Source organism: Azospirillum humicireducens (genome assembly GCF_001639105.2).
Taxonomy (GTDB): Bacteria; Pseudomonadota; Alphaproteobacteria; order Azospirillales; family Azospirillaceae; genus Azospirillum; species Azospirillum humicireducens.
On record NZ_CP028903.1, the window covers coordinates 898,666 to 956,336 of the forward strand.

General features: G+C 68.5%; 46 protein-coding genes and 2 pseudogenes (1 of these 48 running past the window's edge). 20 read left to right on the plus strand and 28 right to left on the minus strand.

Annotated elements, in window-relative coordinates:
- Positions 1-245: 245 nt before the first annotated feature.
- The 3 genes from adhE to A6A40_RS21760 all read left to right on the plus strand — a co-directional run bounded on the left by adhE (position 246) and on the right by A6A40_RS21760 (position 4,947).
- On the plus strand, positions 246-2,945 hold the full coding sequence (adhE, locus tag A6A40_RS21750; protein ID WP_108547921.1) for a bifunctional acetaldehyde-CoA/alcohol dehydrogenase: 2,700 nt from the start codon (positions 246-248) through the stop codon (positions 2,943-2,945).
- Between the two features lie 75 nt (positions 2,946-3,020).
- Entirely contained in the window at positions 3,021-3,266 is a 246-nt protein-coding gene (locus tag A6A40_RS21755; RefSeq protein ID WP_167562503.1) for a hypothetical protein, read from the plus strand.
- Between the two features lie 58 nt (positions 3,267-3,324).
- Positions 3,325-4,947 carry an ABC-F family ATP-binding cassette domain-containing protein gene (locus A6A40_RS21760; protein ID WP_108547922.1) on the plus strand — a complete coding sequence of 541 codons (1,623 nt, stop codon included), beginning with the start codon at positions 3,325-3,327 and terminating at the stop codon, positions 4,945-4,947.
- Positions 4,948-5,010: 63 nt separating this feature from the next.
- On the opposite strand, the gene A6A40_RS31610 is transcribed toward A6A40_RS21760, so the two are convergent.
- Both A6A40_RS31610 and A6A40_RS21765 read right to left on the minus strand, forming a co-directional pair.
- A complete protein-coding gene (locus A6A40_RS31610; RefSeq protein ID WP_236783959.1) occupies positions 5,011-5,394 on the minus strand; it encodes a methyl-accepting chemotaxis protein in 384 nt (127 codons plus the stop codon).
- Between the two features lie 42 nt (positions 5,395-5,436).
- Positions 5,437-6,635 (minus strand): annotated as a pseudogene (locus A6A40_RS21765) (MCP four helix bundle domain-containing protein); the annotation flags it as partial.
- A 372-nt stretch (positions 6,636-7,007) separates the two neighbouring features.
- Between A6A40_RS21765 and A6A40_RS21770 the strand changes: the two are divergent.
- The 13 genes from A6A40_RS21770 to leuD all read left to right on the plus strand — a co-directional run bounded on the left by A6A40_RS21770 (position 7,008) and on the right by leuD (position 21,418).
- Positions 7,008-7,877, plus strand: coding sequence for a GntR family transcriptional regulator (locus tag A6A40_RS21770; protein ID WP_108547923.1), 870 nt, complete (start codon positions 7,008-7,010; stop codon positions 7,875-7,877).
- A 5-nt stretch (positions 7,878-7,882) separates the two neighbouring features.
- Complete coding sequence (locus A6A40_RS21775) at positions 7,883-9,127, plus strand: ABC transporter substrate-binding protein (RefSeq protein ID WP_108547924.1); 1,245 nt, start codon at positions 7,883-7,885, stop codon at positions 9,125-9,127.
- A 111-nt stretch (positions 9,128-9,238) separates the two neighbouring features.
- Positions 9,239-10,111, plus strand: coding sequence for a branched-chain amino acid ABC transporter permease (locus tag A6A40_RS21780; protein ID WP_108547925.1), 873 nt, complete (start codon positions 9,239-9,241; stop codon positions 10,109-10,111).
- Positions 10,108-11,106, plus strand: coding sequence for a branched-chain amino acid ABC transporter permease (locus tag A6A40_RS21785; RefSeq protein WP_108547926.1), 999 nt, complete (start codon positions 10,108-10,110; stop codon positions 11,104-11,106). Before A6A40_RS21780 ends, A6A40_RS21785 begins: the two co-directional genes overlap by 4 nt.
- Positions 11,093-11,839, plus strand: a complete 747-nt coding sequence (locus A6A40_RS21790) for an ABC transporter ATP-binding protein (RefSeq protein WP_108547927.1) — start codon at positions 11,093-11,095, stop codon at positions 11,837-11,839. Before A6A40_RS21785 ends, A6A40_RS21790 begins: the two co-directional genes overlap by 14 nt.
- Positions 11,832-12,545, plus strand: a complete 714-nt coding sequence (locus A6A40_RS21795) for an ABC transporter ATP-binding protein (protein ID WP_108547928.1) — start codon at positions 11,832-11,834, stop codon at positions 12,543-12,545. The genes A6A40_RS21790 and A6A40_RS21795 overlap by 8 nt, the downstream gene beginning before the upstream one ends.
- Before the next feature lie 110 nt (positions 12,546-12,655).
- Positions 12,656-13,543 (plus strand): isocitrate lyase/PEP mutase family protein, encoded by an 888-nt coding sequence (locus tag A6A40_RS21800; protein ID WP_108548072.1) that lies wholly within the window; start codon positions 12,656-12,658, stop codon positions 13,541-13,543.
- 2 nt (positions 13,544-13,545) lie between these two features.
- Positions 13,546-15,282 (plus strand): hydantoinase B/oxoprolinase family protein, encoded by a 1,737-nt coding sequence (locus A6A40_RS21805; RefSeq protein WP_108548073.1) that lies wholly within the window; start codon positions 13,546-13,548, stop codon positions 15,280-15,282.
- 20 nt (positions 15,283-15,302) lie between these two features.
- Positions 15,303-17,387 carry a hydantoinase/oxoprolinase family protein gene (locus A6A40_RS21810; protein WP_108547929.1) on the plus strand — a complete coding sequence of 695 codons (2,085 nt, stop codon included), beginning with the start codon at positions 15,303-15,305 and terminating at the stop codon, positions 17,385-17,387.
- Entirely contained in the window at positions 17,384-17,998 is a 615-nt protein-coding gene (locus tag A6A40_RS21815) for a cysteine hydrolase family protein (protein WP_108547930.1), read from the plus strand. The genes A6A40_RS21810 and A6A40_RS21815 overlap by 4 nt, the downstream gene beginning before the upstream one ends.
- Entirely contained in the window at positions 17,995-19,416 is a 1,422-nt protein-coding gene (locus tag A6A40_RS21820; protein WP_418208620.1) for an FAD-dependent oxidoreductase, read from the plus strand. The genes A6A40_RS21815 and A6A40_RS21820 overlap by 4 nt, the downstream gene beginning before the upstream one ends.
- Positions 19,413-20,819, plus strand: a complete 1,407-nt coding sequence (gene leuC / locus A6A40_RS21825) for a 3-isopropylmalate dehydratase large subunit (RefSeq protein ID WP_108547931.1) — start codon at positions 19,413-19,415, stop codon at positions 20,817-20,819. The genes A6A40_RS21820 and leuC overlap by 4 nt, the downstream gene beginning before the upstream one ends.
- Before the next feature lie 2 nt (positions 20,820-20,821).
- Positions 20,822-21,418: a 3-isopropylmalate dehydratase small subunit gene (gene leuD, locus A6A40_RS21830; RefSeq protein WP_108547932.1), complete on the plus strand. Its 597-nt coding sequence runs from the start codon at positions 20,822-20,824 to the stop codon at positions 21,416-21,418.
- A gap of 22 nt (positions 21,419-21,440) precedes the next feature.
- Here leuD and A6A40_RS21835 read toward each other — a convergent pair whose 3' ends face one another.
- From A6A40_RS21835 to A6A40_RS21865, 7 genes are all read right to left on the minus strand, one after another.
- Positions 21,441-22,403 carry an NAD(P)-dependent oxidoreductase gene (locus A6A40_RS21835; RefSeq protein ID WP_335645198.1) on the minus strand — a complete coding sequence of 321 codons (963 nt, stop codon included), beginning with the start codon at positions 22,401-22,403 and terminating at the stop codon, positions 21,441-21,443.
- A gap of 56 nt (positions 22,404-22,459) precedes the next feature.
- A complete protein-coding gene (locus A6A40_RS21840) occupies positions 22,460-23,719 on the minus strand; it encodes a TRAP transporter large permease (protein WP_108547933.1) in 1,260 nt (419 codons plus the stop codon).
- Complete coding sequence (locus tag A6A40_RS21845; RefSeq protein WP_108547934.1) at positions 23,716-24,276, minus strand: TRAP transporter small permease; 561 nt, start codon at positions 24,274-24,276, stop codon at positions 23,716-23,718. Before A6A40_RS21845 ends, A6A40_RS21840 begins: the two co-directional genes overlap by 4 nt.
- Entirely contained in the window at positions 24,276-25,259 is a 984-nt protein-coding gene (locus tag A6A40_RS21850; RefSeq protein WP_108547935.1) for a TRAP transporter substrate-binding protein, read from the minus strand. Before A6A40_RS21850 ends, A6A40_RS21845 begins: the two co-directional genes overlap by 1 nt.
- A 66-nt stretch (positions 25,260-25,325) precedes the next feature.
- Entirely contained in the window at positions 25,326-26,330 is a 1,005-nt protein-coding gene (locus A6A40_RS21855; protein WP_162363830.1) for a transketolase family protein, read from the minus strand.
- Positions 26,327-27,202 carry a transketolase gene (locus tag A6A40_RS21860; RefSeq protein WP_418208621.1) on the minus strand — a complete coding sequence of 292 codons (876 nt, stop codon included), beginning with the start codon at positions 27,200-27,202 and terminating at the stop codon, positions 26,327-26,329. The genes A6A40_RS21855 and A6A40_RS21860 overlap by 4 nt, the downstream gene beginning before the upstream one ends.
- Before the next feature lie 7 nt (positions 27,203-27,209).
- Positions 27,210-27,959 (minus strand): SDR family NAD(P)-dependent oxidoreductase, encoded by a 750-nt coding sequence (locus tag A6A40_RS21865; RefSeq protein ID WP_108547937.1) that lies wholly within the window; start codon positions 27,957-27,959, stop codon positions 27,210-27,212.
- 208 nt (positions 27,960-28,167) lie between these two features.
- On the opposite strand from A6A40_RS21865, the gene A6A40_RS21870 reads away from it, so the two are divergent.
- Positions 28,168-29,115 carry a LysR substrate-binding domain-containing protein gene (locus A6A40_RS21870; RefSeq protein ID WP_108547938.1) on the plus strand — a complete coding sequence of 316 codons (948 nt, stop codon included), beginning with the start codon at positions 28,168-28,170 and terminating at the stop codon, positions 29,113-29,115.
- A gap of 69 nt (positions 29,116-29,184) precedes the next feature.
- Here A6A40_RS21870 and A6A40_RS21875 read toward each other — a convergent pair whose 3' ends face one another.
- Both A6A40_RS21875 and A6A40_RS21880 read right to left on the minus strand, forming a co-directional pair.
- The gene (locus A6A40_RS21875; protein ID WP_108547939.1) at positions 29,185-32,445 is read right to left on the minus strand and encodes an efflux RND transporter permease subunit; all 3,261 of its coding nucleotides are present in this window, start codon (positions 32,443-32,445) and stop codon (positions 29,185-29,187) included.
- Positions 32,442-33,461 carry an efflux RND transporter periplasmic adaptor subunit gene (locus A6A40_RS21880; protein WP_236783941.1) on the minus strand — a complete coding sequence of 340 codons (1,020 nt, stop codon included), beginning with the start codon at positions 33,459-33,461 and terminating at the stop codon, positions 32,442-32,444. The genes A6A40_RS21875 and A6A40_RS21880 overlap by 4 nt, the downstream gene beginning before the upstream one ends.
- Before the next feature lie 137 nt (positions 33,462-33,598).
- On the opposite strand from A6A40_RS21880, the gene A6A40_RS21885 reads away from it, so the two are divergent.
- Together A6A40_RS21885 and A6A40_RS21890 are read left to right on the plus strand one after the other, a co-directional pair.
- Positions 33,599-33,802: a YgaP family membrane protein gene (locus A6A40_RS21885; protein ID WP_108547940.1), complete on the plus strand. Its 204-nt coding sequence runs from the start codon at positions 33,599-33,601 to the stop codon at positions 33,800-33,802.
- Between the two features lie 29 nt (positions 33,803-33,831).
- Positions 33,832-34,191 (plus strand): carboxymuconolactone decarboxylase family protein, encoded by a 360-nt coding sequence (locus tag A6A40_RS21890; RefSeq protein ID WP_108547941.1) that lies wholly within the window; start codon positions 33,832-33,834, stop codon positions 34,189-34,191.
- A 22-nt stretch (positions 34,192-34,213) separates the two neighbouring features.
- On the opposite strand, the gene A6A40_RS21895 is transcribed toward A6A40_RS21890, so the two are convergent.
- The 11 genes from A6A40_RS21895 to A6A40_RS21950 all read right to left on the minus strand — a co-directional run bounded on the left by A6A40_RS21895 (position 34,214) and on the right by A6A40_RS21950 (position 50,245).
- Complete coding sequence (locus tag A6A40_RS21895; protein ID WP_108547942.1) at positions 34,214-34,690, minus strand: hypothetical protein; 477 nt, start codon at positions 34,688-34,690, stop codon at positions 34,214-34,216.
- Positions 34,687-36,066, minus strand: a complete 1,380-nt coding sequence (gene pelG / locus A6A40_RS21900) for an exopolysaccharide Pel transporter PelG (RefSeq protein ID WP_108547943.1) — start codon at positions 36,064-36,066, stop codon at positions 34,687-34,689. Before pelG ends, A6A40_RS21895 begins: the two co-directional genes overlap by 4 nt.
- Before the next feature lies 1 nt (position 36,067).
- A complete protein-coding gene (gene pelF / locus A6A40_RS21905) occupies positions 36,068-37,636 on the minus strand; it encodes a GT4 family glycosyltransferase PelF (RefSeq protein WP_108547944.1) in 1,569 nt (522 codons plus the stop codon).
- A complete protein-coding gene (locus tag A6A40_RS21910; protein ID WP_108547945.1) occupies positions 37,633-38,769 on the minus strand; it encodes a hypothetical protein in 1,137 nt (378 codons plus the stop codon). The genes pelF and A6A40_RS21910 overlap by 4 nt, the downstream gene beginning before the upstream one ends.
- Positions 38,766-40,193, minus strand: a complete 1,428-nt coding sequence (locus A6A40_RS21915) for a GAF domain-containing protein (protein ID WP_108547946.1) — start codon at positions 40,191-40,193, stop codon at positions 38,766-38,768. Before A6A40_RS21915 ends, A6A40_RS21910 begins: the two co-directional genes overlap by 4 nt.
- Before the next feature lie 14 nt (positions 40,194-40,207).
- On the minus strand, positions 40,208-40,852 hold the full coding sequence (locus A6A40_RS21920; protein ID WP_108547947.1) for a hypothetical protein: 645 nt from the start codon (positions 40,850-40,852) through the stop codon (positions 40,208-40,210).
- A 1,733-nt stretch (positions 40,853-42,585) separates the two neighbouring features.
- Positions 42,586-45,564 carry a tetratricopeptide repeat protein gene (locus tag A6A40_RS21930; RefSeq protein WP_108547948.1) on the minus strand — a complete coding sequence of 993 codons (2,979 nt, stop codon included), beginning with the start codon at positions 45,562-45,564 and terminating at the stop codon, positions 42,586-42,588.
- Positions 45,565-45,571: 7 nt separating this feature from the next.
- Positions 45,572-47,848 carry a polysaccharide deacetylase family protein gene (locus tag A6A40_RS21935; protein WP_108547949.1) on the minus strand — a complete coding sequence of 759 codons (2,277 nt, stop codon included), beginning with the start codon at positions 47,846-47,848 and terminating at the stop codon, positions 45,572-45,574.
- Positions 47,845-48,741 carry a glycoside hydrolase family 191 protein gene (locus A6A40_RS21940; RefSeq protein ID WP_236783942.1) on the minus strand — a complete coding sequence of 299 codons (897 nt, stop codon included), beginning with the start codon at positions 48,739-48,741 and terminating at the stop codon, positions 47,845-47,847. The genes A6A40_RS21935 and A6A40_RS21940 overlap by 4 nt, the downstream gene beginning before the upstream one ends.
- Positions 48,742-48,784: 43 nt before the next feature.
- Positions 48,785-49,741: an SDR family oxidoreductase gene (locus tag A6A40_RS21945; RefSeq protein WP_108547953.1), complete on the minus strand. Its 957-nt coding sequence runs from the start codon at positions 49,739-49,741 to the stop codon at positions 48,785-48,787.
- A 114-nt stretch (positions 49,742-49,855) separates the two neighbouring features.
- A complete protein-coding gene (locus tag A6A40_RS21950) occupies positions 49,856-50,245 on the minus strand; it encodes a response regulator (protein ID WP_108547954.1) in 390 nt (129 codons plus the stop codon).
- 335 nt (positions 50,246-50,580) lie between these two features.
- Here A6A40_RS21950 and A6A40_RS21955 point away from each other — a divergent pair, with 335 nt between their 5' ends.
- Entirely contained in the window at positions 50,581-51,204 is a 624-nt protein-coding gene (locus A6A40_RS21955) for a glutathione S-transferase family protein (protein WP_108547955.1), read from the plus strand.
- 36 nt (positions 51,205-51,240) lie between these two features.
- On the opposite strand, the gene A6A40_RS21960 is transcribed toward A6A40_RS21955, so the two are convergent.
- From A6A40_RS21960 to A6A40_RS21985, 6 genes and pseudogenes are all read right to left on the minus strand, one after another.
- A complete protein-coding gene (locus A6A40_RS21960; RefSeq protein ID WP_108547956.1) occupies positions 51,241-52,470 on the minus strand; it encodes a phenylacetate--CoA ligase family protein in 1,230 nt (409 codons plus the stop codon).
- Between the two features lie 92 nt (positions 52,471-52,562).
- A pseudogene (locus A6A40_RS21965) lies at positions 52,563-53,392 on the minus strand (ABC transporter ATP-binding protein); the annotation flags it as partial.
- Positions 53,393-53,466: 74 nt separating this feature from the next.
- Positions 53,467-54,747: an ABC transporter substrate-binding protein gene (locus A6A40_RS21970; RefSeq protein WP_108547957.1), complete on the minus strand. Its 1,281-nt coding sequence runs from the start codon at positions 54,745-54,747 to the stop codon at positions 53,467-53,469.
- A gap of 53 nt (positions 54,748-54,800) precedes the next feature.
- Positions 54,801-55,874, minus strand: coding sequence for a branched-chain amino acid ABC transporter permease (locus A6A40_RS21975; RefSeq protein WP_108547958.1), 1,074 nt, complete (start codon positions 55,872-55,874; stop codon positions 54,801-54,803).
- A 7-nt stretch (positions 55,875-55,881) separates the two neighbouring features.
- The gene (locus A6A40_RS21980) at positions 55,882-56,769 is read right to left on the minus strand and encodes a branched-chain amino acid ABC transporter permease (protein WP_108547959.1); all 888 of its coding nucleotides are present in this window, start codon (positions 56,767-56,769) and stop codon (positions 55,882-55,884) included.
- 11 nt (positions 56,770-56,780) lie between these two features.
- Positions 56,781-57,671, minus strand: partial view of a long-chain fatty acid--CoA ligase gene (locus A6A40_RS21985; protein ID WP_108547960.1) — the 3' portion only. The gene runs 1,044 nt beyond the window's last position; only the last 891 of its 1,935 coding nucleotides appear in the window; its start codon lies beyond the right edge, outside the window; it ends in the stop codon at positions 56,781-56,783.

Genomic DNA, 57,671 nt, shown 5'->3' on the forward strand with positions numbered 1-57,671 from the left:
TCTGTATTCTATGTAGTTAAACTACATTATGGTTGTTAGGATTAATCCATCATCTATTCATGATTTTTTGGAAGATTTTCCTTATCGCATGATCCAGATCAATCATGACGGTGAGTGGTATGACCACTCTTGCGAAGGCCTCAGGGAAGATGTAGGTTTCCTACATACCGCATGGAACCGCGATTTGGCGGGTTCCAGGCCCGGTTGCCGGCCGCATGGCGACACCCGACGGGAGACGCCCGATCATGGTTACGACTGTCAAATCCCTCACCGACCTGAACGCCCTGATTGCGCGGGTGAAGGCTGCGCAGGCGCGCTTTGCCGAGTATCCGCAGGAGAAGGTGGACCTGATCTTCCGCAGCGCGGCGCTTGCCGCCGCCGACGCCCGCATCCCGCTCGCCAAGATGGCGGTGGCGGAGACCGGCATGGGCGTGATGGAGGACAAGGTCATCAAGAACCACTTCGCCGCCGAATACATCTACAACAAGTACAAGGACGACAAGACCTGCGGCGTGCTGTCGGAAGACGATGATGCCGGCATCCTCACCATCGCCGAGCCGGTCGGCCTGATCTGCGGCATCGTCCCCACCACCAACCCGACCTCCACCGCCATCTTCAAGGCGCTGATCGCGCTGAAGACCCGCAACGGGCTGGTCCTCTCTCCCCATCCCCGCGCCCGCAAATCGACCTGCGAGGCCGCCCGCCTGGTGCTTGCCGCCGCGGTCGAGGCCGGCGCGCCCGACGACATCATCGGCTGGATCGACGAGCCCTCGCTGGAGCTCTCCAACGCCGTCATGCACCATCCCGACATCAACCTGATCCTCGCCACCGGCGGGCCGGGCATGGTCAAGGCCGCCTATTCGTCGGGCAAGCCCGCCATCGGCGTCGGCGCCGGCAACACCCCGGCCGTCATCGACGAGTTCGCCGACATCAAGCGGGCGGTGGCCTCCATCCTGATGTCCAAGACCTTCGACAACGGCGTGGTCTGCGCGTCCGAACAGTCGGCGGTGGTGGTCGATGCCGTCTATGACGCCGTGCGCGACCGCTTCGCCCACCATGGCGGCTACATCCTGTCGGCCCGCGAGGCCGACGCCGTGCGCAAGGTGCTGCTGACCGACGGCCATCTGAATGCCGACATCGTCGGCCAGCCCGCCCATGCCATCGCCGCCATGGCCGGCCTGACCGTGCCGCATGCCACCAAGGTGCTGATCGCCGAAGTCACCGACATCGCCGACAGCGAACCCTTCGCCCACGAGAAGCTGTCGCCCACCCTGGCGCTCTACCGCGCCAAGGACTTCCCCGAGGCTTGCGACAAGGCCGCCGCCCTGGTGGCGCTGGGCGGAATCGGCCACACCTCGGTCCTCTACACCGACCAGGACCAGCAGGCCGACCGCATCCGCCATTTCGGCGACCGGATGAAGACCGCCCGCATCCTGATCAACACGCCGTCGTCCCATGGCGGCATCGGCGACCTCTACAACTTCCGCCTCGCGCCCTCGCTGACGCTGGGCTGCGGCTCGTGGGGCGGCAACTCGATCTCCGAGAATGTCGGGCCGCAGCATCTCATCAACAAGAAGACGGTGGCGAAGAGGGCGGAGAACATGCTGTGGCACAAGCTGCCCAAGTCGATCTATTTCCGCCGCGGCTGCCTGCCCTTCGCGCTTGAGGAGCTGCGCGGCAAGAAGCGCTGCCTGATCGTCACCGACCGCTTCCTGTTCGAGAACGGCCATGTCGCCGACAGCGTCCGCGTGCTGAAGTCGCTGGGGCTGGAGGTCGAGACCTTCTTCGAGGTCAGCGCCGACCCGACGCTGGCGGTGGTGCGCAAGGGTGTCGCTCTGGCGAATGCCTTCCAGCCCGACGTGATCCTGGCGCTGGGCGGCGGCTCGCCGATGGATGCGGCCAAGATCATCTGGGTGATGTACGAGGCGCCCGAGGTGGCGTTCGAGGATCTGGCGCTGCGCTTCATGGACATCCGCAAGCGCATCTACACCTTCCCCAAGCTGGGCGTGAAGGCGCAGCTGGTGGCGGTGCCGACCACCTCGGGCACGGGCTCCGAAGTCACCCCGTTTGCGGTTGTGACCGACGAGCGCACCGGAACCAAGTACCCGATCGCCGATTACGAGCTGACGCCGACGCTGGCGATCATCGACGCCAATCTGGTGATGGACATGCCCAAGGGGCTGACGGCGGCTGGCGGCATCGACGCGGTGACCCACGCGCTGGAGGCCTATGTCTCGGTGGTGGCGAACGAGTATTCGGACGGTCAGGCGCTGCAGGCGCTGAAGCTGTTGAAGGAGCATCTGCCCTCTGCCTACCGCAACGGCTCGAAGGACCCGAAGGCGCGGGAGCTGGTTCACAACGCGGCGACGCTGGCCGGCATCGCCTTTGCCAACGCCTTCCTCGGCGTCTGCCATTCGATGGCGCACAAGCTGGGGGCGGAGTTCCACATTCCGCACGGCATCGCCAACGCCCTGCTGATCGCCAACGTGATCCGCTACAACGCGGCGGACATCCCGACCAAGCAGACGGCGTTCAGCCAGTATGACCGGCCCAAGGGCGTGGCGCGCTATGCGCAGATCGCCCGCCATCTGGATCTCGGCGGCAGCCGCGACCATGAGCGGGTCGAGAAGCTGATCGGCTGGGTCGAGGAGTTGAAGCAGGCTTTGGAGATCCCGGCCTCGATCCAGGCGGCAGGCGTGCCGGAGGCGGCCTTCCTGGCGCGGGTCGATGCGATTGCCGAGGCGGCCTTCGACGACCAGTGCACCGGCGCCAACCCGCGCTATCCGCTGGTCGCCGAAATCAGGCAGCTGCTCATCGACAGCTACTATGGACGCGCCTATGCCGAGCCCTCCGCCCAGGAGCCGGCAACGGCCGAGGTCCAATCTCCGGCAAAGCCTGCCGGCCGCAAGGATGCCGCCCGCAAGGAAGCGGCGCTCGCCAAGTGACACCGTGGTGGGGGGAGCCCGCCAAACCGGCTCCCCCCACCCTGCTCCGACACATCTCATCCAAGGATCAAAGCCATGAGCAAAGCGATCATGTGGGCCGAAAGCGACGCCCGCGGCTTCCAGACAGAATGCCTGTTCAACGAAGACAACCGCTGCTACGAGGTGCTGGTCTCCGCCAGGGCCATGGGGGTCGACCGGGCGGAGAGCTTCCCGGTGGTGGAGGATCCCGGCCTGGGCATGAGCGCGGACGACCTGCACCGCTCGATCAGGCTTGCCGACCGTCTCGTCTCGGAAATGGAACGGTCGCTCGGCGACTACTGACCGGCCGGTGCGTCCTGTGGCATAAGGGGCCAACCACGCCACGGGAATTCAGCCGGATATGATTCGTTTCGACACTGTCAGCAAGCAGAATGGTCACCGCATTCTTTTCCTGGAGGCCTCTGCGGCACTGAACCGGGGTGAGAAGATCGGCCTCGTCGGTCCCAACGGTGCGGGCAAGACCACCCTGTTCCGCATGATCACCGGCGAGGAGCAGCCGGACGGCGGTCAGGTCGCCATCGAAAAGCAGGTCAGCATCGGCTATTTCAACCAGGATGTCGGCGAGATGTCCGGCCGCAGCGCGGTGGCCGAGGTCATGGACGGCGCCGGTCCGGTCAGCGTCGTCGCGGCGGAACTGGCCGAGCTGGAAGCGGCGATGGCCGACCCCGACCGCGCCGACGAGATGGACGCCATCATCGAGCGCTACGGCGAGGTGCAGGCGCGCTTCGACGAGCTCGGCGGCTACGAGCTGGAGGGCAAGGCCCGCGAGGTTCTGGCGGGCCTGAGCTTCAGCCAGGAGATGATGGACGGCGATGTCGGCGGCCTGTCGGGCGGCTGGAAGATGCGCGTGGCGCTCGCCCGCATCCTGCTGATGCGGCCCGACGCCATGCTGCTGGACGAGCCGAGCAACCACCTGGACATCGAAAGCCTGATCTGGCTGGAAGGCTTCCTGAAGGGCTATGAAGGCGCCCTGCTGATGACCTCGCACGACCGCGAGTTCATGAACCGCATCGTCACCAAGATCATCGAGATCGACGGCGGAACGCTGACCAGCTATTCCGGCGACTACAGCTTCTACGAGAAGCAGCGGGCGTTGAAGGAGAAGCAGCAGGAGGCGCAGTTCGAGCGGCAGCAGGCCATGCTGGCGAAGGAACTGAAATTCATCGAGCGCTTCAAGGCCCGCGCCTCGCACGCTTCCCAGGTGCAGAGCCGGGTGAAGAAGCTGGACAAGATCGAACGCTTCGAACCGCCCAAGCGCCGGCAGGTCGTGACCTTCGACTTCCCGCCGGCCCCGCGCTCCGGCGACGACGTCGCGGTTCTGAAGAACGTGCACAAGGGCTATGGCGGCCGGGCGATCTATCAGGGGTTCGATCTGACCATCCGCCGCAAGGAGCGCTGGTGCGTCATGGGCGTCAACGGCGCCGGCAAATCGACCCTGCTGAAGCTGATCGCCGGCGCGGCCGAGCCCGATGCCGGCACCGTGACCATCGGCGGCAGTGTCAGGATGGGCTATTTCTCCCAGCACGCCATGGAACTGCTTGACGGCGACCAGACCATCTTCGAATCGCTGGAGGCGCATTTCCCGCAGGCGAGCCAGGGATCGCTGCGGGCGCTGGCCGGCTGCTTCGGCTTTTCCGGCGACGATGTGGAGAAGAAGTGCCGCGTGCTGTCGGGCGGCGAGAAGGCCCGGCTGGTGATGGCGATCATGCTGTTCAACCCGCCGAACTTCCTGGTGCTGGACGAACCGACCAACCACCTCGACCTCGACACCAAGCAGATGCTGATCGCGGCGCTGGGGGCGTATGAGGGCACCATGCTGTTCGTCTCGCACGACCGGCATTTCCTGGCCGCGCTGTCCAACCGCGTGCTGGAGCTGACGCCGGACGGCATACACCAGTATGGCGGCGGCTATACCGAGTATGTGGCGAGCACCGGCCAGGAAGCGCCGGGCCTGCACAGCTGACCGGAAGACATCGAAAGAGGATCGGGAGCGCCGGCCTTTCGCGCGGCGCTCCCGGTCTCCGCCTTATGCCGCCTTGATCGACGCCAGGAACTGCTCCACCTCGTGGCGCAGGGTTTCCGACTGCCGGGCCAATTCGCCGGCGGCCGACTGGACCTGACCGGCGGCGCTGCCGGTCTCTCCCGCCGTCTGCGTCACCTGGACGATGTTGTCGGAGACCTCCTGCGTCCCGACCGCGGCCTGCTGCACGTTGCGGGAGATTTCGTTGGTCGCCGCCCCCTGCTCTTCGATGGCAGCCGCGATTGCGGTGGAAATGTCGTTGATGCTGGTGATGGTTCCGCTGATCCCGCCGATGGCGGCGACGGCGCCGGACGTGGCCGACTGGATCGCAGCGATCTGGCTGGCGATCTCGTCGGTCGCCTTGGCGGTCTGGGCAGCCAGCGACTTCACTTCCCCGGCGACGACGGCGAAGCCCTTGCCCGCTTCGCCGGNGCATCGGCCAGACCGCGCACCGTGTCGTTGGTCCGCGATGCCTCTTCCACCGCCTGCGCGGCAATGCGGGTCGAGTTGGTGACCTGCTGGCTGATCTCACGGATCGAACTGCTCATCTGCTCCGTGGCGGTGGCGACGGTCTGCACGTTGGCGCTGGTCTGCTCCGCCGCCGCGGCGACGGCCCCGGCCTGGGAATTGGTCTGCTGCGCCATCGCCACCATGCTCTGCGCCGTCGCGTCCAACTCGGAAGCGGCCGACGATACAGTGCGCAGGGCGGAGGCGGCCGCACGGTCGAAATGGGAGATCAGCTGCTCGATCTTTTCTGTCCGGCGCAGCTTGGCGGCCTGCTCCGCCGCCTGTTCCGCCGCCAGCCGGTCGGCCTGCACCAGCCCGTCCTTGAACACCTGGACCGCCCGCGCCATGGAGCCCAGTTCGTCGCCCCGCCCGGTGCCGCTCACCTCGGCCGACAGGTCGCGGGCGGCAAGCCGGCCCATCGTGCCGGTGATGGCGTGGATCGGCCGCGACACTGTCGCGATCATCATCCAGGCGGCGCCGATGCAAACCACCATGACGAAGCCGAGCGCCATGACGATCAGGATTCTACTCTTCAGGAAGACCTGCTCGCCGCGGGTGGCGGATTCGGCCCCATTCCTGGTGTTGAACTCCGTCAGTTCATCCAGAATCTTCTTGGCGGACCGGTACGCCACGCGGGAGTCTCCGCGGAAAAGCGTCGCAGCCTCCTGATTCCGGTTGGCCCGCGACGCGGGCAGCAGCTTCTGCTGGCTGATGGACAGATAGCTTTCCCACAGCGCGATGAACTTCCGATGGTTTTCCGTCTCCCAACCCGGCGTCAGCAGCGCGGCATAGGCCTGATTCGCCTTTTGAAAGCTGTTCAGGACGACCTGCATCGTGTCTTCCTCGACCTTATAGTCCTCAGGAGTCTCCGAGGCGATATGAGCTCCTTCAAGGATCCGATAGAAGTCGAAAGCCGCACGCAGTTCACCGATGGATTTGACGCTGGGCAGCCAGTTGTCCCGGATTTCCGCAGCCTCATCGTTCACAACGGAAAGCCTGTCAATGGCAAAGGCACCGAGGCATAGAGTGAACAGCATGACGATGGCGAAGCTGACCAGAGACTTCATCCTTATGGTGGTGTCGGTTACCCATGACATTCGCCTGCCTCCCCCTGTTGCGCCCATGCTTGGGCCGGTGAGCGAAATCACCAATTTTCAGCGTCAAGAGATAGCTCTCCAGAACCCAAGGGCGACCTGAGGAAAACCCTGATATCTTAATGATGTTCGTTTTCTTTCATTCCAAAATCGCAATCCATTATCATGTCTTTACAAAGTTTCGGAGAATTTTTCGCCTCCTGGTCACGATGTTGCGCGGCTTTGCGGTTTCATGGATTGGCAACAAGCCCGCCATGGCATCGCACCGCCCTGCCGCTCGTTCGGCGAACCGTTCACACGCCGAACATCGCCGTTGACCAAACCTGTATTATAGATCATACAGGTTCCTGTCTGATGAAGAGGCAGGAACCGGTTTCCAACGACAGGGGGAGGCGGAGCACCGTGAAGTCGGCGGTCGAACCTCTGAAAGCGCGCAGGATCTATCTGCTGCTGCGCGACCGCATCGTCGCCGGCGAACTGCCGCCGGGCGCGCGCCTGCCGGGAGAACCGGCGCTGGCGGCCGAACATGCCGTGTCGCGGGTCACCGTGCGCCGTGCGCTCGACCTGTTGGAAAAGGAAGGGTTGGTGCAGCGCAAGCCCGGCTCCGGCACCTTCGTGCACGACACGCGCGCCGTCCGCCCCATCGTCGCCGATCTGTCCAACGTGCTGTCGCACCTGATCGACATGGGGCGCAGCACCGACGTGCGGCTGCTGTCCTTCGGTTATCTGGTGCCGTCAGAGGCCATCGCCGCAAGCCTGGGGCTGCAGCCGGGGGAGCGGGTCCAGCGGTCGGTGCGCGTGCGGCTCATCGATGGGGAGCCCTTCTCCTACCTGACCACCCATGTGCCGGAATGGATCGGCCTGACCTATTCTGAGGCCGAACTGGCGGCGCGCCCGCTGCTGGAGTTGATCGAACGGTCGGGCGTGGAAACCGACCGGGCGACCCAGGCGATCAACGCCACACTGGCCGGGCCGGAGGCCGCGGCGGCGCTGGACCTGGAGATCGGATCGCCGCTGCTGACGCTGACCCGCATCGTCTATGAACCGTCGGGCCGCGGCGTCGAGCATCTTCACGCGCAGTACCGGCCCGACCGCTACAGCTTCCACATGGATCTCGTGCGCACCGGCAAGGACGGCGAACGGCGCTGGAGCCCGGCGCTGGGCCGGCCGCGCAGCAGCGACAAGACCAAGACCGACAAGACCAAGACCGACAAAGGCAAATCGGGCGAAAAGCCCACCCGCGCAGCGCGGGTCATCAAACAGAGGAGTTGAGCGTTATGGGACGTTCGGTTCAGGATCCCGCGCTTTGCGGGATTTCCCGCCGCACCGTGCTGAAGGCCGGTGCCGCAGCCGCTGCTTTCGCCGCCGTGCCGGTGGCCGCCCCGTCGATCCTGCGGGCGCAGACCCCGGTGGTGAAGATCGGCATCCTCCAGCCGGTGACCGGCGCGCTGGCCCATGACGGCGACCTCGGCCGGCTGGGCGCGGAGATCGCGATCAACGAGATCAACGCGGCCGGCGGCATCAAGTCGCTGGGCGGCGCAAAAATCGAGATGGTGTTCGGCGACGCCCGCTCCACCCCCGAAGCCGGCACGCAAGAGGTGGAACGCATGCAGGCGGAAGGCGTGTCGGCCATCGTCGGCGGCTTCGCCAGCCCGATCTGCCTTGCCGCGTCCCAGGCGGCGGCGCGCTACGACCTGCCCTATCTGGTCGATGTCGGCGTGTCGGACCAGATCATGGCGCGCGGCCTCGCCAACACCTTCCGCTTCAGCCCCGGCTTCGGCAAGGTCACGACGGTGGCGCTGGACAACCTCACCGCCATCAACGAGAAGGCGGGCAAGCCGGCCAGGACCGTCGTGCTGGTGCATGAGGATGGGCTGTTCGGCTCAGGCCTCGCCAAGCTGCTGCAGACCGAACTGCCCAAGCGCGGCTTCGAGGTGCTGGAGACCATCGCCCACCCGACCCCGGCGCGCGACATGTCCAACGTGGCGCTGCGCATCCGCTCCCTGAACCCGGATCTGGTGATCCCGTCCAATTATTACGGCGAGTTCGTCCTGCTCGCCCGCACCATGCAGCAGCAGCGCATCAAGCCCAAGGGCATCTACGCCATCCTGGGCGGTGCGGCGTCGAACGGGCGCTTCGTCAAGGAATTCCCGCAGGCGGCCCAGAACGTCATCGACTGCAACCACTGGCACGATCCGAAGAACCCCAAGGCGCTGGCCTTGCGCAAGGCGGTGGAGGACCAGGGCAAATCCTTCGCCTACAATGTGCCGCTGAACTATTCGAACCTGCTGCTGCTGGCCGATGCCATCGAGCGCGCCGGCTCCGCCGACCGCAGGAAGATCATCGAGGCGCTGAACGCCTCCAGCTTCGCCGGCCACATCATGCCCTACGGCCCGACGAAGTTCGTGAACGGCCAGAATGAAGGCGCCACCCCGATCAACACCCAGATCCAGGGCAGCGACATCAAGGTGATCCACCCCGAAGCGTTCGCCGAGGCGAAGGCCAACTTCCCGGCGGCCTGATCCCTTTTTCCGCCGTCGCATCTCCGCATTCCCCCCATCCGCCGCAGGGCGCCGCCGGCCGGCGATCCGTGCCGCGGGCGGGGGGACCATTCCCCTCATGCGCGGGCTGCCATGTATTCACCTCAGATCATCCTGGAAGCGGCGCTGAACGGTCTGATGACCGGTGCGGTCTATGCGCTGATCGCGCTCGGCCTGACGCTGATCTACGGCGTGCTCCACATCATCAACTTCGCCCATGGCGCGCTTCTGACCTGCGCGATGTTCGCGGTCTGGCTGGCCTGGGCGTGGCTGGGGATGGACCCCTATCTGGCCATCCTGCCGCTGGTGCCGCTGATGTTCGCGCTCGGCTATGGCCTGCAGCGCTTCGTCGTCGGCCCGGCCAGCCACGGCGACGACGGCAACATCCTGCTGGTCACGCTCGGCCTGTCCATCATGCTGGAGAATGTGCTGCTGGCGCTGTTCCAGTCGGACACCCGCACGCTCGACACCGACTATTCCTTCCAGGTGGTGGCGCTGGGGCCGCTGCTGCTCTCCTACCCGCGGGTGATCGGGCTGGGGGTGGCGGTGGTGGTGACCGGCCTGCTGTGGCTGGTGCTGAACCGCACCGACACCGGCAAGGCGATCCGCGCCGTCGCCAAGGAGAAGCTGGGCGCCAATCTGGTCGGCATCGACGTGCCGCACATCTATGCCGTCACCTTCGGGCTCGGCTGCGCCTGCCTTGCCGTGGCGGCGGGGCTGCTGATGCCGACCTTCTACGTCAATCCGCGCATCGGCGGCGCCTTCGTGCTGGTCGCCTTCACGGTGGTGGTGCTGGGCGGCATGGGCTCGATCCCCGGCGCGTTGCTGGGCGGCCTGTTCATCGGCGTGGTGGAGAGCCTGTGCGGCCTGTTCCTGGGCGACAGCCTGGGCCAGATCGGCATCTTCCTGATCTTCATCGCCGTGCTGCTGGTGCGGCCGACCGGACTGTTCGGAGCCAAGGCATGACCGCGCGCGACCTGATCCCGATCGCCGTCCTGACCGTCCTGGCGGCACTGCTGCCGCTGGCGGTGACCTCCAGCACGGTGTTGAACTTCCTGGTCTTCACGTTGATCGTGTCGCTGGGCGCGCAGGGCTGGAACATCCTGGGCGGCTTCGGCGGCCAGTTCAGCTTCGGCCATGCCGCCTTCTTCGGCACCGGCGCCTATGTGACGGCGATCCTGCAGTTGCGCTACGGCGTCAACGCCTGGGCCGGTCTGGCGCTGGCGACAACGGCCGGCGCCCTGGTCGGCTGGGTCATCGGCTTCCTCAGCTTCCGGTCGGGCCTGCGCGGCTCCTACTTCGCGCTGGTGACGCTGGCCTTCGCCGAGGTGTTCCGCATCCTCGCCAACGCCGCCTCCGTCACCGGCGGCGCTGCCGGCCTGCTGATCAAGCTGGACGTCCGCCCGGCCAACCTGCAATTCGACGACCGCGCCGTCTTCTACTGGCTGGTGCTGGCCTTCGTCGCCGCAACGCTGCTGCTGACGCGCTGGATCCAACGGTCCCGCTTCGGGGCGCAGCTGGTGGCGGTGCGCGAGAACGAGGATGCCGCCAAGGCGCTGGGCGTCAATTCCCTGACGGTGAAGCTGCGGGCCATCGCCCTGTCCGGCGGGGTGACGGCGCTGTCCGGCTGCCTTTATGCCCAGTATTTCCTCTACATCGACGCCAACATCGCCTATGGCAGCTGGATTTCGGTGGAGCTTCTGCTGGCCCCGATCATCGGCGGCGTCGGCACCGTCTTCGGCCCGGTGGTGGGGGCGCTGACCCTGCACGGGCTGGGCGAGGTCGCCAAGCAGTTCGCCGGCCGCATCCCCGGCATCGACCTGATCGTCTTCGGCGGCGTGCTGGTGCTGGCCGTCGCCTTTGCCCGCGGCGGCATCCTGGGCCTGCTGGAGCGGCTGCGCGACCGTGGCCGGGGAATGGTGACGCGCGGTCCCAAGGAGGTTTCCCATGCTGGCCGTTGACGGCGTTTCCAAGCGGTTCGGCGGGCTGATGGCGGTGGACAGCGCGACGCTGGCGCTGGAGCCCGGCGGCATCGTCGGGCTGATCGGTCCGAACGGCGCCGGCAAGACCACGCTGTTCTCGATGATCTCCGGCTTCATCGCCCCCACCGACGGACGCATCCGCTTCGAGGGCACCGACATCACGTCCGAGGAGCCGCACCGAAGGGCCGAGCGCGGCATCGGCCGCACCTTCCAGATCGTCCAGCCCTTCGCCGGGCTGACGGTGTGCGAGAACATCGCGGTCGGCGCCTATCTGCGCCATGCCAGGCGCGCCGATGCCATCGCCAAGGCGCGCGAGGTGGCGCACCGGGTCGGGCTGGGCGCCGAACTCGACCGGCCGGCCGGCGGGCTGACGGTGGCCGGGCGCAAGCGGCTGGAGCTGGCCCGCGCGCTGGCGACCGAACCCAAGCTGTTGTTGCTGGACGAGGTGCTGGCCGGACTGAACCCGTCGGAGATCCGCGACATCATCCCGGTGATCCGGGGCATCCGCGACGAAGGGGTGACGATCCTGATGATCGAACACGTCATGCAGGCGGTGATGAACCTGTGCGAGCGCGTCTATGTGCTGGCCCAGGGCCGCATGATCGCCGAGGGGCCTCCTGCCGCCGTCTGCGCCGACACCCGCGTGATCGAGGCCTATCTCGGCCACGGCGCCGCCGCCCGGCTGAAGGCGGAGGGGGCGGCCCATGGCTGAGCAGCTTCTGGAAATCCGCGGCCTGAAGACCGGCTATGGCGCGACCGAGGTGTTGCGCGGCATCGACATGGCCGTCCATGCCGGCGAGATCGTCACGGTGCTGGGTTCCAACGGCGTCGGCAAGACGACGCTGAACAAGGTGCTGTCGGGCGTGCTGCCGGCCTGGACCGGCGAGATCCGCTTCGGCGGCACCCGCATCGACGGGAAATCCGCCGCCCGCATCGTCGAGGAGGGGCTGATCCAGGTGCCGGAAGGCCGCAAGATCTTCCCCAACCTGTCGATCCGCGAGAATCTGGAATTGGGCAGCTACCGCCGCGGCAAGCCGAACCGGGCGCGGAACCTGGAGCGCATCTTCGCGACATTTCCCCGCCTGAAGGAACGCGAAGGCCAATTCGCCGGCACCCTGTCCGGCGGCGAGCAGCAGATGCTGGCCATCGGCCGCGGCATGATGGCCGAGCCGCGTCTGCTGATCCTCGACGAACCGTCGCTCGGCCTCTCGCCGCTGGTGGTGGAGGAGATGTTCGGGCTGATCCGCAAGCTGAACGCCGACGGGCTGGCGATCCTGCTGGTGGAGCAGAATGTCGTCCAGTCGCTGGAGGTCGCCTGCCGGGCCTACATCCTCGAAAACGGCGTCTTCGCACTGTCGGGACCGTCCGACGAGATCGCGCGCGACCCCGAGTTGAAACGCACCTATCTCGGCCTGTGAGCGATGCGCGCTCCGGCCCTCTCCCGACATCTTCCAACCCTGACCCGGCGGTGCCGCGACCGTTTCGCGGACCGGCGCCGGGGGGAGCGCTTGACATGACCGTCCCCAACATCAGTTTCCGGGACCGACTGGCCCAGGACCGCGTCGTCCTGGCGCCCGGAGTCTATGACGCCTTCACCGCTTCCATGGCGGCGCGTGCGGGATTCGAGGCGCTGTATCTGTCCGGTGCCGCCATCGCCTATACCCGGCTCGGCCGGCCCGACATCGGGCTGGTCTCGGTCAGCGAGGTGGCGGACACCATCGCCCTGGTGCGCGACCGCGTGCCGACGCCGCTGATCGTCGATGCCGACACCGGATACGGCAACGCCCTGAACGTGCAGCGCACCGTGCGCATGTTCGAGCGCGCCGGCGCCACCGCCTTGCAGCTTGAGGACCAGAGCTTTCCCAAGCGCTGCGGCCATCTGACCGACAAGGCGGTGATTCCGGCCGGCGAAATGGCCGGCAAGATCAAGGCGGCGGTCGATGCCCGCGCCAGCGAAAACACCCTGATCGTCGCCCGCACCGACGCGGTGGCGGTGGAGGGCGTCTCCGCGGCGCTGGACCGCGCCCGGCTCTATGTCGAGGCCGGCGCCGATGTGCTGTTCGTCGAGGCGCCCAAGAGCCGCGAGCAGCTCTCCGCCATCGCCGCCGACCTGGGCGGCATCCGCCCGCTGCTCGCCAACATGGTGGAGGGCGGGCAGACGCCGATCAGCTCCGCATCGGAACTCGGCGAGCTGGGCTACCGGCTGGTGATCTTCCCCGGCGGCATCGTGCGGGCGCTCGCCCGGCAGGCGCAGGACTATTACGCCTCGCTGGCGCAGCACGGCACCACCCAGCCGTTCCGCGACCGCATGTTCGACTTCAACGCGTTGAACGACCTGATCGGCACGCCGGAGATGCTGGCACTCGGCGAGACTTACAAGGACTTTGGCCCCGCCAAGCGGGAGGACGCAGCATGACCATGAAGACCGCAATCGACCCCGTCACGCTCGCCGTCCTGAAGGGCCGGCTGGAGCAGATCGCCGACGAAATGGACGCGACGCTCTACCGCTCCGCCTTCAACCCGATCATCGCCGAGGCGCGCGACGCCTGCCATGGCCTCTACCATGCCGAGACCGGCGCCACGCTGGTGCAGGGCACCAACGGTTTGCCGATCTTCGTCGGCGCCATGGCCTTCGCGGTCAAGGCGGTGATCGACAAGGTGGCGCGCGAGGGCGACCTCCACCCGGACGACATCTTCCTGTTCAACGATCCCTATGACGGCGGCACCCACCTGAACGATTTCCGTCTGGTGCGGCCGATCTTCCGGCAGGGCCAACTGTTCTGCTGGATGGCGTCGGTCGGCCATTGGCTCGACATCGGCGGCAATGTGCCGGGCAACTTCAATGCCCGCGCCACCGACAGCTTCCAGGAAGGCGTGCGCATCCCGCCGGTGAAGCTGGTCAAGGCCGGCGCGATGAACCACGATTTGCTGGCGATCCTCGCCGCGAACTCGCGCGTGCCGGTGTCGAACTACGGCGACCTGAACGGGCAGCTGAACGCGCTGGATCTGGGCGTGCGCCGCCTGACCGAACTGCTGGACGAGCATGGCGAGGAGACGGTCGCCGCCGCTTTCGAGGCCTTCACCGCGCGGGCCGACGCGCTGATGCGCAGCGCCGTGTCCAAGCTGCCGGATGGCGTCTACAGCTTCGAGGATTATCTCGACAATGACGGCATCACGGCCGACCGGCTGCTGATCGCGCTGGACCTGACCATCGCCGGCGACCGGATGACGCTGGATTTCTCGCGCTCGTCGGTGCCCTGTGCCGGGCCGCTGAACATCGCCTATTCAACGGCGGTGGCCTGCTGCTACGTCGCGCTGAAGCATGTCTTCACCGACGTGCCGGCCAATGCCGGCTGCCTCAACCCGATCACCTTCGTGATCCCCGAAAGCACCCTGCTGGCGGTCAAGCCGCCGAAGCCGGTGGGCGGCTATACCGAGACGATCCTGCGCGTCATCGGCGTGGTGTTCGGTGCGCTGGCGCTTGCCGATCCGGCCCGCGCCACCGCCGCTCCGTTCGGCACCATCAACGCGCTGTCGCTGGCCGGCCACCGCAAGGACGGCTCGCGCTGGGTGATGTTCTCCTTCTTCGGCGGGGGCCTGGGCGGCAATCCGGAAACGGACGGGCTGAACCACGCCAACAATCCGATCTCCACCGCCACCATCCCGCCGGTTGAAATCCTGGAAGCGGCCTATCCGGTGATGTTCACCCAATGGGCGCTGCGTCCGGACTCAGCCGGTGCCGGCCTGCACCGCGGCGGCCTGGGTGCGGTTTACGAGATCGAGGCGCTGACCGACGCCGACGTCTTCCTGCTGGGCGAGCGCGGCGTCTTCGCGCCCTTCGGCGTGGCAGGCGGTACTCCTGCGGCGCTGAACCGCTTCACCTGGCAGAGCGACGAAGGCGAGAAGTCGCCGCCGCTCGCTTCGAAAGTCACCGACGTGAAGATCCGCGATGGCCAGCGCGTGCGGCTGGAAACGCCGGGCGGCGGCGGCTGGGGCGACCCGAAACGGCGCGATGCGGAGGCCGTCGCCCGCGACGTGCGGCTCGGCTACCTCGGCCGTGACGCGGCATGCAGCGCCTATGGCGTGGCGCTGACCGACGACGGCGTGCTCGACATCGCCGCCACCGCGACCTTGCGCGAAATCCCCGCCGCCTGACGAATCCGGGATCCAAGACCATGAGCAACGGTATCTCCAAGGGTGCCCCCAAGGGCGCCATCGTCGGCGTCGATGTCGGCGGCACCTTCACCGACCTGTTCCATTACGACGAGGAGCGCGGCAGTTTTCGCACCGCCAAGGTCCCGTCCAACCGCGGCGACGAGGCGGTCGGCTTCCTCGCCGGCCTGCAGAGCTTCGGCCCGGTGGCGGACCTGGGCTCCATCGTCCACGGCACCACCGTCGGCACCAACGCGCTCTTGGAGCGCAAGGGCGCCAAGGTCGGCCTGATCACCACCGCCGGCTTCCGCGACGTGCTGGAGATGCGCCGCCGCGACCGCCGCCACACCTGGGGCCTGTGGGGCGATTTCGTCCCCGTCGTCGACCGCGACATGCGGCTGGAGGTGGCGGAGCGCACGCTGGCCGACGGCACCATCCGCACCGGGATCGACCCGGAGGAGGTGCGCGCTTGCGCCCGCCGGCTGGCTGACCAGGGGGCGGAGGCGCTCGCCATCGTCTTCATCAACGCCTACGCCAATCCGGTCAACGAGCTGGCGGCGCTGGAGGCGGCGCGCGAGGTGTGGCCGAACGCCAACCTCGAATGCTCCTCGCGCATCCTGCCGGAAATCCGCGAGTTCGAGCGCACCTCGACCACCGCGCTGAACGCCTATCTCCAGCCGGTGGTCGGCAGCTATCTCGCCAAGCTCGACAACGCGCTGGCCGGCGAAGGGTTCGGCGGCCGCTTCCACATCGTGCAGTCCAACGGCGGCGTGATGTCCACCGACACCGCCCGTCGGCTGCCGGTGCGCACCGCTTTGTCGGGGCCGGCGGCCGGCGTCATCGCCGCGGCGGCGATCTCCAAGGCGGCGGGCTTTCCCAACGTCATCACCGGCGACCTCGGCGGCACCAGCTTCGACGTGTCGCTGGTGGTGGAGGGGCAGACCATGCTGGCCGCCCAGACCACCATCGATTTCGGTCTGGTCGTCCGCACGCCGATGATCGAGATCACCACCATCGGCGCCGGCGGCGGTTCCATCGCCGGGGTCGATCCCGGTGGCATGCTGCAGGTCGGTCCGGAGAGCGCCGGCTCGCGGCCGGGGCCGGTCTGCTATGGCCAGGGCAACACCCGCCCGACCCTGACCGACGCCAATGTCCTGCTCGGCCGCATCAATGCCGAGCGTCCCATCGGCGGCAAGCTGGCGCGGCTGGACGTCGACGCCGCCCGCAAGGCCATCGCCACCCATGTCGCCGAACCGCTCGGCCTCGACGTCATGGCGGCGGCGGAGGCGGTGGTGCGCATCGCCAACAGCAAGATGGCCGGCGCCATCCGCCTCGTCTCCATCGAGCGAGGCCACGACCCGGCCAAGTTCGCCGCCGTGCCCTTCGGCGGCGGCGGCGCGCTGCATGTCGGCGCGCTGATCAAGGAGGTCGGGCTGAAGGCGGCGCTGGTGCCGCGCTTCCCCGGCGTGACCTCCGCACTCGGTTGCGTCATCGCCGACATCCGCCACGATCAGGTGCAGACGGTGAACCTGCCGCTGGCGGGGATCGACGCCGGCTCGCTCGACCGCCGCATGGTCGAGGAGGCCGCCGCCGCCCGTGCGGTGGTGGAGTCCGCCGGGCTCAGCGTCGAGCGCATCGACCTCGTCTTCGAACTCGACATGCATTACATCGGCCAGACCCACACGGTCGCCGTGCCGCTGCCGGTGTCTGTGGAGAACGGCACCACCGGAGTGGATGAGGCGACCATCCGTGCCGCCTTCGAGCGCGCCTATCAGGCCTCCTTCAGCCGGCTGCTGCCGGGGGTGGGCGCCAAGATCGTCAATCTGCGCACCGCCGCCATCGGCCGCCGCCCACATTTCGACCTCTCCGCGCTCGCTCCGGCGGCCGGAACGACGGTGGAGGGAGCCTATGCCGGCTCGCGGCCGGTGTGGTTCGACGGCGCCTGGCATGAGACGGCGGTCTACAACCGCCTCGACCTGCCGGTCGGCGCCGTGATCCAGGGACCGGCGATCCTGGAGCAGCCGGACGCCACCACCGTCATCGACCCCGACCTCAGCGCCCGCGTCGACAGCTTCGGCAACGTCATCGTGGAAAGGAGCGCCCGATGAGCGCCGCCATCGTTCCGATCGAGCGCACCGCCCTGCTGGTCTGCGACCTGCAGAACGACTTCCTGCATCCCGAGGGCGCCTATGGCCGCGCCGGACAGACGGCGCCGGAGATCCTGGAGCTGCCGGAACGGGTGAGGCCGCTGGCCGACCTGCTGCGCTCCCGCGGCGGTTGGGTGATCTCCACCAACTTCACGCTCGTCCCCGGCCGCGGCGGCGAGCCGATGATCTCGCCCCACCTGAAGATTCTGCGGCCCTTCCTGGCCAAGGGCGACTTCAAGCCCGGCAGCTGGGGGCATCGTACGGTGGACGCCCTCCAGCCCGTCGATGTGGAGGTGGAGAAGATCGCCTATTCCGCCTTCTACATGTCGCGGCTGGAATGGGTGCTGGCGAAATGCGGGGTGGAGCGGCTGCTGGTCTGCGGCATCGTCACCAACGGCGGCGTCGCCTCGACCGTGCGCGACGCCCATGTCCGCGATTTCGACACCATCGTGCTGGAGGACGGTACCGCCGCCTTCACGCCGCAGCTGCACGAGGTGTCCATCGCCGCGCTTCGCCCGGTCTGCCGGGTGGAGACCGTCGCCCGCATCATGGAGGAGGTGGCAAGCCCATGAGCCGCATGATCGGCCGCATCCTGCCTGCCGATGGCGTCGAGTTCGAGTTCACCGTCCCCGTCGTCGTGATCGGCGGCGGCGCTGCCGGGATGATCGCCGCTCTCGCCGCCCATGAGCGGGACGCCGACGTGCTGGTGCTGGAGCGCGACGCCCTGCCCCAGGGCTCCACCGCCCTGTCGGCCGGGCTGATCCCGGCGCCGGGCACCCGCTGGCAGCGCGATGCCGGGATCGAGGACAGCCCGGAACGCTTCGCCGCCGACATCATCGCCAAGGCGAAGGGAGAACCCGACCCGGCCGCAGTCGCCCGCGTCGCACAGGCCGTCGGGCCGACGCTGGAATGGCTGGCCGACCGCTACGGCCTGCCCTTCTCGGTGGTGGACAATTTCAGCTATCCCGGCCACAGCGCCCGCCGCATGCATGGGCTGCCCAGCCGGTCGGGGACGGAACTGATCGACCGCCTTCGCGGTGCGGTGGAGGCTGCCGGCATCGACGTGCTGTGCGAGGCGCATGTCACCGCGCTATATGCCGATGGCGCGCTGGTTCGCGGTGTGGAGATCACACGGCCCGACGGCAGCGTCGAGCGGGTCGGCTGCGGCGCGCTGATCCTCGCCTGCAACGGCTATGGCGGCAACAAGGCGCTGGTCGAACGCCATGTGCCGGAACTGGCCGAGGCGCTCTATTTCGGCCATCCCGGCAACCAGGGCGACGCGCTGCTGTGGGGCGAGGCGCTGGCCGCCACCACCCGGCACCTGTCCGGGCACCAGGGTCACGGCTCCGTCGCCCATCCCGCCGGCATCCTCGTCACCTGGGCGACGATCACCGAGGGCGGCGTGCAAGTGAATGCCGAGGGCCGGCGCTTCTCCAACGAGGCGCAGGGCTATTCGGAGCAGGCCGCACTGGTGCTGCGCCAGCCGGACGGCATCGCCTGGACCGTGTTCGACGAACGCATCGCCGGCATCGCCCGCCAGTTCGAGGATTTCCGGCAGGCCGAGGCGATGGGCGCGGTGCTGAGTGCCGACAGCCCCGCCGAGCTTGCCCGGCAAATGAAGATCGATGCGGACGCCCTCGCCGCAACGCTGGACGACATCGACCGGTTGAAGGCGGAAAGCGGAACAGACGGCTTCGGCCGCGACTTCACCGGTTCGGCCCCGCTGGTCCCGCCCTATCGCGCCGTCCGCGTCACCGGCGCGCTGTTCCACACCCAGGGCGGGCTGGTCGTCGACGACGACGCGCGCGTTCTGGACGGCGACGGTGCGCCGCTGCCCAACCTCTATGCCGCAGGCGGGGCCGCTTGCGGCGTGTCGGGATCCAAGGCGTCCGGCTACCTGTCCGGCAACGGCCTGCTGACCGCGGTGGCGCTGGGGCGCATCGCCGGCTCCGCCGCTGCACGCGCCGTAAAGGAGGAAAGCAACCGATGACCTCGCAGCCACGCAGCCTGTTCGAAAAGGTCTGGGACGCCCATGTCGTGGCGACCCGGCCGGACGGTCAGGCCCTGCTCGCCATCGACCGTCATTTCCTGCATGAGGGCTCCTTCCACGCCTTCGGCATGATCGACCATGCCGGCCGCAAGGTGCGCCGCCCGGAGCTGACCTTCGCCGTCGCCGACCATTATGTGCCCTCGCACAGCCGGGCCAAGCCCATCGCCGATCCCGAGATCGCCAACATGGTGACGATGCTGGAGGCGAATGCCGGCCGTCACGGCCTGCGCCATTTCGGCCTGCACGACCCGGCCCAGGGCATCGTCCATGTGCTGGCGCCCGAACAGGGGCTGACGCTGCCCGGCCTGACCATCGTCTGCGGCGACAGCCACACCTCGACCCACGGCGCTTTCGGCGCGCTGGCCTTCGGCATCGGCGCGACCGAGGTGTCGCATGTGCTGGCGACCCAGACGCTGTGGCAGCGCCGGCCAAAGACCATGCGCATCACCGTCGACGGGATGCTGGGGCCGCATGTCACCGCCAAGGACCTGATCCTGGCGGTGATCGCCGCCATCGGTGCCGACGGCGCCGCCGGCCATGTCATCGAATATGCCGGCAGCGCCATCCGCGCCCTGTCGATGGAAGGCCGGCTGACCGTCTGCAACATGTCCATCGAAGCCGGCGCACGGGCCGGCATGATCGCCCCCGACGACACCACAGTCGCCTGGATCGCGGGACGGCATTACGCCCCGAAGGGCGCCCTGTTCGACCGCGCGGTGGAGCATTGGCGGACCCTGCCCAGCGATGCGGGCGCCGTCTTCGACCGCGAGGTGACGCTGGATGCCGCCGACATCGCCCCGGCGGTGACCTGGGGCACCAGCCCGGAAACCGCGGTTCCGGTCACGGCGGCAGTTCCCGATCCCGGTGCGGAGGCCGATCCGGTGCGCGCCGGCCAGATGCGCAAGATGCTGGATTACATGGGCCTCGCCGCCGGCATGGCGCTGGAGGAGGTGGCCATCGACCGCGTCTTCATCGGCTCCTGCACCAACGCGCGGCTGGAGGATCTGCGCGCCGCCGCCGCCGTGCTGCGCGGCCGGCGCGCGGTGGTGCCGGGGCTGGTGGTTCCGGGCTCGGTCCCGGTGCGCCGGCAGGCGGAGGCGGAGGGGCTGGACCGCGTGTTCATCGACGCCGGTCTGGACTGGGGGGAGCCGGGCTGCTCCATGTGCGTGGGCATCAACGGCGACCTCGTTCCGGCGGGGGAGCGCTGCGCCTCCACCACCAACCGCAACTTCCCCGGCCGCCAGGGGCCGAACGCCCGCACCCATCTGATGAGCCCGGCGATGGCCGCCGCCGCCGCCGCGACCGGCAGGCTCACCGATGTCCGCAAGCTGGGAGTTTCCTGAGGATGGAACCCTTCGTCACGCTGACCGCAGCGGCGGTGCCGCTCGACATCGCCAACATCGACACCGACCAGCTTCTGCCCGCCCGCTTCCTGAAGAAGCCGCGCAGCGCCGGCTACGGCAACTTCCTGTTCCATGACGAGCGCAAGCCGGGCTTCCCGCTCGACGACCCGGCCTATGCCGGTGCCGCCGTTCTGGTGAGCGACCGCAATTTCGGCTGCGGCTCCTCGCGGGAAGGCGCGGTCTATGCGCTGGTGGACGGCGGGTTCCGCTGCGTCGTCGCCCCCAGCTTCGGCGACATCTTCGCCGCCAACGCCGCCAAGAACGGGCTGCTGACCATCACCCTGCCCGAAGAGGCGGTGGCGGCGCTGCGACGCCAGCTTCAGGAGGCACCGGGCGCCTCCGTCACGGTCGATCTGCCGGCCCAGACCCTGACCGGCCCGGACGGGCGGGCGCTGTCCTTCGCCATCGACCCCTTCAAGAAGGAATGCCTTGTCGAGGGGTTGGACGACGTGGCGCTGACCCTGCGCCATCAGGATGCCATCGACGCCTTCGACCGGACCGACGCCGAGGCCCGGCCCTGGGTGGTGCCGGGGGCCTGAAAAGGGCTCCCGGACCTCAGTCTCAGCGCGGCAAGGGCGTGCCGTTGACCGCGTGGTAGCTGCGGATCACTTGGCTGTCGTCCATCGACCCTTCGCCGCGGCCGGAAGTCGCCAGGAACATCTGGTGGGCGACGGCGGCCAGCGGCAGGGCCGCCTTGGCGTCGCGCCCGGCCTCCAGCACGATGCCGAGATCCTTGACGAAGATGTCGACGGCGCTGGTGATCTCCGGCTCCGCCTCCAGCATGCGCGGACCGCGGTCCTTCAGCATCCAGCTCGAGGCCGACGACCCGCTCATGATCTCCAGCAGGACCTTCAGATCGACGCCGACCTTGGCGGCCAGCGCGAAGGCCTCCGCCACCACGGCGATGTGGACGCCGCACAGCAGCTGGTTGACGGTCTTCACCGTGGCACCCTGCCCCGGCCTTTCGCCGACATGGAAGACCTTGTCGCCCAAGGCGGCCAGGACCGGGCGGACACCCTCCACGACCGCCGCCGGAGCCGCCGCCATGATCGACAGCGTGCCGGCGACCGCCCCCACCACCCCGCCTGAGACAGGGGCATCGACGAAGCGGCGCCCGGCCGCCTCCACCCGCTCCGCCAGGGCGGCGACCGCACCCGGCGGACAGGTCGCCATCAAAATCACCGCCGCGCCAGCCGGCAGGGCCTCCAGCGCGCCGTCGGCGAAGAGGACCGCGTCGGCCTGGGCGGCATTGACCACCATCAGGACCAGCGCGTCCGCCCCCGCCGCGGCCTCGGCGGCGCTGGAGGCCCCGGTTCCGCCCACGCTCTCAAGCGCCAGCACGCTTTCGGCCCGCATGTCGAAGCCCCTGACCCGGAAGCCCTTCGCCAGCAGATTGCGCGCCATGGGCATGCCCATGGAACCGAGGCCGATGAAACCGACTGTCGTCATCGCTTGAACATCCTTGGATTGGGCCTTGGGTTTGAAGTGCCGCCGGGTCGGAGCCCGCGAGCTTTTCGACACCATTGTCGGCCGTCATCCCCGCGAAGGCGGGGATGACGGCCGAGGGAACTCACGGACCCTCAGTACAGGATCGTCGCCGGCACGTAGGACACCAGCCCCAGCACGATCAGCGCCACCAGATAGAAGGGCCACAGCTCGCGCACGATGGCGCCGATGGGCTCGCGCGAGATGGCGGCGGCGATGAACAGGGTGGTGCCGATGGGCGGGGTGAACAGGCCGATGCTGAGATTGACCGCCATCATGATGCCGAGCTGGATCGTGTCCATGCCGATGGCGCTGCCGACGGCGACGAAGGTGGGACCCAGCAGCAGGATCGCCGCAGGCAGGTCGAGGAACATGCCGACCACCAGCATGATCAGGTTCATCGCCAGGATGATCAGCCACGGCTCCTTCAGCACGCTTTCCGCATAGCCGGCGACCGCGTTCGGGATGGCTTCGGTGATCAGCACATAGCCGACGAGGTTGGAGGCGGCGATGACCAGCATGACCACGCCCGTGGTCACGACCGTCCCCATCAGGGCGGCGTAGATGCGCTTCACCGTCAGGTCGCGGTAGATCAGGATGCTGACCAGCAGCGCATAGGCGACGGCGATGACGCTGACCTCGGTCGGGGTGGCGATGCCGAAGCGCAGCAGCACCAGGATGAAGGCCGGCATCAGCAGCGCCGGCAGCGCCGCGACGGTTGCCGTCGCCAGCGCCCTGAGCCCGCCCTCGCTCATCAGCAGGGGGAAGTTGCGCATGCGGCCGCTGACATAGCAGACGATCATCATGCCGCCGGCCAGCATCAGGCCCGGCAGGATGCCGGCGAGGAACAGCGAGGCGATGGAGGCGTTCGACACCGCCGCATAGAGGATCAGCGGGATCGAGGGCGGGATCAGCCCGGCGATCACCGACGAGGAGGCGGTCGTCGCGGCACTGAAGGCGGCGGGATAGCCCTCGCGCTTCTGCCAGGGGATCAGCATGGATCCCAGCGCCGACGCCTCGGCAACAGCGGAGCCGGACACGCCGCCGAAGATGGTGGAGCCGACCACAGTGACCTGCGCCAGCCCGCCGTGATAGCGCCCGACCAGGGCGGCGGCGAAGCGCACCAGCTTCTGGCCCAGCGTGCCGCTCATCATCAGCGCGCCGGACAGGATGAAGAAGGGAATGGCCAGCAGCGGGAAGCTCTGGGTCGGCTGGAACAGCTTGATGACCGAGATGACGGTGGGGACGGAGCCCAGCGTCATGACGGCGGCACCCGAACTGATGACCAGCGCATAGCCGACGGGAAAGGAGAGGAACAGGAGAACGCCGAAGACGGCGATCATCATGGCGGTCATATCTCTTCCTCCGACACATGCGCGCGGACTGACCGCGGATCCTCGGCGATCAGAAGGCGCAGGAAGGTGGTGACGGCGGTCAGCCCGACCCCGACAAAGCCGGCGATCAGCGACAGATAGGCCCAGCGGGCGCTGACGCCCGTCACCGGATAGATCTCGCTGCCGGTGATCTCGATGACGGCAAGGCCGATGTAGGCAAGATAGAAGAAGGTCGCGGCCACAACCACCTGCATCGCCAGCAGCATGGTCCGGGCCGAATTGCGCGGCAGCATGTCCAGCAGCAGCGTGACCGAGATGTGCGCACCCTTCTGTGCCGCCAGCACCACGCCGCCCATCACCAGCCAGGGGAACAGCAGGTTCGGCAGCTCCGACGGCCAGCCCATGCCCTGGGTGGTCAGATAGCGGACCACGACCTCGGCCCCCAGCGACAGGAACAGCACGACCAGCGACAGGATCGCCACGGCTGCGGCGCTGGCGGAAATCGCGCCATCGGCCGCCTGGAGAAGGGTGGCGGGAAGTCCCGCCACCTCATGCTCCCGCTCGTGGGAAACCGTCATCACTGCGCCGCCCCGGCCGCAGCTTCCTTACGGACCAGCGCAACCAGCTCAGGGAACTGCTTCTCCCACTTGTCGTAGACGGACTTGGTCTTGGCGACGAAGGGGGCGGTGTCCACCGTGTTGAACTTGACGCCGGCCGCCTCCATCTTCGACTGCAGCTCCTTGTCGGCCTTGGCCGACATCTCGCGGTTCAGCTTGCCGGCTTCCGCCGCCGCCTCCAGCACCGCCTGCTGATCGGCCTTCGAGAAGGTGTCGAACACCATCTTGCTGGCCAGCAACGGGGTCGCCTCATACTTGTGGCCGGTCAGCGAGATGTATTTCTGCACCTCGAACAGCTTGGACGAATGGATGTTCGTCAACGGATTCTCCTGCCCGTCCACCACGCCCTGCTGGAGCGCGATGTAGAGTTCGGAGAAGGCCAGCGGCGTCGGGTTGGCGCCCAGAGCCTTGAAGATATCCACCGTCATCGGATCCGGCGGCGTGCGGATCTTGATGCCGGCCAGATCCTCCGGCTTGGTGATCGGGCGCATGTTGTTGGAGACATGGCGGATGCCGTTGTCCCACATCGCCAGCAGCACCAGACCCTTGGTCTTGGACGCGTCGTCCAGCTTCTTCGCCACCGGGCCGTCCAGAACCTTCCAGGCCTGCGGCAGCGACTGGAACAGGAAGGGCAGGCCCAGCACGGCATATTCCGGCACGACGCCCGAGGTGGTGCCCTGCGAGTTGGCGCTGAAGGCCAGCGTGCCCAGGCGCATGCTCGTCAGCGCCTCAACGTCGTCGCCGTACTGGGCGCTGCCGCCGACCTCGATCTTCACCCGGCCCTGCGTCTTCTGGGCGACGAGCTCCGCGAATTTCAGCGAGGCTTCCGCCTTCGGGTTGCCGGGGGCCGCGTTGTGGGCCAGGCGCAGGACCTGCTGGGCCCAGGCGGCGGGCGACGCGACCAGGGCGGCACCCACCATCAGCGACAAGAGCAGCTTCTTCATCGGATTCCTCTCCCTATGGGCATTTGTTGGTTGAGCGGGTGTGATCGGGTCGGCTGAACGCTCGTCTCAGAGCCAGCCCTTGATGCTCGCCGCCATGGCGTCGGTGGAGATGCCGTAGAGGTCGTGCAGGGTCGGCAGGGCGCCGGCCTTCAGGAACTCGTCCGGCAGGCCGATCTGGCGGAAGACCGGGGCGACGCCGCCGCGCAGCAGGGTGCCGGCCACCGCCTCGCCCAGCCCGCCGATGACGGTGTGGTTCTCCGCCACCACCACCATGCGGCCGGTGCGCCCGGCTTCACGCAGGATGGTCTCGGTGTCGAGCGGCTTGATGGTCGGGACATGCAGCACGGCGACGCCGACCTTGTCGGCCTCCAGCCGCTGCGCCACCTCCAGCGCCCGCATCGTCATGATGCCGGACGAAATGACCAGCACGTCGGCGCCGTCGCGCAGCAGCTTGGCCTTGCCGAGTTCGAATGTGTAGTCGTACTCGTCCAGAACCAGCGGAACGTTGCCGCGCAGCAGGCGCATGTAGACCGGCCCCTGGTGCGCGGCCATCGCCGGCACCACCTGCTCGATCTCGTGCGCGTCGCAGGGATCGATCACCACCATGTTCGGCATGGCGCGCATCAGCGCCAGATCCTCGGCCGCCTGATGGCTGGGGCCGTAGCCGGAGGTCAGGCCAGGCAGGGCGCAGGCGATCTTGACGTTGCGGTTCTCCTCCGCAATCGTCTGGTGGACGAAGTCGTAGGCCCGGCGCGAGGCGAAGACGGCGTAGGTGGTGACGAAGGGCATCATGCCCTCATGCGCCATGCCCGACGCCGCACCCATCAGCAGCTGTTCGGCCATCCCCATCTGATAGAAGCGGTCGGGATAAGCCTGGGCGAAGATGTGCAGGTCGGTGTATTTGCCAAGGTCGGCGGTCATGCCGACGATCTCCGGCCGCTGCTTCGCCAGCTCGACCAGCGCATGGCCGAAGGGGGCCGGCCTGGTCCGCTGCCCTTCCGCCGCGATCGAGGCGATCATGGCGGAGGTCTTCAGGCGCGGCTTCGCAGTGGTGTTCGCAGCGGTGCTCATGCGGTCCTCCCGGCGTCGAGCGCATCCAGCGCCAGCTGCCATTCGTGCGCGTCGACACGGATGAAATGGTTCTTTTCGCGGGCTTCGAGGAAGGGCACGCCCTTGCCCATCTTGGTGTCGCAGACGATCATCCGCGGCTTGGCCTCGGGGTGCGACTTGGCGGCGTCGAAGGCGGCGACCACCGCGTCCATGTCGTTGCCGTATATGCGCTGGACGAACCAGCCGAAGGCCTCCAGCTTGTCCACCAGCGGCTCGAACGCCATCACCTGGGTGGAGGGGCCGTCGGCCTGCTGGTTGTTGACGTCGACGATGGCGATCAGGTTGTCGAGCTTGTAATGGGCGGCCGACATGATGGCTTCCCACACCGAGCCCTCGTCCAGCTCACCGTCCGAGAACAGGGTGTAGACGCGGCTCGCCGAACTCTTGCGCTTCAGCCCCAGCCCGATGCCGACCGCGATGCTGAGGCCGAGGCCGAGCGAGCCGCCCGACATCTCCATACCCGGCGTGTAGCTGGCCATGCCCGACATCGGCAGGCGGCTGTCGTCGCTGCCGTAGGTCTCCAGCTCTTCCGCCGGGACGATGCCGGCCTCGATCAAGGCTGCATAGAGGGCGATGGCGTAATGGCCGTTGGACAGCAGGAAGCGGTCGCGCTCCTCCCAATGCGGGTCCTCGGGCCGGTACTTCATGGCGTGGAAGTAGGAGACCGCCAGAACGTCGGCGATGTCGAGCGCCTGGCCGATATAACCCTGCCCCTGCACCTCGCCCATCAGCAGGGCGTTGCGGCGGATGCGGTAGGCGCGTTCCGCCAGCGGCACATTGTGCCCCAGCGGGGTGGTGTCGAGTGCGGTGTCCACGGAAGGTGTCTCCAGCATTTCGGGATCAGTGGATCAGCATGCCGCCGTTGACGTCGAGCGTGGCGCCGGTGATGTAGGAGGACAGCTCCGACGCCAGGAACAGGCAGGAGCGGGCCACATCCTCGGCGTCGCCCAGGCGGTTCAGCGGGATGCCCTTCAGGATTTCCGCCCGCAGCTCGTCGGTCAGCTTGCCGCCGGTGATGTCGGTCTGGATCAGGCCGGGCGTCACCGAATTGACGCGGACATTGTCCGGCCCCAGTTCGCGCGCCATCGCCTTGGCGAGGCCCAGCACGCCGGCCTTGGCCGCGCTGTAGTGCGGGCCGCCGAAGATGCCGCCGCCGCGCTGCGCCGACACCGACGAGATGCAAACGATGGAGCCCGACTTGCGCTCCCGCATGTGGGGGACGACCGCCTGGCTCATGTACAGCGTGCCGCGCAGGCTGACGTCGGTCACCGCCTCGTAGTTCTTCGGGCCGATGTCCATGAACTTCAGCGGCTGGGTGATGCCGGCATTGTTGACCAGCACGTCGATGCGGCCGAACTCCTCGACCACGCGGGTCGCGGCGGCGAAGCAGGCGTCGCGGTCGGTCACGTCGCAGGCGTAGCCGCGATGGGCCTCGCCCAGTTCGGCGGCCGCTTCGGCCGCCTGGGCGCCGTCGAGGTCCAGGATGATCGCGCGCCCGCCATGCAGCGCGAAAAGCCTCGCGGTCGCCCGGCCGATGCCACGGCGCGACGCGGCGCCGGTGATCACGCAGACCTTGTTGGACAGCAGCATGCTCGCTCCCTTTGTCGAAGCAGGCTCCGCCGTGGCGGCGAAAGAGATGCCGCGGGCGGAGCGTCGGTTTCGCTCGGTTGTGGTGATTTCGCTGCGGCCGACCGATGATTCGTCCAGCCGATGATTGAGGTGATCCTATGATCTTGAGGTGAATTCGACAAACGAATAAGATCGCTCATTGTTGAGCAGAATTCATGTGAATGGCGCGATGCGGAAACGGGTCTCAATCAAGGCTTTGCAGGCGTTCGAGGCCGCTGCGCGGCTCGGTTCCTTCGCGACTGCGGCGGAGGATCTCGGACTGACGCCGTCGGCGATCAGCCATCAGGTGAAAATCCTGGAGGAACAGCTTGGCTTGCCGCTGTTCCATCGTGTTCACCGCTCGGTCGCCCTGACCGATGCCGGGCGCAGCTTCGCCACCGAGATCGTCGGCGCCTTCGCCCGGATGGAGACCGCGATCCGCAACGTCACCACGTCCGGCAGCGGCACCGAGATCCTCACCGTCCGCTCGATGCCCAGCTTCGCCACCCAATGGCTGATGCCAAGGCTGAACCGGGTGAAGGCGCTGCATCCCGCCATCGACATCCGGCTGCAGGCTTCGGTCTCACCCATCGACCTGACGGCGGGCGCGGTGGACGTCGACATCCGCTACAACCCCGGCCCGCCGCCGGCCGGCTGCATGCTGGAGCAGTTCCCGGAAGACATCATCGTGCCGATGTGCTCGCCCGCGCTGGCGGACGGGCTGGTCCCGATCCGCGAGCCGAAGGATCTGAGCCGCCATGTCCTGATCCATTCGGAAATCAACATCGTCGGCTGGCGCGACTGGGCGCGCCGGCACCGCGGCGTGCAGCTGGATATGGACCGCGGCCTGCGTTTCGACCGCTCCTTCATGGCGATCAACGCCGCGGTGAACGGCATGGGGGTGTGCCTGGACAGCCTTCTGCTCGCCCGGCAGGAGCTTCAGTCCGGGCAGCTGGTCGTCCCCTTCCCCACCCGCGGCCTGCGGGCGCAGGGGCATGGCTTCGTCACGTTGAAATCGACCGCCGACCTGCCGAAGATCCGGCTGTTCCGCCAATGGCTGTTCGGCGAGCTGGATGCCTGCCGCCAGTGGGAGGACCATTATCTCGCCTCGCTCGGAACGCCCGCATCGGGCGACTGACACCGGGCGGAGGCGCCAGCGCCCCTCCGCCCGATTCGGCATCCGGTCAGCCGTACGGCTTCGGCTCGATCACGCCGGTGGTGGGGTTGAGGCCGGGGACGGGGTGCCGCCGCGAAGCGCGACGTAGATGGCGGGGATGACCAGAACGGTCAGCAGGGTGGAACTGGCAAGCCCGAACAGCATGGAGATCGCCAGCCCCTGGAAGATCGGGTCGGTCAGGATGAAGGCCGCCCCGATCATCGCGGCCAGCGCCGTCAGCAGGATCGGCTTGAAGCGGATCGCCCCGGCCTCCAGCACGATGTCGCGGATCGGACGTCCGTCATGCCCCTTGGGATCGTCGCGCAGATGGCGGATGAAATCGACCAGCAGGATGGAATTGCGGACGATGATCCCGGCCAGCGCGATGAAGCCGATCATCGACGTGGCGGTGAAGGGCGCCGCGAACAGCCAATGGCCGAGCAGGATGCCGATCAGCGTCAGCGGCACCGGGACCAGGATGACCAGCGGCAGCTTGAAACTGCCGAACTGGGCCACCACCAGCAGATAGATGCCGAGGATGGCGACGGCAAAGGCCGCCCCCATGTCGCGGAAGGTGACATAGGTGATCTCCCATTCGCCGTCCCACAGGATGCTGGGCCGGGTTTCGTCCGCCGGCTGGCCATGCAGCCGCACCTCCGGCGGACGGTCCAGCCCGACGGCGCGCCAGTCGATCTGCGACAGGCGGTCCTGCACCGCCAGCATGCCGTAGATCGGCGCCTCGAACCTGCCGGCCAGCTCCGCCTGCACCATCTCGGCGAAGCGCCCGTTATGCCGGAAAACCGGATGGGAGGCCGGCTCCCTGGTCATGGTGACGAGGTTGCCAAGCTCCACCGATCCGCGCCGGCCGGGCACCGGCGTCGCCAGCACGCGCTCCGACAGGAACAGGTCCGATTTCGGCAGGCGGACGGAGATCTCCATCGGCAACCGCCCGGCGCCGCGATGGGAATACCCCACCGGCACCCCGCCGAGCAGGGCCTGCAGCGTGTCGTAGACCGCCTCCTCCTCCACGCCGAAGAAATCCAGGTTGCCGTGGTCGAGGGCGAAGCGCAGGCGCTCCCCCGGCTGGCGGACGGTGCCGTCGATATCGACGATGAAATCGACCTGCCGGAACGCCTCGCGCACCAGAGCGGCGGTCTTTCGGCGGGTTTCCGCATCCGGACCGTAGATCTCGGCCAGCAGCGTGGACAGCACGGGCGGCCCCGGCGGAACCTCCACCACCTTCACCACGGTCCCCGCCGGGAAGGGCACGGCGGCAAGCCGCCGGCGCAGGTCGATCGCCACCTCGTGGCTGGAGCGCGACCGTTCCGCCCGAGCCGCGAGAGCGACCTGCAGGTCACCCTTGTGCGGCTGGCGGCGCAGATTGGATTGGCGGACCAGGCCGTTGAAGTTGAAGGGCGAGGCGGTGCCGGCATAGGCCTGGATGCCGGTCAGCTCGGGCAGGCCGGCGATGCGGTCGGCGGCGGCGAACAGCGCGCGCTCCGTATCCTCCAGCGACGCACCCTCCGGCAAATCGACGACAACCTGAAGCTCCGACTTGTTGTCGAAGGGCAGCAGCTTGACCGTCACGTCCTTGCTGTAGAACAGCAGGAGCGAGGCCAGCGTGGCGACGCCCACCGCCAGCAGGAAGGCCCAGGCCGACCGCTTGCTGCGCACCACCGGCCGCGCCGCCGCCAGATAGAAGTGGCCAAGGCGCCCGCCATGGGCCTCGGCGCCGCCATGATGGCCCCCCTCCCGATCGCCATGCGCGGGCGGCATCCCGCCGCGGCGCAGCTTCACCATCAGCCAGGGCGTCAGCACCATGGCGACGAAGAAGCTGAAGAGCATGGCGGCCGACGCATTGGCCGGGATCGGGCTCATGTACGGCCCCATCATGCCGGAGACGAACATCATCGGCAGCAGGGCCGCGACCACCGTCAGGGTGGCGACGATGGTGGGGTTGCCGACCTCGGCCACCGCCTCGATGGCGGCCTGGATGCGGGAGCGGCCGTCGCGCATCGACCAGTGGCGGTCGATGTTCTCCACCACCACGATGGCGTCGTCCACCAGGATGCCGATGGAGAAGATCAGCGCGAACAGGCTGACGCGGTTGATGGTGTAGCCCATCGCCCAGGAGGCGAACATGGTCAGCAGGATCGTGGTGGGGATGACCACGAAGACCACCGCCCCCTCGCGCCAGCCGATGGCCGCAGCCACCAGCAGCACGATGGACAGGGTGGCGAGCGCCAGATGGAACAGCAGCTCGTCCACCTTCTCGTCGGCCGTCTCGCCATAGTTACGGGTGACGGCGACCTCCAGGTCCGGCGGCAGTCCGGCCGAGCGCAGGGCGTGCAGACGCTCCAGCACATGGTCGGCGATGACCACGGCGTTGGCCCCCGCCCGCTTGGCGACGGCGATGGTGACCGCCGGCACGCGGGTCAGCCCGCCCTTGCCGTCCGGCACCATGTGCCAGGCCCGCGCCTCCTCCGGCCGGGCACCGACGATCACATCGGCGACGTCCTTCACATAGACCGGGCGCCCGTCGCGCGTGGTCAGCAGCAGCAGGCCGATGTCGGGAACGCCCTGCAGGGTCTGGCCCGCCACCGCCGGCAGGCTGCCGCCCCGCGCGCGCAGCTGTCCGACCTGGAAGGAGCGGTTGGCGTTCCTCACCTTGTCGACCAGCTGGTTCAGCGTGACGCCGGCCAGGGCGAGGCGTTCCGGGTCCGGCTCCACCCGGATCTGGTCCGGCCGGCCACCGACGATGTAGGTCAGGCCGACATCCTCGGTCTTCACCAGCTCGGCCAGCATGCGGTCGGCCGCCGTCCACAGCGCGTTGTCATCCCAGCGCGCCGCCGCTTCCGCGCGGGGAAACAGCGTCAGCGTCAGGATCGCCACGTCGTCGATTCCGCGCCCGACGACCAGCGGTTCCGGAATGCCGAGCGGCATGCGGTCGTAATTGGCGCGCAGCTTCTCGTGCACGCGCAGGATGGCATTGTCGGAGGGCGTGCCGACAACGAAGCGGGCCGTCACGACGGCGCCGTCGTCCAGCGTCTGGCTGTAGACATGCTCGACGCCGTCGATGGCCTTGACGATCTCCTCCAGCGGCTTGGTCACCAGCTCCACCGCATCGTCGGCGCGCAGCCCGTCGGCGCGGACATGGACCTCGACCATCGGGACGCTGATCTGCGGCTCCTCCTCGCGCGGGAGGGAGAGCAGGGCGACCGTCCCGACCACCAGCGAGGCCAGCAGCAGCAGAGGGGTCAGCGGCGAGCGGATGAAGGTCCGCGTCAGCCAGCCGGACAGGCCGAGCCTCATCGTGCCGCCCCCGCCTTGACGATCACGTCGCCGGGCCGCAGGCCGGACAGGATCTCGACGGCACTCGAACCTTCACCCGGAACCGGGCGCCCGACCTGAACCGGGATCTCGACCCCGCCAGCAAGCCGCACCATGTCCAGCCCCAGCCGCCGGGCCAGATAGTCCGGTGGGATGAGAATCGCCTCGCGGCTGCCGGTGGCGACCAGAACCCGCACCCGCTCGCCGACGAAATAGTCGCCGAGGCCCGAGACCTCGGCATCCGCCACCACCTGCCCGTCCTCCAGTTCGGGATAGACCCGGCGCACCGTTCCGCGGGCGAGGCCCGCCGCCGAATCCGGAGCGAGGCCGCGGGCGCCGACCAGAACGGGATCGCCCTGCTTCATGAAGCGGGCGTGACGCTCGGGCAGGCGCAGGCGCAGCACGTAGCTTTCCGTGGCGATGGTCGCCACCGCCTCCCCCGCCAGCACCACGACGCCGTCGACCAGCGGCACCTGCAGCACCCGGCCGGCCGCCGGGGCCAGCACGTTGCCCTCCCGGAGCTGCTGTTCGACCACGGCGCGGTCGGCCTTCATGGCGGCCATCTGGGCGCGGACCACGTCGAGCGCGGTCGTCGCGTCGTCGAGCTTCTGCTGGCTGCCGATGCCGGTGGCGCGCAGCTGGCGGGCACGGTCGAGCTCGATCTCCGCCTGACGCTGCTGCGCCTGGAGCGACTGCAGACGGGCATCGAGCGCCGCGATCTGCAGCGGCAGCTTCGGGTCGCCGACCGTGGCGATCACCTGCCCCACCTCCACCCGATCGCCTTCCAGCACCGTCAGGCCGGACAGGGTGCCGCCGATCCGGGTCCGCGCCTTGGCCTGACGGACGCTGTCCACCGTGGCGAAGACGGATTTCAGATCCTCAACGGGCCGGCTTTCCACGGTCATGCGGCCTTCCTCCGCCGCAAGCGGAACGGAAATGCAACACAGCAGGAGGGCGAGGATGGGAAGCGCCGGAAAGGCGCTCTTGCGGGTGCTCATGATGGGAAGCCCTGGCCTGTGGCTCTCGGTTTGACGCTTGACCATTTAATAAGGTAAATCTAATTTAGCGTCAACGAAAGCATGCAGGGGTCGCCCGAAAGCGGGCGCCCCGGCCGCACCGCCTCGGGAATGGACACATGAACATCGACCGCATCGTCATGGCCTTCGCAGGAACCGTCATCCTGGCCGGCCTCGCCCTGTCGCAGCTTCACAGCATGGCGTGGCTGTGGCTGCCCGCCTTCGTCGGCGCGAACATGCTGCAGGCCGCCTTCACCGGCTTCTGCCCGCTGGCCATCGTGCTGAAGAAGGCCGGCGCCCGCCCCGGCTGCGCCTTCAACTGATCTCCAGCGCTCACAGAAGGATACGGATCATGCACAAGAACTGGCCCGACATGACGGTCGAACTGTCCGGCGCCATCCGCGAGTTGCGCGGCGGCGCGCCGGAGGTGATGAAGGCCTTTTCCGGCATCGCCCAGGCGGCGCTGAAGGCGAACGCGCTCGACACCAAGACGAAGGAACTGATCGCGCTGGCCATTGCCGTGGCCATCCGCTGCGACGGCTGCGTCGCCTTCCACGCCGAGGCCGCGGTGAAGCAGGGCGCCACCCGCGAGGAGGTGATGGAGACCATGGGCATGGCCGTCTACATGGGCGCCGGCCCATCCGTCATGTATGCAGCCCAGGCGCTGGAAGCCTACGACCAGTTCGCGGAGAAGGCCAAGGTCACGGCCTGACCGCGGCAGGCAGGTGCCGCAATCAGCCGCCGATGTGGTGCGGCATCAGCTTCGCCTGATCGCCGACCCAGACGCTGCAGCGGCTGTCCTGGTTGCGGAAGAAATAGACCTTGCCGGGCTGGCGCCGGTTCTGCGGATCGACCAGATTGGCGCCGCCGGAAAAGGCGACGCCATAGCGGAACTCCGGCGTCGCCGCCCAATAGAGGCCGTCGATCTCCTGCAGGAAGGCGCCGCGCTGGCACAGATGCGACAGCGTGCGGTCGAAGGTGGCAAGGCCCTTCAACCCCTGCGGCAGGGCGTAGACGCGGCGGCTTTCGGTGCGGCGCGGGCGCGGCTCGCGGCCGGGTTGCGGGGCCTCGTAGGCGCTGAAGGGCGGGCGCAGGTGACCGGGATCGGTGCGGTCGGTGGGCAGCATCTCCTGCGCCCCGGCGGTCGGCGGAAGCAGGAAGGCGGCGAGCAGGAGGCCGCTCAGCAGGGCGGCGACAGGGCGGCGGGTCATCGGACCGACGGGTTGTTGGCGACGAAGGCGAAGTAGGGCAGACGCCGCACCGCGTCGGCCACCATCAGATAGGCGACCGCGAAGGCGACCAGCGAGCCGAGGAAATAGCCGTAGCCGTACCACGGGAATCCCAGGCGGCTGAACAGCAGGGTGAAGCCGCCATTGGCGGCCAGATAGACCAGCTGCGCCGTCAGGTTCCGCGCCCGCAGGTCGAAATAGGCCAGGATGACCGTGCAGAACAGGAACATCACCTGGAAGAAGGCGCCCAGCACGCCGAAGCGGAACATGCCGATCTGCTGGTACTGCAGGCCGATGGCGCCGACGATCATAGGGGCCAGGAAGATGCAGACGGCGCAGACCGCCCCCTGCAGGATCACCAGATTGCGGCTGCTGTCCAGCAGGGCGGCGATGATGGCACGGTGGTTGCGCGCGATCTGGTCGAAGGTCGCGTGTTTCTGGATGTCGCGGTAGAAGCCCTGGTAATGCTCGAAGAAGCGGGTCTCGATGTTCACCGTGAACAGGGTCAGCGCCGGCAGCGTCGTCAGGTAGGCGACGAACATGGCGCCGTCATAGGCGCTGTAGATCGTCATGGCGCCGGAGACGATCTCGCGTTCCGGTGCGAACCACATGATCCACTTGTCGGTCCACACCGCGGCATTGGCGAACAGCCCGATCAGGGCAAGGTCCCAGTAGCGGCGGAAATAGCTGAGGAAATCGAACAGACGGCCGACGGGATAGGGATATTCGGCCAGCACCCGCGCGATCAGCCCGAACTGGATCACCGCCAGCCCGGATGAGAAGCCCCAGACCATGCCGGCGGCGCCATGGCGGTCGCCCAGCAGCAGCGTGGCGGCCATGCCCACCGCCATGCCGACGCCGAAGGCGACGGTGACGGCCAGATAGTCCTTCAGCGCCGACAGGAAGATCGACACCACCCAGATGCCGCAGACCAGGAAGAAATTCGCCAACCCGCCCAGCATCACCGGCAGCGGCAGCCCGCTGAACAGCGGATAGAAGGGGCCGGCGGTCAGCCCGGCGATGGCATAGGCCAGCCCCAGCGTCGCCAGCAGCATGCCCGGCGCCGCCTCCACCTCCTTGGCATAGATGGCGTCGGCGAGATAGCGGGTGGCGACCATCACCAGCGGCCCGGTGAGGACCACCGAGAAGCAGAAATTGTAGATCACCACCACGCGGAACTGCGTCAGCTGCTCCATCTCCACCAGATCGCGGCCGAACAGCGTGATGCCGGCCAGCGCCAGGATGGTGAACATCCACGGCCCCGAGGTGATGAAGGCGGAATGGGCATAGCCCTGCAGCACGCCCAGCAGGTCGTCGCGCCGGGCCAGCCGGCGGAGCGCGAAGCCGATGCCGGCCATCTCAGGCCGCCCCGCTCGGGTGGAAACCGGGTTGCTCAAGCGTCGGCCGGGTCGGCATGGCGATGTGCTCGTCATAGATGGCGCGGTAGATGCGGTCGATGGCGACCTTGTCGTAGGACTGGGCGACGCGGCGGGCGATGGCCTGGGCGCAGCGCTCGCGCCAGGGGCGGTCGAGCAGCAACGCGCGCAGTTCCCGCGCGGTGTCGAGCGGGCTTGCCAGCGGCGTCACCGCCCCGCCCGGCCCCAGCGGCGGATCCTCGTCCGGGCGGCCCAGCAGCAGCTCGGCGCAGGACCCCACGTCGGTCGCCACCGTCGGCACGCCGGACGCCCCCGCCTCCAGGATCACCAGCGGCTGCGCCTCGCTGACGCTGGTCAGCGCGATGGCGTCGACCCGGCCCAGCCAGTCGGTCAGCTTGACCCGGCCGGCGAAGACCACCGTCTGCTCCAGCCCGAGATGCGCAACGATGGTGCGGCATTCCTCGACATAGCCGGGGTCCTCTTCCAGCGGCCCGAGGATCATCGCCTTCAGGCCGGGAATGTCCTCGCGCAGGATGGCGGCCGCGCGGATGTAGGTCTTCACGTCCTTGATCGGCACGACGCGGCCGATCAGCGCGATGGTGGGCGGGCGCGGCTCCGGATCGCGCCGGACCTGGGAATAGCCGGCATAGTCGATGCCGTTGGGCACGATCATCAGCTTGGCCGGATCGGCGCCCTGGCGGCGCTGGAACTCCTGGTTTCCGCCATACAAGGTGATGATGCGGTCGCAGGCGTCGTAGCAGGCCTTGGAGTAGCTGGCGAAGGTGTCCAGCCACAGATCCCGCAGGTCGCGCTTCTTGCGGTCGAGCACCAGGGAGGTGTCGCCACCCTCGAACAGCCATTCGGCCATCAGGATCTCGATGCGCCGTTCGTTGGTGTAGATGCCGTGTTCGGTCAGCAGCGCCGGACGCCCGGTCTCCAGCCTCGCCCGCGCGGCGAACAGCCCGGCATAGCCGGTGGAGACGGCATGATAGACCCCAGCCTGCGGCATCGGCACCAGCAGCGTGGCGAACAGCCCGCTCATCAGCGCGCGGCTGCCCCAGAAATACTCAAGGAAGGAGGCGTCCGGCAGGGCTGCCCTGCACATGCGCACCACCATCTGGAAGGCATCCTCGGAGTTCAGCAGCGCCCGTTTGCCGACCCGGCCGCGCCGCGGCGCCAGCAGCCGCAGCACCTCGGCCACCTCCGCCAGCCCGCCGCCCTGCTGCAGCCGGCCGAGCGGCGCCTCCAACGCCGCCACCAGCCGCGCCGTTCCGGGCTGCCAGCGCCAGCCGGCGGGCGGATCCTGGAGATAGACATGGGTCAGGCCGGTGACGTTGGGCGGCAGCTCGTAGGCCAGCCGGCGGGCGCCGCGGTCGGCCACCAGGGCGACGACATGGAAGGTCAGGTCGGCGTGGGAGCGGATCAGGTCATGGGTCCAGGTCGACACGCCGCCCGCGACATAGGGGTAGGACCCTTCCATCAGCAGACAGACGTCGGCCTTGGGGGCATGGGGCGCTTCGGGCAATGAGGCTCCGGGTGACGAAAGGCTCATGCGGCAAGCTCCGGAGCGCCGGCGCCCGGCGGAACCGCCTCTGTCGAATCTCCGCGCCAAAGCGCGAAGACATCATGCAGGGTGTGCGGCAGTTCGGCCTCGCCGCCCAGCAGGTCGGACCGGCGGCCCGGCAGCGCCCGCAGCTCGGCGAACCGGCCCAGCCGGAACAGGCTTTCGGCGTACCAGAAGAGGATGCGCCGGTCGGCCGTGCGGTCGACCAGCGGCTCCAGCCTGTCCGCCGCCTCCGCCGCCAGTCCGCAGCGCAGCAGCAGCCGGCCGAGGTCGAGGCGGATGCCGTCGTCATCGGGGGCCAGCTCCAGGCTGCGGCGATAGCCCTCCAGCGCCCTTTCCCGAATTTCCGCCTCGCGGTTGGGATCCAGCAGCCCGCAGAAGGCGTAATCGTCGAGATGGCGGGCGAGCGCGGCCAGGGCGTCCGCATCCTCCGCCCGGTCGCGCGCGGCATGGTCCAGCGCAAGCCAGCGCTCGTTGAACTCATGCTCCACCCGTGCGGTGGCGGTGGCGGCCTGGACGCGGACGGACGGATCGGCGTCGGCGAGGCCCGCCTTCAGCGCCGGCGTGAAGGCAGGGCGGAAATGGCGGGCGACCAGCGCGATCACCGCCTGCTTCTGCTGCGGTGAGCCCATCCACATCACGTCGGTGAAGGACTCGCCGGCGGCAAGATGCGCGGTCTCCCGCCCGCTCACGATCAGCTCGTACAGCTCGCGCGCCGGGCCGATCTCGCTGTCGGGGAAGAGGGAGAGATACCAGTCCTGGAACCCGGTGGCATAGCGGCTGAACAGCGCCAGCAGCGCCGCGGTCGCCACGGTGCAGGCGGCCCCGACCGGACCCAGCGGCACCATGGTGACCAGCAGAAGCCCGGCCAGCCGCAGGTCGCGCCCACGCCGCACCAGTCCGCGCACCCAAAGCCCGACCAGACCGCAGAGCGCCAGATGTAGCGCCGCGCCGACCGGCAGGGCGAAGGGCAGATCCGAGAGGGCCAATGCCGCCACCGCGGCGTCGAGCAGACCGGCGGACGGCGCCACCAGCAGCAGCTCGCCCACGCCGGCGGACGGCCGGTCGCCGGCAAGACCCTCGGAAGCGGCGGAGGACAGGACAGAGGATTGGGCCTTCATTGCGCCGCCGGCCCTTCCGGTTGGCCTTCCGCCCGTCCATCCGCAGGCGTTTCGATCCGCCGGGTGGTGAAGCCGATGGTGATGTCTGCCAGTTCAGCCGGCAGGGACTGCCGGACGGCGCGCTCCAGCTTCGCCTCCACCAGACGGGCGCCGTCGAGCGGCGTACCGGCCAGCACGACGCCGAAGGACGTCCCCTGATGGCCGAAATCGCAGGCGAGATCGGTGTCGCGCAGGCTGCCGCGCACCGCCTCGCCGATGGCGGCGGCAAGTTCCGCCCGCTGGCCCACCGACAGGCGGGCGATGCCGATGGGGCGGATGGTGATGGCCGTGGTCTCGAACCCCATGCGGCGCCCGAGCAGCGCCAGGAAGTCCGCCTGACGGCCGATGTAGCTGGAGGAATAGAGGGCGTCGTCGGTGAACACCCGCTGTTCGTTGGCGGTGCGGTACTGGCGCGCCTTGGCCAGCGCGGTGCCGATCCATTCGCACAGGATGCGGAAATTCTCGACCGTGTTGACGCTGAGGTCGGTGAAGCCCAGGCTTTCGATCTTCACCATGCCGATGACCTCGCCGGTGTCGCTGCTGACCAGCGGTCCGGCCAGGATGCCCTCACCGGCCAGGATGCGCTCGTCCTCTGCGCGGCTGACGCAGACCTGGCGCTGGCGGGCGATCACCTGCTGGAACAGGGCCGTTCCGCTGTCGAACCAGCGGGCATAGGTGTCGTTGTCGTCGTCCCAGCCCTCGTTCGTCACCGATTCGAGCACGTCGTTGTTCAGCAGGAACAGCGAGAACTTCTCCGGCTGCATGACGGTGCGCACGAGGTCGGCGACGCCCAGCATCACCTCTCCCTCGTCCAGCCGGTCGATCGACTTGGCGGCCTGATAGAGGGTGAAGACGGTGCGCAGCTGACCGGCGACACGGGTCTCCAGGCTCTCCTTGACCGATTTCAGCGCACGGTAGGACCGGGCGATGGCCTCCGCCTCCTGCCGGGCGGCGGCAAGACCGGCGCGCAATTCCTCCCGCTCGCGCAGATGGCGCATGCGCAGCTCGCCGAACAGCACGGCGGCGACCAGCCACAGGATCGGCTCGCGCGACAGGGTGAAGAGATGGTCGTACAGGTCCTGGGTGATGCCGGCGTCCGGCACATTGCCCAGCCGCAGCGCCGCTGTCGCAGCCAGCGCCGCCAGAACGCCCTCGTTCGTGCCGTACTGGATCGCCAGCAGCAGGACAGGGATCCAGAAGGGATGCGGCTGGACCCCCTCGAACCGCAGCCCGGAGCCCAGCCAGACATCCAGCCCCAGCGCCACGCCGAAGAACAGCGCAAGCTCCAGCAACGCCACCGGACGCAGGCCGAACCAGCGGCGGCGGAACACACCGTCCACGGGGATCGGGGCGGTCACAGGAGCGGCGGAGGGCGGGCTGCTCATCGTCGGACCGGGCCTCAGGGAGCGGTGGCGACCACCGGCCGCAGGCTGTCGATCATGCGCGTCACCACGCGCTGGGCGACGTTGTTGACGCTGTCGCGGCTGAAATAGCCACGCCCGGCCTCCGACTGGCTGGAGGTCCACAGGACCGCCCCGTCGGAGACGCGCACCAGCCGGGCGTTCAGCCCGACCACCGGCTCCTCCCGCAGGCCATGCTGATATCCGTATTCCGACACGCTGCCGGCCAGCACCGCATCCGCCGCCAGCGCCCGGCCGGCGGCCTGCGCGTCGAGCGGAGCATCGGCCTGGGAGGCGGACGCCGCGGCGGGGCCGGCATCGGCGGACTTCATCTCCGACAGGCGGTTGCGGACCCGGCCGGCCTCCACCATGCGGACACCGCCGACGCCGTACAGCTCGGTGGAGACGAGATCGGCGGCGATCTGGCCGGCGTTGGGATGGTTGGTCAGGTTCTCGAACGGCAGAACGGCGACGGTGGCGCCGGCCGGCAGCGCGGCACCCGGCTGAGCGAAGTCGCGGCTGTTGATCCGCCCGACGCTGCAGCCCGCCAGCAGCAGCCCGGCCAGCAGCAGCACGCCGCAGGTCCGTATTCCCTTGGCCGTCATCCCCATAGCCGTCGGCTCCATCGCGTCACGCATCCCCATTCCGCCGTTTCCCTTCCTTTGACCATGAAGACGTTGACACACCGTCAATACCGCCAGACGAGAGTGACGCCGGCGCTGTTCACCGCGCTGGCCGTGCCGCGGGCGGTGGAGCGGGCATGGGCGGCGCGAAGCCCCAGTTCCAGCCCTTCCACCGGCTCCCAACCCAGCGAAACCGCGCCCTGCGGGCCGCTGCGCCCGCGCCGGTCATAGGCATAGCCGAGCTGGGCGGCGTAGCGGACATAATCGGTGAGATGGTCCTCGACATTGATCTGGAGCGCGTGGACCTCGCGCGTCGCGGCCGGCAGCGGGACGTAGGTCTGTCCGTCCGCGTTCTGCCGTTCCTCGCGATGGCCGACATATTCGGCGTCCAGCACATAGGCGATGCTGGCGAGCGGCCCGGCCGCGTTCAAGGTGTAGCGCAGGGAGCCTTCCACCGTGGCGCTGCGCGCCAGATCGGCGGCACCGGCCAGCCCATAGCGGTTGTAGCCGGCGCCGAAGGACAGCGACCAGCGCTCCGACAGCCGGTCCTCCTGCTGCAGGAAAACCCGGTCGCGCCGGCCGCCGTCGACGATGCCCTCCAGGAAGGCGAAGTTGGGCTCGCTCCAGGCGAAGCCTGCGCGGGTCTCCGACTCCTCGTCACGCCAGCCATGGGTGTAGCCGGCGCCCAGCGTCCGTGGGGCGGCGTAGACGGACAGAGTGGAGCGCTGCAGCTCCGGCCAGTCATGGACCAGGGCAGCCTCCAGACGGGCGCGCGCGCCGTGGAAGGGCTCCAGCCGGCCGTCGGCGCGCTGGGCGGCGTCGACATCCACCTCGCGCCGTTCAAGTGCCCAGGTCAGGCTGGTGGAGCGGCCAAGCTCCTGCACGCCGCCGAGCCGCGCGATGCGCTGCATGTCGGCGTTGCGCACCTGCTGCCAATCGACGTCGAGACGGACGCGGTCGGCATTCGCGTACAGAAGCAGCGCCTTGGCCTGGACCAGCGACGGTTCGCCGGGCGTCAGATCCAGCGCACTGTCATAGGCCATGGCCGCCTCGCGCCAGCGGCCGAGCCGCTCCTCCGCCTGCCCCAGCAGGGCGGTGGATTGGGCGTCCCGCGGGTCCTGCGTCAGCAGGTTGCGCAGCAGCTCCCGCGCGGGGCGGACCTCCCCGTCCTCCATCATCGTGAATGCGCGGAAATAGTCGATGCGGCGCTGCGCGGCACGGTCGGCCGCCTCGGCCTGCGGCGTCGGGCGCGCGGCGGGGGCGCGGCTCAACGCAATGGTCACGCCCCTGTGGTCCGCCGCGATGTCGGCGGCGACGTCGGCGGCGGGGATCAGGACGACGCTGTCATAGCCGTAGAGGATGTTGTCGATCCAGGACTCCAGCCGCTCCGGCACGCGGTCGAGCGCCACGTCGCCGAGCGGCCGGCTGAAGCGCAGGACGATCTCGCGGCCCTGGTGCTCCACCTCGGTCGCGACCGGAGCGGGCCAGCTCAGGGCGAAGCGGGCGGCGCGATCCTCCCGCAAGGTTTCCAGACGGGCGGAGGACGGCGCCGGCTGGGCCTGGATGGGGGTGGCGGCGAGGAGGAGGGTGAGTAGAAGCACCAGGAATCCCCTCTCCCCCCCGCTCACGCGCAAACNTGCGTGGCGTGACTTCCCGAGACTCCTCCCCACGCATCCCCCTCACCCTCCCCACGCCGGTGGCGCGGGGCCCCTCCCTCTCCCCGGGGGGGAGAGGGGGTGGATTGCGGGAATTGGTCACGGAAGGGCCAGGACACGGCGGGCCTCCGGCAGTCGTCCGTTTTCGATCAGCATAGATGCATAGTCCGCCGTCAGCTGCCGGTCGCCGGGGCGGCGCTTGCGCAGGGAGTCGAACAGGGCGACGGCCTCGTCGACCATGCCCAGCCGGTTCAGCAGGTTGGCCTCCGTCAGGACCGCCGCATCGTCCCGGCCGCCACGGGCGCGGAGCTGGGCCAGCGCGGTGCGGTAGAAGGGGACGGCAGCGGCCGGGCGCTTCAGGGCGGTCAGCGCCTCGCCCAGGAAGTAATGCGCCTCGTAATCGTCGGGACCACCCGCAGTGTAGCGGCGCAGCAGGCGCTCGGCGTCGGCGAGGCGGTTCCCGTCATAGGCGAGCATGCCCAGCTGGCGCAGTGCGTCGGCATCCTCCGGCTTCCTTGCCAGCAGGGCCGTCCAGGCTTCGGCGGCGGCGGCGCGCTGGCCGGTCTGTTCGGCAAGGCGGGCATAGCGGCGCAGGCGGTCGGGCGTGGCGTCCTCGCGCAGGGCGGCGCGGACGGCGACCGCCAGCTCCCTGCCCTTGCCGGCCGACGCGAGCGCCTCGATGTAGGGGGCCTGAAGCACCGGCTGGGCCGGCGGTCCGGCGGGCGTCGCGAGGCTCGCGGTGACGCGGGCGCCGCCGCCGAGTTCGGCCAGACGGTCGTACCATGCCGCCTGCGCCGCCGGGCCGGCCGCCGCCTTGGCCCGCGCCTCCAGCCAATCGAGCGCGGCGGACGGCGGGCGCGGTCCCCACAGATAGGCGAGCTGCCGGAAATCCTCGCTCTGTGGCCCCTGCATCGCGGCCAGCCGCTGCAAAGCCTGCGTCGCCCCCGCCTTGTCGCCGAGCGCCAGCAGGGCGGAGACCGGTTCGCGCCGCCGCTCCACCGGCAGGCGGTCGTCGGTGGCGCGGGCCAGCAGATAACGCCGCAGCTCCGCCTTGCGGCCCAGCTTTTCCAGCGTGTCGCGGTAGAGTGAATCCTCCGCTTCGGCCAGCGGGGCGGCGGTGGCCTGCCGTTGCAGCAGACCGGCAAGGTCGGGCAGTGCGTCCGCCTTGGCGGCGGCATCGGCATAGACCGCCAGCCAGTCGCCGCCCAGCCGTTCCGCCCGTACGCGCAGCAGCGGCAGGGCGGCGCGGTAGGCCTTGTGGTCGAGCAGCAGATAGGCGATTCCCTGCTCCTCCGCGTCGGTCAACCCGCCCTTCGCCAGCTTGGCGGTCAGATGGCGGGCCAACTCCTCCGACCGGCCGGCGCCGTCGAGCGCCGCGATGTAGGCGGCCTCCACCTCCGCCCCGCCCTGGTCGAGCAGGGGGGCCAGCAGCGGCAGCGCCTCGGCCGGATTTCCGGTCGCGGTCAGGGCGATGGCGACGGCCAGACGGCTGCGCGGCGAGGGGTCGAGCGCGAAGGCGCGCTGTGCTGCGGCCAGCGCCAGCGGGGCGGCGCGCCGGTCGGCAACCGCCCGTTCGGCGGCGCTGCCGGCGATGTCCTGCAAGAGGGCGGCGGGCAGCACCGGCCGGGCGGCCAGCCAGTCGGCGACGGCAGCCGGATCGCCGGCCTTGGCGGCCAGCCTCGCCCAGCCCTGGTCCGCCGCCGGAGAGGGCTTTGCCTGCCGGCGCGCAGCGAACCAGTCCAGACCGGCGGGCGCGCGGTCCAGGTCGCTGAACAGGGCCGCCAACTCCTCCAACTGGTCGTCGGACAGGATTCCCGACAGCGACAGACTGTCGAAGGCGGCATCGGCGGCTGCACGGCGACCGGTTCGGTCGAGAATGCGGACGGCGGCCAGCCGGTCGCCAAGGGTCAGCGCACTCCCGGCCAGACCGCGCTCCGCCCAGCGCGCGGCGGCATCGGCATCGCCGCGGCCGAGCGCGATGTTCGCCGCCAGCACCGGATAATCGGCGAGGAACCCCTCGCCCAATTCGCGATGCAGGCGGTCGAGGAAGGGGCGGTCGCCGTCGCGCAGCGCCGTCTCGGCCAGCCCGGCCAGGACCCAATCCGGCGCCAGACGCAGGTCGCGGCCCTTGGCGGCCTGCAAGGCCTCCTGCGCCTGCCCGGCATTCATCTCCAGCGCCAGCAGCCGGCCGAACTGCGAATCCTCCACCCGGCCGGACAGCGCCGACAGGCGGGTCCGCGCCTCCTCCCGGCGGTCGGCGGCGATCAGCAGGTCGATGTAGGTCAGCTCCAGCGCAAACACGGGTTTTTGCCCGGTCAATTGCGGCTCGATCAGCCGCAGGCCCAGGTCCGGCCGGGATGCCGCCGCCAGTTGGCTCGCCAGACCGATCATGTCGGCGACGGCCGGCTGCTCGCCGAGCCAGCGCCGGGCGCGGTTGAAGGCATCCTCCGCCCGTCCGAGGTCGATCAGCAGGCTCATCAGCAATTCGCGGCTGTCGGCGCCGATGTTGCCCCGGGCGCGGTCGTCGGCATGAATAAGCCGGTCCACCGCGTCGGGATGGTCGCCGCGCGACGCCAGCAGAGCCGCCAACTCCTGCTGGACCTCGACATCGTCGGGCGCCAGCGCGCAGTAGCGGGCCAGCGCCTCGACCTTCAGCGCCATCCGGTTGCGGAATCCGGCGGCATAAGCCAGTTCGCGGTAGAGGTCGGCGCTGCGCCGCAGCTCCGCCAGGACCGTCAGGTTCTCCAGGTGATCGCCCGGCCGCTGGGCGTCCTGGTAGAGGCGGTTCAGCAGCTCGCGCGCCTCGATGGAGGACGGCTCGGCGGCGACGAACCCCTCGGTCAAGGCGATGGCGCGTTCCAGGTCTCCCTGGGCCAGCGACAGGCGGGTCAGCGGCATCACGGTGGCGCCGCCGCGGTCGCCGGCGGCATAGCGCTCCTCATAGACGGCGCGGGCGCTGTCGTAATCGCGGTCGCGGAATTTCTGCAGGGCAAGCTCGCCGCCGCGCGGGATCAGCAGCAGGCTGGCGCCGACGCCCGCCAGCAGCACCAGCAGGACGACCAGGATGTTCGCACGCATCGCCGCCCTACCCCGCCACGCCGCCCGACGGGCGGAACCGCAGCAGCAGCGGGGCGATGCCGGAAACAGGGACGGTCAGCGCCAGCCGGCCATCCTCGTCCGCGGCCGCACGGCCGCTCCACAGAACGGCGCCATCGCGTTCCACGGTGACAGTCCAGGGTCCGGAACGGGGAACCCGCCAGACCATGGCGCCCTCACCATAGCCGGCGGCGGCGACGCGGAAGCCCTCCCCCTCCCCCGCCAGCGCCGAGAAGGCCCAGCGCCCCTCCACCAGATAGGGCATGCTGGCCGGCGGATCGCGGTCGGCGCGGTCGATGTCGGCAAGCGCCACCACCGGTTCCGCCACTGTTGGGTCGAGCGCGACATAGAGGCTCCCCTGGCAGTGGCGCTGGCCCAGCACCCCGGCGGAGCGGGAGAAATCGACCGCGCTGGAGCTGGCCCTATCGAAGCGCAAGGTGTTCAGCGCCCCACGGTCGCGCACGCGCCAGCGCCGCCCGCCCTCCAGCGGTTCGAGACGGGTGGTGTAGAAACCTTCGGCGATCCGGGCGTAGGTGGAGGCGGCGACCGGAGCCAGCTCCGTCGCGCGGGCGGCGGTCAGCACGCTGACCAGCGCGTTCAGACTGGCCGCCTTCTGGCCGCTGTACATGTGGTAATAGACGTTGAAGGGCTTCAGCCGGATCGGGCTGCCGGCATGCCGCATGGTATGGACCAGATTGCGGTAGCCGTAGAAGCGGTTGGTCCACAGGTCGGTGTAGGTGTTCTCGTTGCTGCCGGCGGCATAGATCTGGCGTTCCGCCCCCACCGGCAGGCCGACCGGCGGCAGGCCGGTGATGGACGGAAAATCGGCGTCGAATCGGGCATCGCCGCCGTTCATGTTGACGCCGCCCGCCTTGCGCACCGCCGCCAGCGCCGCCTCGAACGGAGAGGTGTCGCCCGACCATTGCACCAGCACCGCCCGCTTGCCGGCGGGCGCCAGCCGGGTGAAATAGTCCAGCGCGCCGCCGATCTCCTGGTCGAGGTCGAAGGGCTGCTGCAGATAGGCGCGCGGCAGGGCATAGCGGCCGATATCCGACACCTCGCCCGCCGTCTCCGCCGCATGGTCGTCGCCCTTGGCCGGGCGGTAGCTGCCGTCGCGGTCGAGGAATGGTGCTTCCTTCTGCCGGCTGTAATCCTTGAAGAAGGCCCACTGGAAGGGGTGGGTCCAGGTGTGGCTGGCCGGTTCGACCTGAGGCAGGGCAAAGAGCCTCTTCGCCGCCTCCACCGACTGCGGCGTGCCGTTCCAGGTCGGATCGAGGTCGCCGACGATGGGGGCGACGGTCACCGGCAGGTCGGGAAAGGGCTCGATGGCGGCGAGGCGCACCATGTCGGCGGACAGGACGCGCCTGGCGGCATGGGGCGTCACCTCCGTCACGTTGCGCCAGCCGTCGCCGTCGATGTGGCTGAAATAGATCCGCCGGCCCGACAGGGTGGTGACGTCGGGTTTCGGCAGGTCGTCGGTGGCGAAGGCGTTCCGGAAGAAGGCGAAGGGATCGACGATCCATTGGCGCCGGTTGTACTCGGCGTCGAAATGGCGCCCGTAGCCATCAACCGCCAGTCCGCCGGCCGGGCCGGTCACCACCAGATGGCTGTCGCTGGCCGGATCGTCCGCCCGCCGCATCACCAGATGGGAGGAAACGCGCGCATCGGTCTTGCGGAACAGCGGATAGCCGGGCAGCACACCCGACAGCGGCCGCTCGAACCCGATCGTCCTGTCGGCCAGCGCCGGCTTGGATTTGTAAGTCAGGTCGGAAAAGCCGTCATCGTCGCGCAGCCCGAAATGGGCGAAGAAGCGGTTGGCAAGCGCCAGCGGCACCGGCCGGCCGCCGCGCTCCAGCCGCACCCCCGGCTGGCCCAGGACGGCGAAGCGGACGCCGCGGTCCATCGCCCGCCCCACCCAGTCGATGTAGGCCCCGACATCGGCGAAGGGCTCGCCGGCGAACCAGGTGACGACGCCGCGCAAGCCCGGATAGCGCGACAGGTCGGGCAGGCCGTCGGCGACGTTCCAATAGACCACCGACAATCCCAGATGGTTCAGCGGCAGTTCCGCCATGCTGTGGATGCGGCTGAGGCGGATCGTGTCCTCCTCGCGCAGGTCGACCAGCGCCAAAATGGTGCGAGGCACCTCCTGCCGGACGGATCCGGCCGCAGGCGGCACCTCAGCGGCCCGGATGGGAGCGGCCCACGGCAGCAGCAGGCCGAGCGCCAGCGCCGCCGCCCGCGCGGCCGCCGTGGCGATGCGCCTCACCGGGCCGGCTCCGGGATCAGGCGGTCGAGTTCGACCGTCGAGACATAGGGGGAAAAGCCGTTGGCCCGCTGCAGATCGTAGATGGCCCGCAGGCCTGCCTTGTCGGCCGGATCCCAGTAATCGAGCGTCAGCAGGCCGAGCCGCGGGTTCGATACGCCAGCGGCCGTCAGCACCTCCACCTGGAACCGGTAATCCTCCGCACTCTGGCGGTGCGGGCGCTTGGCGGCGAAATCCCAGCCGGCATAGACGCTCTCACCCAGCGCATGGGTCAGCAGCGGGGCCGTCTGCGGCAGGATCTCGTAGGCGCGGTTCTGCATCAGGCCGATGTCCGGCCAGTTGCGGCGGATCGCCCGCACCAGCGCCGCCGCCGCGTCGGTCATGCCGCGCCAGCGCTCACGATCGGTGCGCTCCAGATGCGGCGGATTGTCGAGCGTGTCGAGGAAGACGCCGTGGAAGCCTTCGCGCAGGATGGCCGGCACCAGCTCCTCGACCACCAGACTGATCCAGCGGCGGTCGCGGACATCGACATAGAAGCTGCCAGGCCAGTTGGGGTTCTCCTGATCCAGGATGCCCCAGCCCTTCACCCGGCCGAACCAGGGCCGGTGCGTCTCCACCTCCCCCACGCTGAGATAGCCGAACAGGCTCTTGCCACGGTCGGCCAGCGGCTGGAGCGGCGGATGGGTGCGGCTGTCCAGAACCAGCAGCCGGTAGGGCTGGAAGGCCGACAGCGGGGCGGCATCGGCGTAATAGACCGCCCAGGGCGCAGGGGAAGAGGATGAAGCGGCGGCACGTCCGGCCTGGGCGGCTCGCAGGGGGCGGTTGGGCAACGCCAGAGACGCCGCACCCGACACCAGCCCCGCGGCGACGGCACGCCGTCCGATCAGACCACCCATCACGCTGCCCGAGCCCTTCCCGACGCCTATCCGACCCGAGCGGTCAGCCCAGCCACGCCAGCGTCTCGCGCAGCCCGACCTCCAGCGGCGTCTCGCAGCTCATGCCGAAAGCGGCGACGAGGCGCGACGGATCGCCGATGGACACCCGGATATCACCCGGCCGTTCCGGTCCCTGCCGGCGGTCGAGCGGCCGGCCAGACAGCTCCGCCAGCACCTCCGCCAGCCGGTTGACCGATGTCGGACGGCCGGTGCAGACGTTGAAAACGGGTGCGCCGGACCGTGGATTGTCCATCGCCGCCGTCAAATATCGCACCAAGTCCTTTACGAAGATGAAATCCCGCACCTGTTGGCCGTCCCCATTGATGGTGATCGGCTCCCCGCGAACGATCCGGCCGGCGAAGATGGAGATCACGCCGGAATAGGGCGACTTCGGGTCCTGACGCGGACCATAGACGTTGAAAAAGCGGAAACCGGTGGTCGGCACGCCATGCACGATGTCGGCCACCCGCGCATGCAGCTCGCAACCCAGCTTGTCGGCGCCATAGGCGGACAGGGGGCGGGTCGCCGCATCCTCCGTCAGCGGCATGGCCGGATTGTCGCCATAGACGGCGGCGGAGGAGGCGTAGACCACCGGCACCGGCCCCCCGCCCGCATCGGCACGCCGGGCGGCACGGCGGGCGGCATCGAACACCGCGATGGTGCCGCTCAGGTTGGCATGATGGGTTTCCAGCCACGCCTCGCGCGAACGGTCGACGGAGGCGACCGCGGCCAGATGGAAGCAGCCATCCACGCCTTCGCCGTCGGGGCCGGCCATCGCCGCCTCGACCGCCCCGGCGTCGGCGACATCGCCGACCGTCACCGGCACGGCCGCGGGCAGATTCTCCCGCTTGCCGGTGGACAGGTCGTCGAGCACCCGGACCTCGTGCCCGGCAGCCAGCAGCCGCTCGATCAGGTGCGAGCCGATGAAGCCGCAGCCACCGGTAACCAGATAACGCGCCATGGCTGAGGCTCCCTCCGCTATTGCATATGGTGGTTCTTACGGGCGCACACTGCCGGCGGCTCTCCCGCCGCGGCGGAAATCATTGAAAACGGGAGATCTGAGGCAGGGCGGCGGTCAGGCGGCAGCCAGGAAACCGGTGACGGTGGCCTGGAATTCCTTCGGCTTGATCGGTTTGGAGACATGGCCGTCGAACCCCGCATCGGCCAGCCGGCGCTTGTCGGCGGGGGTGGCGAGGTTGGTCACGGCCAGCACCGGCGTCGCCGCGAGCTCGTCATCGCCACGGATCTGCTTGATCAGATCAAGCCCCGACAGGCCGGGCATGACGATGTCCATCACCACCAGATCCGGAGCCATCTCGCGCATGAGCGACAGAACCGAGGTCGCGTCCGACGCCTCGACCACGACGAAACCGCCTTCCTCCAGGCACCGGACGAAGAGCTTGCGCATCAGCACATTGTCTTCGACCACCAGGATCGTGCGCGTCTTTTCGACCGTTTCCGCCATCTCGCCATCCGGACCTTGGTTCCGCGCTCCGTTCGGCCGTTCATGCGGCGCCGGCAGGCGCACAGGACCACACACGGCCTGGCCACGCGGTATTTCACATATGCCGCATTGTCTAAGGCTTCTGGTTTCGCCGGTCAAGCCATCCACAGCTTTGGGTAGGGTCGCACCTATGTTGTGTGAGGCTTGTCGCAGCAGTGCCATGACTGGTGGGCTTACGCTTTATACTGGCGCGGCCGGCCCGGTTGAGGCCATCCTCCCGGCAAAGCCGGAGATCGATCTTCCGCAAGATCATCCGGGGGACCATCCGGGTCCGTAAACCAGGGAGACAGAGCATCGTGACAGCGCCCTTCATCCTCTACGGCAATGTGAATTCCCAGCCGGCGACCCGCGTGGCACTGTTTTTCCGGCTGGCCGGCATCCCGTTCCAGTACCGGCATCTCGATCTGCGCGCAGGCCAGCAGAAATCGCCGGAGTATCGGGCGATCAACCGCTTCGGCCGGGTGCCGACGCTGGTGCATGGCGACCATTCGATTTCCGAATCCAGCGTGATCCTGACCTATCTGGCCGAACAGACCGGCCGGTTCGGCGGCCGTGACGAGGCCGAGAAGCTGCGGCTCGCCGAATGGCTGAGCTGGCTGGCCGACGTGCTTCTGCCGGTCCAGCGCGCCCGCGCCGTGCGCAAGTTCAACGGCGACGCCAATGCCCTGCCCTGGCTCGACGCCTCCGCCGCCAGCGGCATGAAGCTGTTCGACGAGCATCTGGCCGGCCGCAGCTTCATCGAGGGCGACCGGCTGACCATCGCCGACATCTTCGCCTTCCCCTGGATCGACCTGCTGAACGAATCCGCCATCGATGCGAAGGACTACCCCAACGTCCAGGCCTGGGCCGACCGCATCCGCGCGCAGCCGGGCTACAAGCCGCAGTACGAGCTGATGCCGTCTGCCGACGCGGAGTGCTGAGACAAGCGGGATGCGGCGGTCGACCGCCGCATCCGCTCACCCCCGCGTGTCGTCGATGACCTTGCCGTCATTGGGCAGGCTGCCCGGCGTCACAAACTCCACCGCCCCTTTCAGCTTGGTCACCGCCGCCAGCGTCTCGCGGATGGCGGCGGCGAAATCGTCTCCGCTCTCCTCCGCTTCGCAGCGCAGCGTCATGATGTCGCTGGCGTCCTGGCGGCCGACGACGAGGCGTCCGCGGGAAAGCTGGGGATGGCGGCGCAGCACCTCGGCGACCTGACCGGGGTGGACGAACATGCCCTTGACCTTGGTGGTCTGGTCGGCGCGGCCCATCCAGCCCTTCAGCCGCATGTTGGTCCGGCCGCAGGGGCTGGTTCCCGGCAGGACCGCCGACAGGTCGCCGGTGGCGAATCGGATCAGCGGATAGGCCGGGTTGAAGATGGTCACCACCACCTCGCCGACCTCGCCGTCGGGAACCGGGTCGCCGGTGCCGGGGCGGACGATCTCGACGATGCAGCCCTCATTCACCACCAAGCCTGAGCGGGCGGCGGTCTCGTAGGCGACGATGCCGAGGTCGGCGGTGCCGTAGCTCTGGTAGACCTCCAGCCCGCGCGCCTCGTAGAAGGCGCGGGCGTCGGGCAGATAGGGGCCGCCCGACACGGCGGCGATGCGGATGGAGGAGACGTCGAGCCCCAGCGCGTCGCCCTTCTCCAGGATGATCTTCAGGAAATCGGGCGTGCCGATATAGCCGCGCGGCTTCAGGCTGGCGACGACCTGCGCCTGCATCTCGGTGTTGCCGGTGCCGGCGGGGATGACGGCGCAGCCGACGGCGTGCGCGCCCGTCTCGAACATCGAGCCGGCCGGGGTCAGGTGATAGGCGAAGCAGTTGTGGGCGAGGTCGCCGGCGCGGAAGCCGGCGGCGAACAACGCGCGGGCACTGCGCCAGGGATCGACACCATGCGGCTCCGGATCGTGGATCGGGCCGGGCGAGGCGAAGACGCGGGCCAGCCGTCCGATCTCGACCGCCGCCAGACCGCCGAAGGGCGGAGTCGCCTGCTGCAGCGCGATCAGATCGGCCTTGCGCGTCACCGGCAGAGTGGCGAGCGACGCGCGGTCATGGATCGCCGCCGGGTCGATGTCCGCCAGCAGTTGGCGGAAATGGGGGGCGTTGTCCTTGGCGTGGTGCAGATGGGCGGGCAGCGCCGCGAACTGCTCGGCCTCGCGCCGGTCGGAGGAACGGGTTTCGAGGTCGTCGTAGAAATCGGTCATGGTCGTTCGTCCGTTCAGGGGGCGGCCGAGGTGACGCGCATTGCTCTGCCATCCTCTTTGCCCCCTCCCCATCCCTCCCCCGCTCCGCGGGNAAGCTCTTCAGGTTCTTGAAGCTCTTGCGCTCTTCGTTGCCGCCGCCGAGGTAGAATTCCTTCACGTCCTCGTTGTTGCGCAGCTCTTCGGCGGTGCCGTCCAGCACGACCTTGCCGTTCTCCATGATGTAGCCGCGGGTCGCGGCCTGGAGGGCCATGCGGGCGTTCTGCTCCACCAGCAGGATGGTGACGCCCAGATCCCTGTTGATCTGCTGGACGATGCTGAACACCTCCTTCACCATCAACGGCGACAGGCCCATGCTGGGCTCGTCCATCAGGATCAGCTTCGGCCGGGCCATCATCGCGCGGCCGATGGCCAGCATCTGCTGCTCGCCGCCGGACAGGTAGCCGGCAAGGCCGGTGCGTTCCTTCAACCGGGGGAAATAGCTGAAGACCATGTCCAGGTCGTCCTTCACCCCGTTGTCGCGGCGGGTGTAGGCGCCGAGCCGCAGGTTCTCCAGGCAGGTCATGTCGGCGATGATGCGCCGGCCCTCCATCACCTGGAAGATGCCCTTGCGGACGATCCGGTCGGGATCGATGCCGTTGATGCGCTCGCCGTTGAAGGTGATGTCGCCGCGGGTGACCTCGCCGTCCTCGGTCTTCAACAGGCCGGAGATCGCCTTCAGCGTCGTCGACTTGCCAGCGCCGTTGGCGCCCAGCAGGGCCACGATCTCGCCCTCCGGCACCTCCAGGCTGAGGCCGCGGAGCACGAGGATCACGTCGTTGTAGACGACCTCGATGTTGTTGACGGACAGCATCATCCGCTTCGCAGCCGTGACGGGCGGCACAACTGGAGCGTTGGTCGAAGCGGCCGTGGCGGTGGTCTGCATGCGGCACCTGAACTGTTCGGAAGAAGGGGGACGCCCCCGCCGGCAAGGGGCGGAGGCGCCGCGTGCTTATCGACTTACCAGCCCAGCCATTCCGGCTTGCGCGGGACATCGACGGTGGTCAGCTTCTCCAGCTTGATGGTGCCGGCCTTCACCAGTTCGTCCACGCCGGCGCCGGTGTCGCCGCCGACCTTGGCGCGGTAGATGTTGACCGCCGTCATGCCGCGGTGGTCGTTCTCGGTCCAGGTCGAGGGAACGCAGACCCCCTCCAGCCCGGCCGGAACCCAGTCCTTCTTCTGGTACATCGCCTTGCGGATGTTCGGGCCGGTGACGCCTCCGTTCTTCGACGCCCAGTCCATCGCCTCCTTCATGATGAAGGCGGTGCAGACGCCGGCCATGTAGTGCACCGGACGATAGGCGGTGCCGGCCGCATCGGACATCTTGGAAATGTCCTTCAGCGTCTTCATGCCCGGCGCGTCGCCGTTCCAGGTCACCGCGGTGCGCATCGGGAACACCACGCCGTCGGCGGCGGCGCCGGCGGCCTTGGCGGCGTTCTCGTCCATGCCCCAGACATTGCCCATGAACTGCACCTTGGCGCCGACCGTCTGGCAGGCCTTCAGCACCGAGATGTTGGAGCCGGCGGTGTTGCCGAGATAGGCGTAGTTGACGCCGGACTGCTTCAGCGTCAGGCACTGGGCGGTGTAGTCGCCGGGGGTCAGGGCGAACTGCACGGCCGGCAGCACCTCGAAGCCCAGCTCCTTGGCCAGCTGCTCGCCGGCATCCTTGGGCGCGTTGGGATAGGGATGGTTGGCGCCCATATGGACGTATTTCGGCTTGCCCTGGCCGCCCTGCTTCTTCCAGTCCTCAGCCGCCCACATCAGCATGCCGCGCAGCGCGTCGGAATAGGACGGGCCGTAGAAGAAGTTGTAGGGCGCCGGCTTGGAGCCGTGCGGACCCTTGCCGGTCGGGTCGGTCAGGTGGCCGGAGTAGGAGCCGGAATAGGCCGGGATCTCGTCCTTGCCGACGAAGCCGGTCAGCGCCTCGGTATCGGCGGTGCCCCAACCCTGCAAGGCGGCGATCTTGTCGCTGCCCGACGACCACTTCTTGTACTGGCTGATCGCGCGCGGCGCCTGATAGCCGTAGTCGACGGTGTCGACCGCCAGCTTGGTGCCGTTGATGCCACCCTTGGAATTGATGTAGGCGAGCGCATCCGCCACGCCCTGGGCATAGGGCACGCCGACGTCCGAGGTGGCGCCGGACTGGTCCGCCAGATGGCCGACCGGAATGTCGGCGTATGCCGTGGCCGAGGTCGCCAGCAGGAGCGCGGAAGTGGCGAAAAGCGCGGTCTTGATCGACATGGTGCGTTGACTCCCCATTCTGTTCTGTTTGTTGACCGGCAAAGCGTCGAAACTCAGTGCGAGAAGGGATAGAGCTTCCAATAGGCCTTGATCTGCTTCCAGCGGTGGGCCAGCCCGTCGGGCTCGAACACCAGGAACAGGATGATGACGAGGCCGATCGACATTTCGCGCAGGAAGGCGATGTTGTCCTTCAGGTTCAGCGCGGTATCGATGGCGGTGCCGCTGACCAGCTTGGTGAGCGCCTGCATCGCCTCGGGCAGGAAGACCATGAAGGCAGTGCCCATCAGCGTGCCCATGATGGAACCCAGACCGCCGATGATGATCATGCCCAGGAACTGGATCGAGAAGAGGATGGTGAAGCCCTCGACCGACACGAACTGGAGGTAATGGGCGTAGAGGGCGCCGCCGATGCCGGCGTAGAAGGCGGAGATGCCGAAGGACATCGTCCGGTACTTCGTCAGGTTGATGCCCATGATCTCGGCGGAGAGATAATGGTCGCGCACCGCCACCAGGGCGCGGCCGTCGCGGGTCCGCATCAGGTTGGTGGCCAGGAGGTACATCACCACCATCGCCACCAGCACGACGTAGAAGTAGCTCTCGTCGGTGTCGAAGGCGAAGCCGAACAGGGTCAGCGGCTCGGCGATGGTGCCGGCGGTGCCGCCGGTGAACCAGTCGGCGCGGGCGAAGAAGTCCTGCAGGATGTACTGCGCCGCCAGCGTGGCGATGGCGAGGTACAGGCCCTTCAGCCGCGCCGCCGGCATGCCGAACAGCAGCCCGACCAGCGTGGTGACCACGCCCGCCAGCGGGATGGCCAGCGCCACCGGAACGCCGACACTGTTGTTCAGCCAGGCGGAGGCGAAGGCGCCGAAGCCGAAGAAGGCGGAATGGCCGATGGAGATCTGGCCGGTGAAGCCGACCAGGATGTTCAGGCCGAGCGCGGCGATGCCGAGATAGCCGATCTGGATCAGCAGGCTGAGCCAGTAGCGGTCCATGAAGGCCGGGCAGGCCAGCAGCAGGACCACGCCCAGGATCGCGAAGTTGCGGCTGGTCTTCGTCGGGAAGATGGTGGTGTCGGTCCCGTAGGACGTCTTGAAATCGCCGCTCGGGATGATGCTGATGTTCGCCATTTGGGCCTCACACGCGCTCGATGTCTTTGGTGCCGAACAGGCCGTAAGGCTTGATCATCAGGATGGCGATCAGGACGTAGAAGGGCGCGATCTCGTACATGTTGCCCCAGTTCAGCCACTGGCTGTCCAGATAGTGCGCCATGTTCTCCAGGACGCCGACGATCAGGCCGCCGACCACCGCGCCGATGACGCTGTCGAGGCCGCCCAGGATCACCGCCGGGAACACCTTGATGCCGAAGAAGGACAGCGCCGACGACACGCCGTTGACCACGCCCACCGTAACGCCGGCCACCGCCGACACCATGGCGGAGATCGCCCAGCTCATCGCGAACATGTGGCGGACCGAGATTCCCAACGACTGCGCCACCTGCTGGTCGAAGGCGGTGGCCCGCATGGCGAGACCGGTCCGCGAATATTTGAAGAACCAGCCGAAGCCCGCCATGATCAGGATCGAGATCAGCAGCGACATGACGTAGACGGTCTGCACCTCCAGCCCGAACAGGTTGACGGTGGGGCTGGCGAAGATCGGCGGGAAGGGCTTGGCGAAGACGCCGAACATCCACTTCATCGCCGCCTGGAAGACGATGGACAAGCCGATCGTCACCATGATGACGGAGATGATCGGCTCGCCGATCATCGGCCGCAGCACGACGATCTGCAGGATGACGCCGAAGGCCAGCATGAAGGCCAGCGTGATCGGGAAGCCGATCCAGAAGGGCAGCTGCCAGCTGGTCAGAAGCCACCAGCAGGTCCAGGCGCCGATCAGCAGGAATTCGCCCTGGGCGAAGTTGACGATACGGCTGGCCTTGTAGATCAGCACGAAGGACATGGCGACCACGCCATACAGCGCGCCGACGATCAGGCCGTTGACGAGAAGCTGGAACAGAAGGGTCATGGCGTTTCCCCTCAGGCGGCCTGCCGCTGCGCGCCCTTCGGCGGCAGCAGGTCGATGACGGTCAGGGTGGTGCGGATGCGCTGCTTGGTGCCGTCCTGGAAGGCGATGGTGGTGTCCACATCGATCTTCGGTTGGCCGGCATAGATGCTGTCGATGATGGTGCCGTATTTCTCGGCGACGACGCCGCGGCGCACCTTGCGGGTGCGGGTCAGCTCTCCGTCGTCGGCGTCCAGCTCCTTGTAGAGCAGCAGGAACTTGGAGATGCGCTGGTACTCAGGCAACGTCTGGTTCACCCGCTCCACCTCCGCCCGCAGCAGATCGTAGACCTCCTGCTTCGACGACAGGTCGGAATAGGTGGTGAAGGCGATGCGGTTCTTCTCCGCCCATTTCGAAACGATGGAGAAGCGGATGCAGACGATGGCCGACAGATAGTCGCGCTTGTCGCCCAGGATCACCGCTTCGGCGACATAGGGCGAGAACTTCAGCTTGTTCTCGATATATTGCGGGCTGAAGCGGTCGCCCTGCGCGGTGGTGGCGATGTCCTTGATGCGGTCGATGATGACCAGATGCCCCTTCTTGTCGAAGAAGCCGGCGTCGCCGGTGTGCATCCAGCCGTCGCGCATGTCGGCGACGGTCGCCTTCTCGTTCCGGTAATAGCCGGCGAACATGTTGGGGTGGCGGGTGACGATCTCGCCGACGCCGTTGTGGTCGGCGTCGATCACCTTCACCTCGATGCCGTCGTCGAAGGGCACGCCGACCGTATCGAAATCCACGTCGTTGCCGCGATGGACGGTGTATGCGCCCATCGTCTCGGTCTGGCCGTAGATCTGGCGCAGCGGCACGCCGAGCGCCTGGAAGAACTTGAAGGTGTCGGGGCCGAGCGCGGCACCGCCGGTCGCCGC

Bases quoted from the DNA above. Each gene is read 5' to 3' on its own strand.
- adhE (WP_108547921.1), top strand. From the start codon at position 246: ATGGTTACGACTGTCAAATCCCTCACCGACCTGAACGCCCTGATTGCG.
- A6A40_RS21755 (WP_167562503.1), top strand. From the start codon at position 3,021: ATGAGCAAAGCGATCATGTGGGCCGAAAGCGACGCCCGCGGCTTCCAG.
- A6A40_RS21760 (WP_108547922.1), top strand. From the start codon at position 3,325: ATGATTCGTTTCGACACTGTCAGCAAGCAGAATGGTCACCGCATTCTT.
- A6A40_RS21775 (WP_108547924.1), top strand. From the start codon at position 7,883: ATGGGACGTTCGGTTCAGGATCCCGCGCTTTGCGGGATTTCCCGCCGC.
- A6A40_RS21780 (WP_108547925.1), top strand. From the start codon at position 9,239: ATGTATTCACCTCAGATCATCCTGGAAGCGGCGCTGAACGGTCTGATG.
- A6A40_RS21785 (WP_108547926.1), top strand. From the start codon at position 10,108: ATGACCGCGCGCGACCTGATCCCGATCGCCGTCCTGACCGTCCTGGCG.
- A6A40_RS21790 (WP_108547927.1), top strand. From the start codon at position 11,093: ATGCTGGCCGTTGACGGCGTTTCCAAGCGGTTCGGCGGGCTGATGGCG.
- A6A40_RS21795 (WP_108547928.1), top strand. From the start codon at position 11,832: ATGGCTGAGCAGCTTCTGGAAATCCGCGGCCTGAAGACCGGCTATGGC.
- A6A40_RS21805 (WP_108548073.1), top strand. From the start codon at position 13,546: ATGAAGACCGCAATCGACCCCGTCACGCTCGCCGTCCTGAAGGGCCGG.
- A6A40_RS21810 (WP_108547929.1), top strand. From the start codon at position 15,303: ATGAGCAACGGTATCTCCAAGGGTGCCCCCAAGGGCGCCATCGTCGGC.
- A6A40_RS21815 (WP_108547930.1), top strand. From the start codon at position 17,384: ATGAGCGCCGCCATCGTTCCGATCGAGCGCACCGCCCTGCTGGTCTGC.
- A6A40_RS21820 (WP_418208620.1), top strand. From the start codon at position 17,995: ATGAGCCGCATGATCGGCCGCATCCTGCCTGCCGATGGCGTCGAGTTC.
- leuC (WP_108547931.1), top strand. From the start codon at position 19,413: ATGACCTCGCAGCCACGCAGCCTGTTCGAAAAGGTCTGGGACGCCCAT.
- leuD (WP_108547932.1), top strand. From the start codon at position 20,822: ATGGAACCCTTCGTCACGCTGACCGCAGCGGCGGTGCCGCTCGACATC.
- A6A40_RS21835 (WP_335645198.1), bottom strand. From the start codon at position 22,403: ATGGTGTCGAAAAGCTCGCGGGCTCCGACCCGGCGGCACTTCAAACCC.
- A6A40_RS21840 (WP_108547933.1), bottom strand. From the start codon at position 23,719: ATGACCGCCATGATGATCGCCGTCTTCGGCGTTCTCCTGTTCCTCTCC.
- A6A40_RS21845 (WP_108547934.1), bottom strand. From the start codon at position 24,276: ATGACGGTTTCCCACGAGCGGGAGCATGAGGTGGCGGGACTTCCCGCC.
- A6A40_RS21850 (WP_108547935.1), bottom strand. From the start codon at position 25,259: ATGAAGAAGCTGCTCTTGTCGCTGATGGTGGGTGCCGCCCTGGTCGCG.
- A6A40_RS21855 (WP_162363830.1), bottom strand. From the start codon at position 26,330: ATGAGCACCGCTGCGAACACCACTGCGAAGCCGCGCCTGAAGACCTCC.
- A6A40_RS21860 (WP_418208621.1), bottom strand. From the start codon at position 27,202: ATGCTGGAGACACCTTCCGTGGACACCGCACTCGACACCACCCCGCTG.
- A6A40_RS21865 (WP_108547937.1), bottom strand. From the start codon at position 27,959: ATGCTGCTGTCCAACAAGGTCTGCGTGATCACCGGCGCCGCGTCGCGC.
- A6A40_RS21870 (WP_108547938.1), top strand. From the start codon at position 28,168: ATGCGGAAACGGGTCTCAATCAAGGCTTTGCAGGCGTTCGAGGCCGCT.
- A6A40_RS21875 (WP_108547939.1), bottom strand. From the start codon at position 32,445: ATGAGGCTCGGCCTGTCCGGCTGGCTGACGCGGACCTTCATCCGCTCG.
- A6A40_RS21880 (WP_236783941.1), bottom strand. From the start codon at position 33,461: ATGAGCACCCGCAAGAGCGCCTTTCCGGCGCTTCCCATCCTCGCCCTC.
- A6A40_RS21885 (WP_108547940.1), top strand. From the start codon at position 33,599: ATGAACATCGACCGCATCGTCATGGCCTTCGCAGGAACCGTCATCCTG.
- A6A40_RS21890 (WP_108547941.1), top strand. From the start codon at position 33,832: ATGCACAAGAACTGGCCCGACATGACGGTCGAACTGTCCGGCGCCATC.
- A6A40_RS21895 (WP_108547942.1), bottom strand. From the start codon at position 34,690: ATGACCCGCCGCCCTGTCGCCGCCCTGCTGAGCGGCCTCCTGCTCGCC.
- pelG (WP_108547943.1), bottom strand. From the start codon at position 36,066: ATGGCCGGCATCGGCTTCGCGCTCCGCCGGCTGGCCCGGCGCGACGAC.
- pelF (WP_108547944.1), bottom strand. From the start codon at position 37,636: ATGAGCCTTTCGTCACCCGGAGCCTCATTGCCCGAAGCGCCCCATGCC.
- A6A40_RS21910 (WP_108547945.1), bottom strand. From the start codon at position 38,769: ATGAAGGCCCAATCCTCTGTCCTGTCCTCCGCCGCTTCCGAGGGTCTT.
- A6A40_RS21915 (WP_108547946.1), bottom strand. From the start codon at position 40,193: ATGAGCAGCCCGCCCTCCGCCGCTCCTGTGACCGCCCCGATCCCCGTG.
- A6A40_RS21920 (WP_108547947.1), bottom strand. From the start codon at position 40,852: ATGGGGATGCGTGACGCGATGGAGCCGACGGCTATGGGGATGACGGCC.
- A6A40_RS21930 (WP_108547948.1), bottom strand. From the start codon at position 45,564: ATGCGTGCGAACATCCTGGTCGTCCTGCTGGTGCTGCTGGCGGGCGTC.
- A6A40_RS21940 (WP_236783942.1), bottom strand. From the start codon at position 48,741: ATGGGTGGTCTGATCGGACGGCGTGCCGTCGCCGCGGGGCTGGTGTCG.
- A6A40_RS21945 (WP_108547953.1), bottom strand. From the start codon at position 49,741: ATGGCGCGTTATCTGGTTACCGGTGGCTGCGGCTTCATCGGCTCGCAC.
- A6A40_RS21950 (WP_108547954.1), bottom strand. From the start codon at position 50,245: ATGGCGGAAACGGTCGAAAAGACGCGCACGATCCTGGTGGTCGAAGAC.
- A6A40_RS21960 (WP_108547956.1), bottom strand. From the start codon at position 52,470: ATGACCGATTTCTACGACGACCTCGAAACCCGTTCCTCCGACCGGCGC.
- A6A40_RS21970 (WP_108547957.1), bottom strand. From the start codon at position 54,747: ATGTCGATCAAGACCGCGCTTTTCGCCACTTCCGCGCTCCTGCTGGCG.
- A6A40_RS21975 (WP_108547958.1), bottom strand. From the start codon at position 55,874: ATGGCGAACATCAGCATCATCCCGAGCGGCGATTTCAAGACGTCCTAC.
- A6A40_RS21980 (WP_108547959.1), bottom strand. From the start codon at position 56,769: ATGACCCTTCTGTTCCAGCTTCTCGTCAACGGCCTGATCGTCGGCGCG.